The sequence below is a fragment of the Pseudomonas sp. TH15 genome, assembly GCF_016651105.1.
GTDB lineage: Bacteria > Pseudomonadota > Gammaproteobacteria > Pseudomonadales > Pseudomonadaceae > Aquipseudomonas.
In genome coordinates this window covers 4,824,290-4,879,856 of record NZ_JAEKEL010000001.1, presented here as the reverse complement: position 1 = coordinate 4,879,856, position 55,567 = coordinate 4,824,290, and the positions used below count along the sequence as shown (strand labels likewise).

Below are 55,567 nucleotides of genomic sequence, written 5' to 3'. Positions count from 1 at the left end.
GCGGCTGAGCCTGGATTACGACATGCTCAGCCTGGGCCTGGTGCGAACGCCCGCCGACAACCAGGCCTTGCACGCGCTGCTTGAAAACGACTACCAAAGGGCGGTGGAAATGTCGGGTTCGTTGATGACCGCTGAACCGTCATCCGACGTCCCGGACAGTCAGGTCACCGAGATGTGGATGCGCGGTCTGGGCGGAACCGGCGTGGTCATGCGTGCCGGCGGCGCGCGCTTCTGGGTACTGCTGGTGACATACGATGGCGGCAAATCACGCCTGCGCTATTACACCAATGAACCGAAGTGGAAAAACCGCCTGCCTCAAGCCTTGCAAGTCTGGAGCGAACGCATGAAACCCAATCTCGATCGGCCCATCGAATTCATGCACTGACCCCACCCCTTGCTACGACACAATCCCTGTGGCGAGGGGATTCATCCCCGATGGGCTGCACAGCAGCCCGCAAATCCCCTCAAGCAACTCCAACTCTCAAGTCGCAAACAAAACCCCACGAATCTCCCCAACCCGGGGCGCTACCACCACGCCCTCCAGCACCATGCGCGTAATCGTCTCCGCAGCCGTCTGATAGTCCTCATCCTGCGGCTCGGCACGCCCGGTGATGCAGCCCATCTGCCAACCCAGATTGGTATACGTGCGCGTCGCCGACCAGATAAACAACATCAAATGCTCCGGATCCACCGGCGCCAGCAGCCCGCGCTCGATCCAGCTGCGCAGGCACTCGACATTGCGCTGAGCCTCGGCATACAACAAATCCCGACACTCCTCAGGCAACTGCCGACCGCCGAGCAACAACTCACCGCTGAACACCTTGGCAATGTGCGGATGCTCCCGCGCGATTCGTATCCGCGCCGCGATGTAAGCCTGCAACCCCACCATCGGATCATCGCTCTCGCGCAATACCGCCGAGGCCTCCAGCAACGGCTCGACAAACCCGAGCAGCACCTTGGCGTAGAGGTTCTCCTTGCTCTGGAAGTAGTAATAAAGATTCGCCTTCGGCAGCCCCGCGCGCAGCGCGATGTCCAGGGTCTGGGTGGCGTCGAAGCCTTTGGCGGCAAACTCTTCGCTGGCGGCGGCCAGGATCAACTGCTCGTTGCGGACTCGTATAGCGCTCATGGAAACACGGAATGGATGGACGGCATGGAAAGGTTCTGGCGATTTCGGTTTCGCAATATACAAAACTATATAGCGGTGAGGCCAGCGTACTCGACGGACAGCGCTATGATGTTTCGATCATTTATAAGAAACGGAGCGGGAATATGAACATTCAGGCACTGCGAGCGGATGCGACACACCTGGACGCAGTCGCCCAACTGTTCGATGCCTATCGAGGTTTTTACCTGCAACCCTCAAACATCGAACAATCGCGCACTTTCATCGCCGAGCGCATGGCGGGCAACGAGTCGGCGATTTTTCTCGCGCTGGACGAGCAGGGAGAGGCGCTGGGTTTTGTGCAGTTGTACCCGACGTTTTCCTCCATCGACGCCCACCGCACCTGGCTGCTCAGCGACCTGTTCACCGCGCCGACTGCCCGTGGTCGCGGCGTTGGTCGGGTGTTGATGAATACCGCTCGCGAATTTGCCCTGGAGACCGGCGCCAAAGGCCTGATGCTGGAAACCGCCACCGACAACGTCACCGCACAGGGTCTATACGAGTCGCTGGGGTATGTGCGCGACACGGGTTATTACACCTACCTGCTCGATTTGCGTCAGGGCTGAGCAAATATTTTTGCCGATTTCACCCATTCGGTCTTTCCCAAGACGTTCGCTCTCTCTAGAATCCGCCCGGCTTCTGAGGTAGAGGCTCATTGCCATCATTTGGCTGTGTTCATATAGGGACGGACATCATGCAGTTCGGGAAAATCCTGGCGTTGGGCCTGGTACTGACGCTGGGCGGTTGCGCCAGTTTCACCAAAGACGAAGTCGCGCCGGTGACTCTGCCGTCGATGGCCAACTACGCCAACAAGCCAAATGTTTACGTCGATTTCGACTTCTACGTCGGTGAGCCTAAAAGTGCTTCTGCGGTAGAAGTGCCGCAAGGGCGCGACCAACTCAAGCCACAACTGCAGAAAATTCTCACTGACTCCGGTCTGTTCGGCCGTGTCACGCTCGACGAATTCCAGAAGCAGCCTGGCGATTACAACCTGCGCTTGAAGGTGTACAACCATCCGCCGAACGCCGGCTCGATGGCGCTGGCGTTTATCAGTGGTTTCAGCATGATGGTGATTCCGGCTTACGGCACCGATCAGTACACCATGAGCCTAGAAGCCGTGGACGGACAAGGCCAGGCCCTGACGACCGCGAGCAATCACGATGCGATTGGCACCTGGTTCGGTATCTGGTTCATCCCGCTGATGGCCAACACGCCTAAAGAGGCTATGAGTGATACGTTCACCCGTCAGGTCAACGCGCTGCTCAAGCAAGTGGTCGAGAGCAACAGCCTGAAATACTCGGCACTCGAAACCCGCACCCCACGGGCGTGAAGCAAAAAAGAGCCGCGATTGCGGCTCTTTTTTGTCGGTTACTTCAACGCCTGAATGAACTGCGGATCGCTGTACAGTTCTTTGAGCAGATCACGCAACATCGGGTTGTAAGCGTTGACCGCATTCGGGATCGCGATAAACCCGAAGAAGCTGCTGCTCCATTGACTGCTGACATCCTTGGTTGCGTCGTACACGACATCATTGCCGTTGAGCAACGTGAAACGTGCGGCAAGTTCACCGTTGCCAGTGCCCATGCCTGCGGTCATTTCGTTCTTCACCACCAGCACTTTCAACTGACGCTGAGCTTGCGGGTCAAGCAGACCGGCCTTGCGCAGTTCTTCACTGATCGCATCCTGAATGTGTGCCGGAATGCTGCCGGATGGCGAGCGAATCGGATTGGCGCGCACTGTCAGCGAACCTTCACCGGATTGAGCGGTGACCTGCGGATTGCTGATCGCATGCAGCGGCGGGGTTTGCTTGAGCTTCTGGACGTTCTCGTAATTCGGCTCGTAGCGCAGCATGGTCATGCCACACCCTTGCAGCAACAGCGCCAACATCGGGATCAACAACAGCGACTTCTTCACGGCAGTTCCTTGCGTGGATAGGTAGGGAGGCGAATTATGGGCAGAGTGCCATCATCGAGCAACCTTGTTTATCTGAGCCATCAGCAAGTTCTCGATTTGCGCCAATTCCCAGGTACTGAGCAAATTCACCGGATCAGTGCCATAACGCTGCCATGTATCCAGCGCGCCTTCCTGCCCGTCGCAGTGGCGGGCGTATTCACAGTGATGCAAACGCCCATCGGTAAAATCCAGCAGCAGGCGCCAACCCTCGATATCGACCGTGACCAGTCCGGCCTCGGTCGGCGCTTCGCACACTTTGCAGGCAAGTACGCCCAACGCAGCGTCGCGCAAGCGCTGGCAAACTTCGCGGGCAGTCAGAAATTCAGACATGTTGAACTCGGCGAATACAGAAACGCGCCAGCATAAAGCCCGCGTCGCCAGGTGTCAGCGACACTGGCCCGATCCGGGACAATTCCGTAACATCCGCAACCCTCTTTTCTTCCGAACACCGGCGGCCATGCTCGTTGGCCGCTCAATCAGGTAAGCCATGAAACCTCAACGTCTACGCGCCGATGCCCTGGCCGGGCTCACTACATCCTTCGCCTTGCTGCCCGAATGCATCGCCTTCGCGCTGGTCGCCCACCTCAATCCGCTGATGGGGCTGTACGGCGCATTCATCATTTGCACATTGACTGCTTTGTTCGGCGGTCGGCCGGGAATGGTGTCCGGTGCGGCCGGGTCGATGGCGGTGGTGATCGTTGCGCTGGTGGTGCAGCACGGCGTGCAGTATTTGCTGGCCACGGTGTTGCTGGGCGGGTTGATCATGATGGCGTTCGGGTTGCTGCGGCTGGGCAAACTGGTGCGCATGGTGCCGCACCCGGTGATGCTCGGTTTTGTGAATGGCCTGGCGATCATTATTGCGTTGGCACAACTGGAGCACTTCAAGAGTGGCGACACCTGGCTCAGCGGCACACCGCTTTACGTGATGAGCGGTTTGGTGACGCTGACGATGGCCATCGTTTACCTGCTGCCGCGCCTGACCCGCGCGGTGCCGCCGGCACTGGTGGCGATTCTCGGCGTCGGGTTGGCGGTCTACTTGCTTGGCTTGCCGACGCGCACATTGGGGGACATGGCGCACATTGCCGGCGGCTTGCCGGGCTTCGCGCTGCCGGACATTCCCTGGAACCTTGAAACCCTGCGCATCATCGCGCCTTACGCGATTTTGATGGCGCTGGTCGGCCTGCTGGAAACCCTGCTGACGCTGAATCTCACCGACGAAATCACCGAGAGTCGCGGCTACCCGGATCGCGAGTGCGTGGCGCTGGGCGCGGCGAATATGGTGTCGGGTGTGTTCGGCGGCATGGGCGGCTGCGCGATGATCGGCCAGACCGTGATCAACCTCAGTTCTGGCGGTCGTGGTCGACTTTCCGGCGTGGTCGCCGGGGTGATGATTCTGCTGTTCGTGCTGTTCCTGTCACCGCTGATCGAGCGCATTCCGCTGGCGGCATTGGTCGGCGTGATGTTCGTGGTGTCGCAGCAAACTTTCGCCTGGGCCTCGCTGCGGGTGATCAACAAAGTGCCGCTCAACGATGTGTTGGTGATCATCGCCGTGACCACCATCACTGTGTTCACCGATCTGGCCACCGCCGTGCTCTGCGGGATCATCATTGCCGCGCTCAACTTCGCCTGGCAGCAGGCCCGTGAGCTGTACGCCGACACGCATCTGGAAACCGACGGCAGCAAACTCTATCGTTTGCACGGCACGTTGTTTTTCGCCTCAACGGCGCCGTTTCTCAACCAGTTCGATCCGGCCAACGATCCCGCTCAAGTGACCCTCGATTGCCGTCACTTGAGCTTCGTCGACTACTCAGCCATCGCCGCGCTGAAGACTTTGCGTGAACGCTACGCCAAGGCCGGCAAGCATCTGCGGGTGTTTCACCTGTCGGAGCGCTGCAAGCAGATGCTCAAACGCGCGGGCGAGCGTCACGACTGAGCTGCGCTCAGTCCTTGCGCCAGGTCTTGCCGAGAATGCGCGAGACCTGATCGGCGGAGTAGGGTTTGGCAAGAAACTCGAAACCTTCATAACCGCTGCGCGCCAGTTCCTCGCTGTAACCGGAGGTCAGAATTATCGGCAGGTCGGGGCGCCGCCGCCGTAACTCTTTGGCCAGTGCGACGCCACTGATACCCGGCATGACCACGTCGGAAAACACCGCGTCGAACGCCATTGCGTCGGCGCCGGCCAGTTGCAGAGCTTGTTCAGCGTTGCTGGCCCAGGCGGTTTCAAAACCAAGGTCCTGCAGGATCTGATTGGCGAAGCGGCCGACCTCCAGATTGTCTTCAACCACCAGTATCCGATGCCTGTTGCGCTCCGCGGGTGCCGGGTCGCCTGCGTCCACGGGGGTGCGGCGGTACTGGCAGCGGCCGTGACTTGTGGCAGGTATAGGGTGAACACCGTGCCTTCGCCGATCACGCTGGCGACATCGACGGTGCCGCCGGACTGCTTGGCGAAACCGAACACCTGCGACAGCCCGAGCCCCGTGCCTTTGCCGACTTCCTTGGTGGTGAAGAACGGTTCGAAAATGTGCTCAAGGGTTCTTGTGTCGATGCCCGAGCCGTTGTCCGTTAGCGTGATCGCCACAAAAAGGCTGTGCGAACCGGCATGCCCACGAATCGCTGGCAGCGGCTTGCCGCCCTCCAGGCACAACTTCAGCGAGCCCTGGCCCTCCATCGCATCTCTGGCATTCAGAGCGATATTGATCAGTGCCGTTTCGAACTGGCTCAGGTCAACATGGATGTAGCAGGGCTGTTCAGGCTGTTCGACGCTGATATGAATCTGCGCGCCGGTGACGGATTCGAGCATTTCACCAATATTTGCCAGGCGTTCACCGGCATTGACCACTTGCGGATTCAGCGGCTGGCGCCTTGCGAAGGCGAGCAATTGGCTGGTCAGCTTGGCCGCGCGTTCGACGGTGTCGGACACCGCACGCATGTAGCGTTGGCGGCGTTCTGGTGCGAGGTCGGGCTGGCGCAGAAAATCCACCGACGAGCGAATGATCGTCAGCAGGTTGTTGAAATCGTGCGCGACACCGCCGGTCAATTGGCCGATGGCTTCGAGTTTTTGTGATTGCCGCAGCGCGGATTCAGCCGCGGCCAGACGCACGCTGCGTTCTTCGACGCGTTGTTCCAGCGTCGCATTCAACTCCGCCAGTGCCGTCAGGCCTGCACGCACGTCGGCATCGGCGCGCACGCGCTCGATGTGCGCCCAGCAACGCTCGGTGACTTCACTCAAGAGTGTCTGTTCGAAGGGCGACCAGGCGCGCGGTGCGTTGTCGTGGATAGCCATCAGCGCGGTCAGTCGCCCCTGTTTGATCAGCGGCATACAGATGGTTGCGCTGATACCAATGGCCTGGAACGTGGCGGACGCTTCAGGTGGCAGTTCGGTGCGGTTGTCGTGGATGATCAGCGGTTCACCGGCGCGCAACAGCATCACGGCTTTGTCGCCGAAATCGCGCAAGTGGTAATGGCCGACAATGCTCGGCGAGCCCGGCGCCGCCCAATCGCCGCGAATGGTAAAACCATCCTCATCGGCGTCCATGTCGGCATAGGCGCAGTTGGACAGTTGCAAGTGCTCGACCATCAGTCGCGTGCTGGCCGCCAGAATGGCTTGCGCATCGGTGGCGTTGGCCACGGTGTTGCCAATCGCCTCCAGCACCGCCAGTCGCTGGTTGAGAAATACGGTCTGGGTTGTTTCAGTGACAGTGTCGAGCAGGCCTACGACATTGCCCAGCGGGTCGCGGATCGGGCTGTAGCAGAAGGTGAAGTACGCCTGTTCCCGGCCGCTTCCACGTTCGACTTGCAACGGAAAGTTTTCGATGTAAGTGGCCTTGCCTGCGAAGGCGGCATCGGCAATCGTGCTGATTTCGGTCCAGGCTTCCTCCCAGATTTCACTGAAGGGGCGTCCCAGCGCTTGCGGTTTGTTGCCAAGAATGGGCACGAAGGCGTCGTTGAACAACGTCACCAGTTCCGCGCCCCAGACGATGGCCTGCGGAAAATGCGAGCCGAGACTCAGAGAGACTGTTGTCTTGAGCACGTCGGGCCAGTTTTCCAATGGGCCGAGGGGCGTTTTCGCCCAGTCGTGCCGCCGAATCAGATCGGCCATCTTGCCTTCGTTTTGCAACCAGTCTGTCATGCGGGAGTGTCTTTCCTGACGTCAGCTTGTAATGAAAGACCCTTGCCGCTGCTGTTTTTTCCAGCACGCCAGATGCTTCGTTGCGAAGCAGATTTTCGGGCCTTTGGGCATCATGACACGATGGCGCAGACAAAACGATTTGTGGCGAAGACCGCCAACGTTACCGGTGCCACGGTTGCTCCTCTGTTTTACCGCAATATCGGCCTCGGGTTTCACGCGTGGAAGGCTGACGCCTGAAGGTTATTTGGCGAACTTCCTCGCCCCGGCCACACAAAGGATCACCGCAACGGTGACCCCCAGCATGCCCAGGCTGACCTGCTCGTGCAGTAGCGTGGCGGCCAGCGCCAAGCCAAAAAACGGTTGCAGCAACTGAAGCTGGCCCACGGCGGCAATTCCGCCTTGGGCCAGCCCGCGATACCAGAAAACGAAACCGATCAGCATGCTGAACAGCGAGACATACGCCAGGCTCAGCCAGGCCGGTGTGCTGACCGTCGAAAACGACGCGGGCAGCAAAAACCAGGTCAGCGCCGCCATCACCGGCAACGACACCAGCAACGCCCAACAAATCACCTGCCAACCGCCGAGGGTTCTGGATAGTTTTGCCCCTTCGGCATACCCGAGCCCGCAAACCACCACCGCCAGCAGCATCAGCAGGTCGCCTTTGGGCGAGGCGGTCAGTCCTTTAGAAACCGCATAACCGACCACCAGCAAACTGCCGAGGATCGAGAACAGCCAGAAGGCCCGCTTTGGTCGCTCACCACCGCGCAGCACGCCGAAAATCGCCGTCGCCAGCGGTAGCAATCCGACAAACACAATCGAATGCGCCGACGTCACGTGCTGCAATGCCAGGGCGGTCAACAACGGAAAACCGAGCACCACGCCCATCGCCACAATGAACAGCGACAGCCATTGATGTCGCGCCGGGCGGCGCTCGCGAAACAACCCCAACAAGGCTAACGCCACCACCCCGGCAATAGCTGCACGCACCACCGTCAGAAACACCGGATCGAATTCCAGCACCGCCACTCGCGTGGCTGGCAATGAGCCGCTGAAGATCAATACGCCGATAAAACCGTTGATCCAGCCGCTGGTTTTTTCCAGGGCCGGTTGGGCCAGGTTTGAGGTTCGTTCCATACGAGTTCGCGCTCAGAGGTGGGTTGCGTTGCGGCCATCCTAGGGACGAGAATCAGGACAATCAAAGAATTGTCATGGATACATCGCCCTATGCCGCGCGCTCGCTACAAGACGCTTGTCGACACCTACGCGGCGGACATTCGCGCCGGTCGATTGCCACCGGGTATGCGGCTGCCCACCCACCGGCAACTGGCGTCAGCGCATGGGCTGGCGCTGGTCACCGCCTCGCGGGTTTACGCCGAATTGGAGGCGATGGGGCTGGTCAGCGGCGAAACCGGGCGCGGCACCTTTGTGCGCGAAACCTCGTTGTCGCCGGGGCAGGGCATTGATCAGAAAGACGTCGCGGTCGGCATGATCGACCTCAATTTCAATTATCCGTCGTTGCCCGGTCAGGCCGAGTTGCTGCGCACGGCGCTAAGGCAATTGGCGCTGTCCGGCGACCTCGAAGCGTTGCTGCGCTATCAACCGCATGCAGGCCGCGCGCACGAACGCGCCTCGGTCGCGCGGCACCTGCTGAGCCGTGGGGTGAATGTCGATGCCGAGCAAGTGCTGATCGTCAATGGCGCCCAGCAAGGGTTGGCGGTGGCGCTGATGGCAATACTCAGGCCCGGTGATGTGATTGCGGCGGACGCGCTGACCTATTCCGGGTTCAAGGTGCTGGCGGAGGCGCTGCATCTGGAGATCGTGCCGATTCCGGTCAGCGCTCAGGGGCCGGATCTGCTGGCGTTGGACAAACTGTGTCGGCATCGCTCGGTACGCGCCGTGTACAGCATGCCGACGCTGCACAATCCGCTGGGCTGGGTCATGCCGATCGAGCAGCGCGAGCAATTGGTGGCGATTGCCCGGCGGCATGAACTGACGATCATCGAAGACGCGGCCTACGCGTTTCTGGTAGAAAACCCGCCGCCTGCGCTGGTCGAACTGGCGCCGGAGCGTACTGTTTACGTCTCGGGACTTTCCAAGAATATTGCCACCGGCCTGCGCGTGGGCTTCATTGCCGCGCCGCTGCCAACGGTGCCGGCGCTGGAGCGGATCATTCGCGCCACTACCTGGAACACGCCCGGTGTGATGACCGCGATGGTGTGCGCGTGGCTCGATGACGGCACGGTCATCGAGCTTGAAGAGCAAAAGCGCAACGATGCCAAGGCGCGTCAGGCATTGGCGGTCGAGTTGCTCCAGGGGCTGACCTGCATCGGTCATCCGTCCTCGTACTTTGTGTGGCTGCCGCTGCCGGAAGACGTGCGCGCCGATCAGATTGTCGTCGAGTTGATGCACGAACAGATTTCGGTCACCACGGCTGAGCCGTTTTCGGTGTCGACGCACGTGCCCCACGCGATTCGTCTGGCGCTGGGCTCGGTGGATATGGCGCTGTTGCGCCAGGCATTGATCACCGTCAGGAAGATCATCGCTGCCTATCTGTAAAACCATCTCGGTAAAAACCCTGTGGCGAGGCAGCTCGCTCCCGCTGGACTGCGCAACTGGCCCAACATTCGGGATCGCCTCGCAATCCAGCGGGAGCGAGCTCCCTCGCCACAAAATGTTAGCCTTGCCTCAATTGCATTACACCGTCCTGGATCGTCCGATGAAAAACACCGCGTCACTGTCTTTTGCCCTGATCTTCACCGCAGCTTTTTTCAGCGCAGGCGTCCACGCAGCAGGCGACCCGGAGGCTGGCGCGAAAATCTTCCCGCGCTTGTGTGGCGGCTGCCATCAGGTCGGCGAATCAGCTCGCCCGGGGTTCGGTCCGCAACTCAACGGCATCTTCGGCCGACCCGCCGGGACCTCGGCCAACTACGTGTATTCCGATGCGATGAAAAACTCCGGCGTGACCTGGGATCGCGACACACTGACGGCGTATCTCAAAGATCCCAAAGGCGTCGTACCGGGCACGCGGATGATTTTCTGGGGGCTGAGTGACGAAGAAAAACTCGACAACCTGCTGGCGTATTTGCAGACCTTCAAGTAATCCGCAGCAGCTCCTACATGGGAGTGTTCATGGCGTGTTTTGGTGCAGGTGCCTCGGGTTTGTTGTCTGGTCGGCAAACCATGCCATGACCACGGCGCAGGCGGGGTGCGATGCTGCCGCCGGTTGCAGGCTCAGTGAATAAATCCCTCCCGTGCGCAATGGTTCGCCGAACGGCACCACCAACACCCCTCGCTCGATCGACTCCGCCGCCAGTGTCATGTCCGTTACCGCCACGCCCAATCCTCGTGCCGCCGCATCCAGAGCCAGCTCATCAAGGTTGAACGGGATGTGCCGGTAATCTTCCAGCGGTTTTCCATCGTTTGCCGCCAGCCATTCTATCCACGCCTGGCGATCGGCCGAGCGGTGCAGCAAGGCAAAACGCTGCAACTCGTCGATCGAGCGCGGTGCGTGCGCGAGGGTGGGTGAACACACCGGCACCAGCGCTTCCTCGAACAGGGTCAGGCTGGCCGGGTCGTTCGACGGCTCGGGCAGGTAGAGGATGTAGGCGTCGCTGTCGCTGGCCGGTTCGACGATTTCCGTGGCCACGGTTTCGATCGACAGGGAAACGTCCGGGTGGCGCAGGTAGAAGTCGCTCAGTTTCGGCAGCAACCAGCGAACCGCCAGCGACACGTGCATGCGTATGCGAAAGGGTCGCTTTTGCGGGGACAGTCGATCTTCGAGGGTTATCAGTTGCCCCAGGATGTTGCGCGCACTTGCCAGCACCAGTTCGCCTTCCGTGGTCAGTTGAAGGCTACGGCTGCTCCTCACAAAAAGTGGCACGCCGAAGTGAGCCTCCAACTGCTGGATTTTTCGGCTCACGGCACTTTGGGTCAGGCAGAGCTTTTGCGCCGCTTGAGTGAAGCTGCCGGAGTCAGCGACCTCCACCAATGCCTGAAGGCCTTGCAGGGAAGGGACGTGGCGGATTTTATCCATGCGTTTTCAGAATGCCCCGATGATTTTATAACGTTGGTTGTAACACTGCGGACCTTATAGATTCTAGCTCTGGCTACAGCCATCTCAAACAACTCATGCGCCTACCGCATATGAGGAGAGAGGCTGCACGCCGATCGACGGTCAAATGAGGTGACGCATGGAAAATGTATGTGGCTGGATTGCGCAGGCGGGGAGTTCTCCCGTTCGTGATCGCCTGAGCGGTGTGCAAAAAGCCGATTGGCTGATCATCGGAGCCGGGATTACCGGGTTGTGCGCCGCTCATTCACTGGCCGAAATGCACCCCAAGGCGCGCATCGTGATTGTCGACCGGCAGCGCGCGGCGCAGGGCGCGTCGGCGCGCAATTCCGGCTTCGTCGTGGCCCACGAGCATCCGACTACCGAGGAGCTTTTGGGCAATCAAGGGTTCGCCGGTTATGAAGTCGATACCGCGATTTCACGCGCCGCCAGCGAGGAAGTCCGCCAGCGTATTGCCCGTCACGGCATCGAGTGCGATTTTCGGGATGCCGGCTATTTCTTCGCCGTGAATGATCCGGCCAAGCTGACCCATGTCGAGGCCAAGCTGCAAACGCTTAACGCTGTCGGTGCTTCTGCACAGTTTCTGGAAGGTGAACAACTCAAGCAAAAGCTCGGCACCGGCCATTACCAGGCGGCGATCTGGTGCGGCAACGGTAACGCGTTGCTGCAACCGGCCAAGTACGTGAAAGGCTTGCTCGATGCGCTGCCGCCGAATGTGACCCTCTACGAAAACACCGATATCACCGGCCTAGAGCGGCTGGGTACCGCGCGGGTTCGAGCTCGGGCCGTCGAGGGCGTTATTGAGGCCAACCAGGTGCTGGTTTGCCTGAACGCCTTCATTCCGCGTTCGGGCATCGAGAACAGCGGGACGTTCCCGATGGAACTCAGCGCCAGCCTCACACGGCCGCTGACTGAGCAAGAATTTCAAGCAATGGGCAATGTCGAGCCCTGGGGCGTGTTGTCCACCCGGCCGCTGGGCGCCACAGTGCGGCTGACGCCGGATCGGCGCGTGATGATCCGCAATACCGCCGAATACCGCTCGCGGGACTTATCCAACAGTGATCTGCAGGTGCGCAGAAAACACCATGTGCTGGGTTTGCAGCGCCGATTTCCGTGGTTGGCCGAGCAAGACATTGATTACACCTGGACCGGTCATCTGAGCGCCTCGCGTTCCGGGCAAGCGTATTTCGCCCAGGTTGAAGAGGGCGTATTTGCTGTGGCCGGCTGCAATGGTTCAGGCGTGGCGCGCGGCACGCTTTGGGGAAGGCTGCTCGCTGAACTGGCGTCGGGTACCCGTTCGCCGATGTTGACGTCGGTCATGCAAAGGGCCCAGCCCGGCTGGCTGCCGCCCAAACCCTTTCTCGATATCGGTGCCATGCTTCGCATGCGCGTGGAGGCGGTCAGGGCCAGAACAGAAATCTAGAAAGCCGGCTATCACACACAATAAAAGTTCTTCAAAAGGTGATCGAACATGCGCGTCCATCCTGTTTCCCTGGCGGTACTGCTCACAACGTTTTCGGCCGTCACGTACGCCGATGAACAAGTCAATATTTCCAACTGGAGCGGCTACATCGCCGACGACACGTTGCCCACGTTCACCAAGGAAACGGGGATCAAGGCGACTTACGACATCCACGACAGCAACGAAGTCCTGGAATCGAAGTTGATGACCGGCAATACCGGTTATGACGTGGTCAGTCCGTCGAACCATTTCCTGTCCCGCTTGATCAAGGCCGGGGCGATCCAGAAGCTCGATAAAAGCCAGTTGTCCAACTGGAAAAACCTCGACCCGGCGCTGATGAAAAAGCTCGAGGTCAACGACCCGGGCAACCAGTACGGTTATCCCTACATGTGGGGCACTGCGGGTATCGGCTACAACGTCGAGAAGATCAAAGCGATCTTCGGCAACACCGACGTTACCCATTCCTGGAGCCTGTTTTTTGATGAGAACAACATCAAGAAGCTAAGCCAGTGCGGCGTGGCGATTATCGATAACCCGACGCAGATCCTGCCGATCACCCTCAACTACCTGGGGCTGCCGCACCACAGTCACGAGCCGGCGGATTACGCCAAAGCCGAGCAGGCGTTGCTGAAAATCCGGCCTTACATTCAGTATTTCCACACCTCCAAGTACGTCAGCGACCTGGCGAACGGCAACATCTGCGCAGTGATCGGCTTCAACGGCGACGTCGTGCAAGCCGCCGCCAGTGCCAAGGAAGCCAAGAACGGTATCAACATCGCCTATTCGATCCCGGACGAAGGCTCGACCCTGTGGATGGACATGGTGGTCATGCCCAAGGCTGCGCCGCACGAGAAGAATGGCTACACCTACATGAACTACCTGCTTGAGCCCAAGGTCATCGCCAACATCAGCAACAGCATTCACTACGCCAACCCCAACGCAGCGGCTGACGAGTTTCTCAACACCGACGTGAAAGAGGACTCGGCGATCTACCCACCGAAAAGCGTGATGGAAAAACTGTTCACCGTGGAAGAGTTGCCAGCAGCCATTGCGCGTCTGTCCACACGCTTGTGGACCAAGCTTAAAACCAACACCTGACCATCCCCCAAAAGCATGTAGGAGCTGCCGAGAGAAACGAGGCTGCGATCTTTTGATCTTGATTTCCGGCGCCCTTAAAGACGCCAAAGATCAAAAGATCGCGGCCTTCGGCAGCTCCTACAATGGGGTGGCCGGCGAAGTGCTCGGCACACCGTCGAAACCAGGGAGTACATCATGAAAGTTTTGCTGTTGGCCGCACCGCTGTTACTTGTCACAGGACTGGCCCACGCCGCCATTCCGATGCTCAACGCCACCTGCCCGGGAAAGATCGAAGTACATGCCGATGAAGGCGGGCCGATCTACATCAATGGCAAGGAAGGCAAACTGAAGAAATTCAACGAAAACTACTTCGAAGCCAAAGGCGCAGGCGTGACCATTTCCCTGAGCATCAATCCCGATGGTTCGCCAGCGCTGTCGTATACCGGCAAGAACAAGGCCCACGGCATCTGTGAAGTGAAAAAGGCCTGATCAGGCCACCTGATTACGGCCTGCTGCTTTCGCCTGATACAACTGCTGGTCGGCCCGTTTGATCAGCGCTGTAGGGTTGTTGTCCGCCGGGTCTGCCAGACCGATGCCGAGGCTCACCGTCACCTGACCGACGGCTGGGAAGTGGGCATCGGCAATGGCTGCGCGGATCTTCTCCGCGACCACTTCCGGGGTGTCGGGTTGGGCGATTTCCGGCAGCAGTACGGCGAACTCTTCACCGCCGTAACGCGCCACGAAGTCGGTAGTGCGCAGGCTGCTCTGAATCAGTTGGGCCAACTGCTTGAGCACTTCGTCACCCACCGCGTGGCCGTGCGTGTCATTGATGCGTTTGAAGTGATCGGCGTCGATCAACAACAGTGCAAACGGGCGCCCCGTGCGCCGCGACAGCAAGCTGTATTCGGTGAGTTTTTCGTCGAAACGACGGCGATTGAACACGCCGGTCAGCGCATCGTGCGTGGCCAGGTTCAGCAGCTCTGCGTTGGCCTGCATGAGGTCGGCGGTGCGTTGCGCCACAGTGGCCTCCAGTGAGGCATTGGCTTCTTGCAGTTCGCGCTCTTTGGCGAGCAACGATTGCGTCATCGCATCAATCGATTGGCCGAGCTGAGCAATTTCGCGCACCGGATGTTGCAGCGGGAAGTGAGCGCCGGGCTGGTTGTTCTGGACTTGCTTGGCCGAATTCGCAAGCTGCTCGATCGGACGGCTCAGGTACAGCGCCAGGTAATACGCCACCAAGCCGAACACCATTGCCGCGAACACGCCCAGCATCAACAGCTTGTAAAGCAACAAGCGCGCCGGTTGCAGCGCCGTCTCCAGTGGCTGGCGGACGGCAATCGACCACGACAGCGCCGTGCTGGGTGGCGTCGGCACGGTGACCATGCTGGTCAGGTAACCGTTACCCACCGACCAGCCCGGCGCTTTTGCTTCGTCCATCGCCAGTTGCTGGCCCATCAGGGCCTCGGGGTACAACACTTTGCCGTCGTGATCGACGATCAGCGCTTCGACATCCGGCGCAGCATTTTTATGGGAAAACGTCGCCGATTCGACAATGCGCGTCACCCAGTTCCAGTGAGCATGGGCGCCGAGCACGCCAATCACCTGACCTTCGGCATTGTGGATCGGTGCGGCGAAATCGATGAAGCGCAGCGGTTCGCCGTTTGGTGTGCCCGGCAGCAATTTGGCCAGCAGCACGGCCTCATGCGGGTCGCCGGTGTACTGCCCACGCAGCCCGGCTTGAAACCACGGCCGCTGTTGCACCGATTGACCGACCAACAATCTGTTCACCGCCTGGTGCACGTTGCCTTGCGCATCGGTCACGCCCATCCACGCGTACTCGGCTCGGGCTTCAGTGCGCAGTTGCATCGACTTCAGAATTGCCGGGTTGTCCAGATCGCCGCGCTCCAGATGCGGTGCGCGGCTGAGCAGATACACCTCCAATTGGCGCTCGCGCAACTGCTCACCCAGCAAGGTTGCCGCCGAGCGCGCAGTGTTCAAAAGGGCATTGCCGCTGGCCTGCTTCATCTGTTCGGTGGCGATATGGCCGACATAGAAACCCACGCTGAGCAGCGTCAGCAATGACAAACCGGTAAACCACAGAGTGAGATGGCTACGCAGACTGGCTTTGAGCATGGGCGATGGCTGTCCTTATTGGCTTGGCGCCATGGTAGGCGACATCGTCGATGGGTTGCCAGCAAAGCGCTAGATGAAACTTGTCGGGATTGATACCAACCCGCCACGTGTTTCGGTAAGGTGTGCGCCGCCCGAGAGCTGGATCCCGGGCGTTTTCTAATGGAGTTACACCGTGAATTACCTCAGCAAAGTGGTTGCCGTCGCCCTGTTCGGTCTGGTTCTGGCGGGTTGCACCGGCGCCCCGATGAAAACCCAGCACTACGACAGCAGCCAGTACACCGTTCTGGGCCACAGTGAAGCAAGCGCCACCGGCCTGCTGCTGTTTGGCGTCATCCCGATCAAGCAGAACAGCCGTTTTGTTCGCGCTCAAGACGCGGCGATCCAGGCCAAGGGCGGCGACGCGATGATCAACACCCAGGTGCAGGAAAACTGGTTCTGGGCCTGGGTCCTGACCGGTTACACCACCAAGGTTTCCGGTGATGTGGTCAAGTTGAAAAACGTTCAGTAAGCGACGGTCGAATACAAAAAAGCCCGGCTGACAAGGCCGGGTTTTTTATGGAACTGCGTTTGGCTCACTGACGCCCGTCACGCCGCCAATCATTGCCCTCTGTAAGGGCTGCCGAAGGCTGCGATCCTCTAAACCTGATCCTGAACCGCCTTCCCCGACCGAACACACAACTCCCCGGTAGCTCGAGTCAACGCCAACTCATGCAGCGCATCAAGGGCTAAGCCACTGCGCGCTTTGGCTAGCCACACCGAGCAATCGGGAGCATGCCGGTACGGTGCGAACTCAGCGTATTGCTGCAACAGACGGCTTTGCAATTCGTCCAGTCGCGGCCGGATCTGCTTGCCCAGATCCGGCCGTGGCGTGTCCGGCGCTGCACCGGCCGCTTGCCACTGCGCAAGCAAACCGTATTGCACCAACTTGTTAGCCTCCATCTGCGCGGCGATCAATTGCGCCACATCCTCCGCGTCGAGCTTGCGCTCGACAGCCAACGTGCGGGCATTGGCAATGACTTGCGCTTCCCGAGGGCTGTCCTGAATCGGCTTGCCGCTGTCCCATTTGGTCAGGGCGACGAGATCGCCGATGTTCAGGCGTTCGTTCAGGGTTTCCAGCAGGGGCTTCAAGGCCTCGGGCGGCGCAGCGGGTGTGCCAGCGTTCGCGAGGGTGGCAGCCAGAGTGAGGAGGGTGCAGGTCAGCAGGTTTGGAAGGTGGGGCATGAACCGAGCCTCGTTCGATGAAAATGGGCAGGGCTGTTGTTTACCACAGCGGCGAACTTGTACCTACCCATCCATTGCGATTGCCTGAGCCGAAATTGAATGCACGCCCCCTGCGTATTCGAGGTTGGGCGTTCAGGGTTGCGGATCAAAAGATCGCAGCCTACGGCGGCTCCTACAATAGGTGCTTCCGAGCTGATCCCAAAATGTTAATTGCACCCCGCTCGCAACTCATCGAAGCTATCCTCTATCAGCCCTCCCGCCGTCGAGATGGACCTCCAGTCAATGCAAACCCCCAGCCCCACCAAACCCCTCTGGCAAACCTACCTGCTGTTCCTGGCGCCCATGGTGCTGTCCAACTTTTTGCAGTCAATGTCGGGCACCATCAACAGCATCTACATCGGCCAAATGCTCGGCACCCAAGCCCTGGCGGCCGTCTCAGGCATGTTCCCAATCGTCTTCTTCTTCATCGCCCTGGTCATCGGCCTCGGCGCGGGCGCGGGGGTGCTCATTGGCCAAGCCTGGGGCGCTCGCGAGCCGCACATGGTGAAAGCCATTGCCGCCACAACCTTGCTGTTAGGCGCAATGATCGGTCTGGTCGCAGCGGTGGTGGGCAGTGTGTTCGCAAGGCCTGCCTTACAAGGCCTGGGCACTCCGGCCGACGTACTGGACGACGCGGTGTCCTACGCCCACGTGATGATGTGGATCATGCCGTCGCTGCTGGTCTACGTGCTGTTCACCCAGCTCCTGCGCGGGGTGAGCGATACCGTTTCGCCATTGATCGCGTTGGTGGTGTCGACGTGTATCGGTCTGGCGCTGACGCCCGCGTTAATAAAGGGCTGGTTGGGCTTTCCTCCAATGGGAATCCAGAGCGCTGCGTTCGCGGGGTTGGCGGGCAACTTGTCGGCGATGGGCTGGTTGGCGTGGCGGTTGATTCGTAAGGGGCATCCGTTGGCGCCGGATCGGGAGATGTTTGCGGCGATGCGGTTGGACTCGGAGATTCTGGGCAAGGTGTTGCGTATCGGGTTGCCGACGGGGTTGCAGATGGTGGTGTTGTCGGCGTCGGAGTTGGTGATTCTGGCGTTGGTGAATCAGCACGGTTCGCAGGCGACGGCGGCGTATGGGGCGGTGACGCAGATTGTGAATTATGTGCAGTTTCCGGCGTTGTCGATTGCGATTACTGCATCGATTCTTGGGGCGCAGGCGATTGGGGCGGGGCGGTTGGAGCGGATTACGCCGATTTTGCGCACGGGGATTTTGATTAACGTGTGTTTGACCGGTGGGTTGGTGTTGCTCGGGTATTTGTTGTCGCACTGGTTGTTGGGGTTGTTCCTGACGGAGGACTCCACTCGGGCGATGGCTGAGCATTTGTTGCACATCATGTTGTGGAGTCTGTTGGTGTTTGGCTTCCAGGCGATTATCGGCGGGATCATGCGCGCCAGCGGCACGGTGTTGGTGCCGATGCTGATTTCGATTGTGTGCGTGGTGGGTGTGCAGTTGCCGGTGGCGTATCTGCTGGATGCGCGGTTTGGGTTGCAGGGTGTGTGGATGGCGTTTCCGGTGGCGTATTTGGGGATGCTGGCGTTGCAGACGATTTACTACAAACTGGTCTGGCAACACCAGAAAATCGAACGCCTCGTCTGATCCCTGTAGGAGCTGCCGCAGGCTGCGATCTGTTGATCTTGCTTCTGAAAAACAGAAGCAAAAGATCGCAGCCTGCGGCAGCGCCTACAAGGGGGATGGATGTCGGTGCTGGCGTAACCGGTGGATGTTTGCTTAAGTCAATCGAGACCCTCGACGGCTAGCCTCGCCCGGAGAATCCCATGTCGATCCGATTGCTGCTGGCTACCGCGTGTTCGCTGTGCGTCATTCCTGGCGCGCACGCTGTCGAGTACAGCCGAGTCAACACCACCGCCAGTCAGATCAGCTTCACCTACAACCAGATGGGCTCGCGGATGTACGGCACCTTCGGCAAGTTCGAGGCGACGCTGGACTTCGATACCGACAACCTCGCCAGCGCCCACACGACTTTGCACATCGACCTCAACAGCATCGATGCCGGCAGCGAAGACGCCAACACCGAACTGGTCAAACCGGCCTGGTTCGATACCGAAAAATTCCCCGTGGCGGTGTTCGAATCGAGTCGGTTCACTCAGGTCGCCGAGCATCGCTATCTGATCGCTGGCCAACTGACCCTCAAAGGCATCACCCGCGAGGTGCAAGTGCCAGTGGAACTGAAACCCGACAGTGACATCGGCATTTTCGACGGTGAACTGGTGCTCAAACGCGATGAGTTCGGCCTCGGCGCGGGGGAGTGGGCGGACAGCGTGGTTTCCAAAGACATCGCCATCAAATTCAAAGTGGTGGCGCCACAGCAGTGACGCCAACCCGGTGCCTCAGTGACTGCCGAACAACTGGCGGATCAGGTTCGGTGTGCTGCCGGTCCAGCGTTTGAACGAGCGCCGGAAGTTTGCCGCATCGGTGAAACTCAAATACTCGGCCACGGCCTCATTGCTCATGCCCTTGACCTGATACAGGTACAGCGCCACGTGTTTACGCACCAGATCCACCTGTTGCTGAAACCCGCTGTCGTGCTTCTGCAGCTTGCGCTTGAGGGTCGCCGGGCTCATGGCGAATGCCTGCGCCGCCTGTTCCAGGCTCGGTGGCTGGCGCACATGATCCTGCAAGTAACGGTAAAGGCAATCGGTGAAACTGGCGGTAAACCCCAGTTGTTCAATTTGTAGCAAGGCTTCCTGACGCGCGACCTGACCCGCCGTGGCCGATGCACCAGGCCACGGCCGGGCGAGGCACTCGCGCGGGATGCGCATCAGGTCCAGCGGTCGCTTGAACTGCGTGTGCTCGCCGAGATGCACCCAGTACTGTTCGACATAACGCGGTTCCGCATGGCTGAAACTGCATTCCCACGGCAGGCGCTGGCCGCTGAGCCACTGACTCATGGCCACCAGCGAGGTCATCCCGGCTTCCAGCAGAAACCGCCATTGCTCGCCGGCGCCACAGCTGTCCAGCCAGTAAACGTAGGCAAAGCTGTCATCGAGCAACAGACGCGGGGTCATCAGCGGGCTGAGCAAGGCTTGTTGTTGCACCAACGTATCGAGTGCCTGATGCAGATTTTGTGCATGCCGCAACGCATGACTCGCGGCGCCATAGTGCCCAGGCAGCAAGCGTTGGCCGAAGAGGAAACTGCTGTCGTCAGCGTCGAGCAAGCGGCGGCTGTTGCCGATCAGCCCGAGAAACTGCTGCGGACTGAGCCGCGTCTGGCCCGCCAGAATATCTTCATGAAACAGCCCGGTGCCGCGCAGCAGGCGATGGCTGTCAATGTCACGCGACAGCGCCAGGTCGATCAGCGTCGCTGGTTGGTAATGCCCGGGAATGAAACGGCTGTCGTTTTCGTACCAAGTGGTTTTGACGGTCATGGTCGGCCTCAGGCGCTTTTGGCCAACGGCGACTTGGCGCGCGCCAGTGCCAGGTTCAGGCGTTTGAGCAGCGCTTCGGGCGTCTCATCGAGGGCCATGACGGCCGCCGTGCTGGCCGCCAGTTGCAAGCGTTCGCCATGCTGGCGGGTCTTGTGTGCGAGCGCTTGCACGGCGATCCGCAGTTCTTGCGCCAGCAGTTGCGCCTGCCGTTCGCCGGTGTTGGGCAGCAGCACCACAAAGCGGTCGCCGGCCAGTCGACAGAGCAGATCCTGACGGCGCAGGTTGAGCAGCAGCACATGGCTGAGGGCCTGCAACACCGCGTCGCCCTCGGCATGCCCGTAGGCCTGATTGATGGCGGCGAAGTTGTCCAGATCGAGCACCAGCAACGACAGCGGCTGTTGCTGCGCAAGGCTTTCGGCGAGGCTGTCGGCCAGTTGCCGTTTCAGATAATCGGCGCCGCCCAGCGGGGTGAGTTTGTCGAACAGCCGATGCTCGCGGAACAGCCGTTCGCGTTTCTCCATCTGCGCACTGATTGCCAGTTGCTCACGATGCCAGTGATAGATGCCAATGGTCAGCAGCACCATGCCCACCGGCATCGGCCCGGATTCCAGCCAGTGATCCCAGGTGATGCTGTCGGGCAGGCGAATAAACTCGTCGAGGCTGTCGATCCACCAGGAAAAGAAAATGCAACTGAGCCCCAGCGCCAGATAATTGGTAACCCGCCCGGCAGGACGGCTTTTCAGCACCAGCCCCAGCCAGACCAACGCCAGCAACGCCGAGCCACCTTCGCCGATGATGTCCAGCCAGACCCATTCGCTGACCGATTTCAGATCCCCGCACGCCAGGCACAGCAACAAGCCAAGGTTCGCCGCCAGCAACAATGCGGCGAGTTTCCAACGGTGGGGTTTGAGCACTGAGAACATGGCCGCGATCCTTTGGCGAAGAAGCAATGCGCGCCAGCACAGCAGATGTTTGTGACAGGCAGGTGACGGAGGGGGAGGTCGAATCAGCTCATCGCCCAGCGCTCTATTTCCTCAAGAAAACCCCGTCCCTTGCAGGCGCGAGCCTGCTCGCAATAGGCCTGGATCAGCCAATATTAAGGGTGACAGGCAAACCGTTAGCGCGAGCAGGCTCACTCCTACAGGGGGCCGTAGTGGGTGCAAGGGGTCATTTCAGCTCATTTATCGCTGCGCCTCTCGGCAAATGCCCGGTCTACAGGGCTCGACCGCCAACCTTGTCACAGAAGCGTCATGCGTCACCCCTAACTTGCCCCTCCAGTTGCCGGGCCACTTGCCTGGCCTGACCGGACTCTTTGGGGGAGGACACACATGTACCAGCGCAGCAGTTATCCGCGCAGCGGCACCGTCGGGCTCTTCAGTTTCACCCTGACCGCTTTGGCCATGGCGATGGCCAGCGAGCGGCTGCAAGCGGCCGATGGCGCCGCCCATGTCGAGCACGTTGAGGTGGTCGGCCAAGCGGCAAGCATCGATTCGGCGCTCAAGCAGCAGCGTCGTTCCGACAATATCGAAAGCGTGGTGCACGCCGATGGCATGGCGCAGTTGCCGGACGAAAACGTCGCCGAAGCGGCCCAGCGTTTGCCGGGCGTCAGCGTCGAACGTGATCAGGGCGAAGGGCGCTTTGTCAGCGTGCGCGGTCTGGGACCGGATCTGAACAGCGTGACCATCAATGGCACGCTGGTGCCGTCGCCGGAAAGCGAACGCCGCGCCGTCGCCCTCGACGTATTGCCGTCGGAACTGGTGCAATCGTTGTCGGTGATCAAGACCCTGACCCCGGACATGGACGCCAACTCGCTGGGTGGCACCGTCGATGTGAAAAGCCTGTCGGCGTTCGATCACAAAGGTTTGTTCTACACCGGCGGCACTGAAGCCAGCTACGACAAGAACAGCCATCAGACCAGCCCGAAATTTTCCGGCGCGGTCAGCGACCGTTTCAGCCTCGGCGATGGCATCGACAATTTTGGTGTTGCCGCTGCCTTGAGCTGGCAGAAACGTGATTTCGGTTCGGACAATGTCGAAACCGGCGGCGCCTGGGATTTCGCCCGCGGTGCACAACTGGAAGAGTTCGAACAGCGTGACTACGACATCAGCCGCGAACGCACCGGCGGCGGTCTGAACTTCGATTACAAGCCCGACGACCTCAGCAGCTATTACCTGCGCACGCTGTACAGCCGCTACAAGGACAGCGAAACGCGCAACTCCACCAGCTTCGAGTTCGCCGACCCGCAAGCCGCCAGCGTGCTGGGCGACGCTGAAGGCAAACGCAAACTCAAACAGCGCGAAGAGACCCAGGAAATCCAGTCCTACGTGTTCGGTGGCGAGCGCATGTTCGGCCTGTGGACACTCAGCGGTCAGGCCGGCTACAGCCGCTCCAGCGAAGACAGCCCAGGCCACATTGCCAACGCCGCGTTCGATGGTAATGACGATTTCGCCGACAGTGGTTTTTACAGCAACGACAAGCCGCGCCCGATCATCGGCCAGGGCTTCTACAACGCCAACAATTTCACCCTCGACAAGGTCGACTGGGAAAAGCAGAACACCACCGACACCGAGAAAAACCTGCGTCTGGATCTGGCCCGTGACTATGACTTGAGTGGCTACGCGTCGCAGGTCAAATTCGGCGGCAAGGTCAGCCGCCGCAACAAGGACAACAACCTCGACGCCTGGGTCTACGAGGACTTCGATGACCTCGGCTTCAGCGACGAGCAACTCAACCTCAACCGCTTCGCCAAGGGTTCGGTGGATTATCGTCTCGGCCAGTTCGGACCAGGGATCAGCGGCAGTGCGATCAAGAACCTGATCGGCGGGCTGAACCGCGATGACTTCTATGACCCGACCGAGTCAGCCGCCAACGATTTCACGATGCGCGAGGACATCAACGCCGGTTACCTGATGAACACCGTCGATATTGATGATTGGCGCTTCATCGCCGGCCTGCGTTACGAGGGCACCGAGTTCGAAGCCAAAGGCACCGGCGCCACCGACGGCGACTTCGAGGCCACTGAGACCCAACGCAAATATCACCACTGGCTGCCGGGTCTGCATGCACGCTACCAACTGGACAAAAACACTCAGGTTCGTGCGGCGTGGACCAAGTCCGTGGTGCGCCCGACCTTCGGCCAACTGGCGCCGGGTTTTGTCATCGACGGCGATGAGGCAACGTTCGGCAACCCTGAGCTGAAACCGCTGGAATCGAGCAACCTCGACCTCGGTATCGAGCACTACATGGGCCGGGCGGGCACGGTGTCGGCATTCGTGTTCTACAAGGACATCAAAAACTTCGTCTACAACACCGACCTCGCTGGCACGGGTGCCTGGACGAATTTCTCCGAAGCCCACACCTTTGCCAACGGCGACAGCGCCAAACTCTATGGCCTGGAGTTGGCGTACTCGCAGAAATTCGACTGGTTGCCGGCGCCGTGGAACGGTTTGTTGCTGGGCGCCAACACCACGTTCAGCCGCTCCGACGCCGACATCGAAGGTTTCGATGCCGCCAGCGGGCGCAATCGCAAACGCAGCATCGATCTACCGAGCCAGTCCGACACGGTCGGCAACCTGATGCTCGGTTGGGAGAACGACAAGCTCAGCCTGCGCGTCTCGGCCAACTACAAATCCGACTATCTCTACGAGTTGGCCTCAATCAACGACAAGGCCCACGACCTGCACGTCGATGCGCAAACCTTCGTCGACTTCAGCGCGCGTTATTCGCTGACGAAAAGCCTGCAACTGAGCTTCGAGGCGCAAAACCTCACCGACGAGCCGTACTTCGTCTACACCGGCCATCGCTCTTACAACGGCCAATACGAAGAATACGGCCCGACCTACAAGCTCGGCCTGACCTTCACCCATTTCTAAGCCTCGGAGGGCGGCCGGGTGCCGCCGTCGATCCACACACGACAAGGATTCTGCCGGTTCATGAGTATTTCTTTGCGACACAAACGCTGGCTGCTGGGCGCCCTGATCGCCCTTGGCGCCAGCCAGACGCTGGCCGCCACGCCGAGCCTGGTATTGACGCCGTGGGCGCCGAAGCTGAAATTCGAAGCGCTGGGTTTCTTGCCCGGGGATGGACGTCTTGGCGTCAGTGCTGCCAACGGTTTGCTGTTGCTTGACGGCCAGGGCACGGAACTGGCGCGCCTGCCCGGTTCTTTCAGCGGCCTCGACAACCGCGCTGACGAACGGCACGCATGGGTCGCCAGCGTCGACAATGCCAGTCAGCGCGCGCTGGTGGTCGGGCTGGATCTGGCCCAGCGCCAATGGGGTGCGCCGCTGTATCTGCCGACGCGGGATTTCGCGGTAAACGGCGTGTGCCTGTACCGCGACAGTGCCGACAACCTGTTCGTGTTTCTGGTCGGCGAGGAGGGCAAGGGCGAACAATGGCTGGTAGGCAACGGCGCCACGCTCAATGCTCAAGCGCAACGGGTGCGTGGTCTGCCATTGCCGCCGTCGGCGCAGTTTTGCCAGGTCGATGATGCCGCCGAGCAATTGCTGGTCAACGAAGAGAACGTCGGCTGGTGGACTTATCCCGCGCACGCCGAAGCCGATGTGCAGCGCTCGCCGGTGGCCCTGCGCGAGCCGTTCGGCCAGATCAAAGGCGAGGCCGGTGCCATCGCATTGGTGCCGGGCGGCCTGATCGGGCTCGACCCGAAAGCGGCGCAGTTGCACCTCTACCAACAACGGGACGAGGGCTGGACGGCGCAAGCGACGTTGCCGCTGGCCGGCTTGAAAGAGCCGGAAAACCTCGCCGTGCGCAAAACCGCGCAAGGCCTGCAAGTGCTGATCCGCGACGATGACGATGGCCGCGCCTATCAGGGCCGTCTCGACTGGCAAGCGACGCCGCTGGCGTTGCCGCCGAAGCTGCCGAATGTCGCCGCCCACGTGCAGAGCGATCCGGTCGCGCGCCAAGGCGATGCAGCCGACGACCCGGCGATCTGGGTGCATCCGCAGCAGCCCTCCCTAAGCCGCGTGCTGGGTACCAATAAAAAGCAGGGTCTGCTGGTGTATGACCTGCAAGGCAAGCAAGTGCAGGAATTGCCGGTCGGACGCCTGAACAACGTCGATGTGCGGCCCAACTTCCAATTTGGCGCACAGACGGTGGATCTGGCGGTGGCCAGTCATCGCGATCACAACAGCCTCAGCCTGTTCGCCATCGACCGTAGCAGCGGCGAGTTGCGCGACATCGGCGAAGTGCCGACACCGCTGAAAGACATCTACGGCCTGTGCCTGTTTCAACCGGCCAGCGGTGAGATCTACGCGATTGCCAACGACAAGGACGGCACCTTTCTGCAATACCGCCTCGGCGCTGCGAGCGGCAAGGTGACCGGCGAGTTGGTCCGCCGCTTCAAGGTCGACAGCCAGCCGGAAGGCTGCGTCGCCGACGACCAGCGGCAGCGGCTGTTTATTGGCGAGGAGGACGTTGGCGTCTGGGCGGTGGATGCCCGCGCCGATCAGCCAGCGACCCTCACCCATGTGATCAAGGTCGGTGGGCCGCTGCACGCGGATGTCGAAGGGCTGGCGCTGTATCAGAGCCCGGCGCGCGACTATCTGGTGGTGTCCAGCCAGGGTAATGACAGTTATCTGGTGCTGGACGCCGAACCGCCGTTTGCCGTTCACGGCGCTTTTCGGGTCGGGCTCAACGCCGCTGCCGGTATTGACGGTGCCTCGGAAACCGACGGCCTGGAAGTGACCTCGGTCAACCTCGGCGGGCCTTGGAGCCAAGGCCTGTTGGTGGTGCAGGACGGCCGCAAACGCATGCCCGAGCAAAGCCAGAACTTCAAGTTCGTACCATGGGCCGAGGTGACCCAAGCACTGAAATTGCCCTGAGTCGTCATCAATCGGTCATGACTTTTTCATCGAATAGCGGCGCGGTGCTTGCTTCGGCAGTACCGGCCATTGCCCACAAGGAGTTTCACCATGCAGGCCACGCTCGAACACATGACTATCTGGGGGCTGATCAGCGACGCCAGTCTGTTGGTCAAAGCGGTGATGCTGACACTGTTGCTGGCATCGATCGTCAGTTGGTACCTGATCCTCCAGCGCAGTCGCGTGCTGCAACGCCGCGACCGGCAGTTGCACGGTTTCATCCAGCGTTTTCGCCAGGCGCCCGAGTTACTGCCGCTGTACCGCGAAACCGCGCAAGTACAAGACGCCGAGGCTGGTGTCGAGCCGATCTTCAACGCCGGTTTCGCCGAATTTCGTCATCTCAATCAGCACGCGGGCAGCAACGCCGATGCGGTGCAGGAAGGTGTCGAGCGAGCGTTGCATGTCGCTATCAGCGAACAGGAACTGCAACTGGAAAAGGGTTTGCAGTTTCTCGCCACGGTCGGTTCGGTCAGTCCTTACATCGGTTTGTTTGGCACCGTGTGGGGGATCATGAATTCGTTCCTCGGTTTGTCTCAGGTGCAGCAGGCGACGCTGTCGACCGTCGCCCCAGGTATCGCCGAAGCGCTGATTGCCACCGCCATCGGCCTGTTCGCGGCGATCCCGGCGGTCATCGCCTACAACCGTTTTGCCGCGCGTAGCCAGACCTTGTTGACGCGTTATTACGCCTTCGGCAACGAACTGCAAGTGCGTCTGCACCGCCAGTTGCACGGCACGCCGATGAACCTAGCCGCTGCGGCCTGAGAAGGAGAACGACCATGCTAGTCAGGCCGCAACGCAAGCACGGACCCAAGGCTGAAATGAACGTGGTGCCTTACATCGACGTGATGTTGGTGCTGTTGGTGATTTTCATGGTGACCGCGCCAATGCTCACGCAGGGGGTGAAAGTCGAACTGCCGAAGATCGCCAGCGAAGCCCTGGCCACTGACACGCGCCAACAGATTCTGACGCTGTCGGTGAAGGCTGAGGGCGGTTACTTCTGGAATCTGGGCGGCGAACTCGATACCCAACACCAGACCGACAGTGCCGTGGCACTTGACGAGATGCGTGCCAAGGTCGAGCAGATTGTTGCGCAGCACCCGGATACGCAGGTGTATATCCGCGCCGACAAGGACGCCGGTTATGGCAGCGTGGTCGCCGCGATGTCGGCGTTGCAGCAGGGCGGGGTGAGCAATCTGGGGTTGGTGACCGAGGCCCCGCAATGACGGCGATGATCATGCACAGTCCAGCAACGCTTTCAGCGCCGCTGCCGCGCAACGACTTCTGGCAGCACAGTTTTGCGGCGACACTGGCAGTGGCGTTGCACGCCGGGGTGCTGCTGTTGTTGATCAATGCTTGGGCGCCGTCGGCTCCGCCGCTCAAGCCGCCACGGGTGTTGACCACGCAACTGGTGATGGTCGCCCCGGCGGCTCAGCCTCCACAGTCTGAACCGGCTTTGGCTCCGGCTCCGGCTCCGGTAGCGATCGCCGAGCCGGTGATTGCAGCACCGGTCGAGCCGGTAAAACCGCAGGCCGAGCCGAAACCGCAGGCGCAAAAAGTCGAGCAGGCAGCTCTGGCCCGCAAGCGGGTCGAGGAACGCAAACGCGAGCAACTGGCTGAGCAACAGCGTCAGCAAACCGAGCAGCGCAAGCATGCAGAGGACGCTGCGCAGCAACGTGTGGCACAACAGCAGGCTGCGCAACAACAACAAGCCAGTCAGGCGCAAGCACAGGCACAAAGCGCCGAGCGCGCGCGTCAGCAAGCACTGGCCGACAGCCGCCAATACCTGCCGTTGAGCAAAGAGGCACCGGAATATCCGGAGCGGGCGCTGGATAAGAACATCGAGGGCGATTGCTCCGTGGAGTACACGGTCAACCCGCAAGGCCGGGTGGAAAACCCGACAGTGCTGGACGGCTGTCATCCGTTGTTCATCCGTCCGTCATTGGCCGCGGCGCAAACCTTTCGTTATCAGCCGCGAGTGATTGAAGGTGTCGCGGTGTCGGTACCGGCCGTGCGCAACACCTTTCATTACCGGATCAAGTGAGTGGGGGCGGGCGTTGTCCTGGTGTTAGCTAGATGACATCCGCCCGCCATTCTCAATAGGCGCGCCAGTGGCCCGGCACCCAGCGCCATTCATTGCCGCCCCAGCGGTAGTGACCGGCGACCCAGTGATAACCCGGCGCCGGCATCACCGGCACGACTTCCACGGGCGGCGGTGGCCGGTGCGGGCGGGCGGGGGCGACGACGCAGCCGGACAGGGTGATGGCCACTAGCGTAGCGGCGAGCAACGTTTTAACGGTTTTCGACATGGTGATGTTCTCGATAGATGACGATGGCAGGCCGGGCAATCAACGCACCCAATGCCCCTCAACCCAGAACCAGTTCGGCCCGCGCGCCTGCCAATGCCCCGGCTTCCAGTGCGCGTTGTATCGCACCGGCTGCCAGTGGCCGGGCATCCACACATAACCTCGGCCTTGCCAGCGCCAATGGCCCTGATCCCAGACATAACCGGGGCGCGGGCCGGGCATCACTTCCATGCGCATCGGCGGAGGTGCTTGCTGGACAATCACCACCTGCTGCGCAAACACCGGCGTGCTGGCCAGCGCCGCCAGGGTCAAAGGCACCAGCAGCAATGTTTTTCGCCATTTGGACAGGGAACGCAAAACGCTCATGACAACTCCTCAAGGCCTGCGTTGAAAAGTTAACGCAGCTGAAGAATTGGACGCTTCAAAAGGCAAACATCCCATTGGCCGCAGATGAAATTTTCTTCAAGGTAGGCGCTGTCGCAGGCTGCGGTTTTTGGCGCCTGGTTTGCTCGATCAAGCTCAAAAGATCGTCGCCTGAGGCAGGTCCTACAGGGGGTTGGTGTCGGGAGAGGGTATGATGTTGCGGTTTTCTGTCGGAGTTCGTTTGTCATGCCACGCATCACCCACTACAAAACCCCATGCCCCGAAGGCGTCAACAGCCAGATTCTGCAAATGGTGGTCGACTACCTGACCGACATCAGCGCGATCGGCCTCGGCCCGAGCAACCTGCTGTACAACGTCTATCAGTACGCGGTCGGCTACGAGGTGCATCTGTATCTGGAAGCGTTGAATGGCGATAAGGGCACCGAGGTGGAATTGCTGGTCGCGAGCGATGACGAGGATCCGGAGCAAGTGATCGGTTTCCTCTTGTACCTGCCGGTGCAGGGCGATTGGGAGGCGTGCAGCGTGGCTTACATGGCCGTGCGTGAAGGGCATCGACGTCAGGGTGTGGCGCGGGCGTTGATTGGCGAAATGGTCGGGCGTTATCCGCACGCCGAACTGGCCTGCACCGTCGGCAAAGTCCCTTATTTCGAAGCGCTGGGCTTTGAGGTGATCGCTGCGCGCGAGACGCAAGTACTCATGAGTACCCGGCATTACCGCAGCAATGGCCTGCGCGGCTTTATCGACACCACGCCGATTTACCGATCGCTGGAAGTGCAGCAGATTCACACGTATCTGTTACAGAAGAACGGCAAACGGGCGATGCTCGACGCCGAGAAGCAGCGCGACCGCCATCTCGATCAGACCACCCGTCACACCGAGGAATTTGTCCGCCAGCGCCTGACCCTGCATTGAAGGGAGCAAGCAAAAAACGCCGACAAAAAAATCTGCCTCAAGTCTCTTTGACGTCAGTTTGACGCTGCTGCCGGAATCGCAAGTACGAGGTCCGCAGTTGCCACTGAAAGCGGCGCGTCAACTCGGCGCTCAGATGTTCAAATAACCCCTGCAGGAGCTGCCGCAGGCTGCGATCTTTTGAGTTTTTTGAGGATCAGAAGATCGCGGCCTCGTTTCACTCGTCAGCTCCTGCGGGGGATTTTGGGGTTAGCGGGCGCCGGGCCACCCGGCCTTTTCGAGGGCGGCGAGCAGGGTTTTTTCGTCCAGTCCCGGTACAGCATGGCCATTGCCTTGAGTGCTTTCGCTGGCGAGCAGGGCGTTGATGATCGCCTCTTCAACCGCTTCGGTGGCGGCGAGGAACAGTTCGCTGATATGGTCGTTGTTGACCATGCGCAAGCCATCGCAGGTCGACGCCCCTTTGCCTTCATACGCCGCGGGCGGAACGTGATCGTTGCCGGTGGCGAACGCGATGAAAATGTCGCCGCTGTGATCCTCGTTACCACCGCCGGTACGCGCGAGGCCGAGGCTGGCGCGCTGCGCCAGACGCGTGCATTGATGGGGCAGCAGCGGTGCATCGGTGGCCAGACAGACCACGATGGAACCCATGCCGGGATGCGGCAACGATGCGCGCAAGAAGGGCGAATCCACCTGTTCCATGTAGCGGCCGACCGGGTAACCGTCGACCCGCAATTCACTGCGAATGCCGTGGTTGGCTTGCACAATCGCACCCACCGTCCAACCGCCCTGAACATCGCTCAAACGGCGTGATGCCGTGCCAATGCCACCCTTGAATTCATGGCAGATCATGCCGCTGCCTCCGCCCACGGCGCCTTCCTGTACCGGACCGGAGGCCGCGTTTTGCATGGCTTCGGCGACGTGCTCGGGCTTGACGTGAAAGCCGTTGATGTCATTGATCAGCCCGTCGTAAGTCTCCAGCACCACCGGCATGTTCCAGTAGAGGCGACCATCATCCGGTTGCTGTTCGCGATCCAGCACAATCAGCGCGTCACGCACCACGCCGAGGCTATGGGTGTTGGTAAACGCGATGGGGCTGGTCAGCAATCCGGCTTCGCGAATCCACTCAAGCCCCGTGGCATCACCGTTGCCATTGAGCACATGCACCCCGGCGAAGCACGGTTGCTGGCTGGTCGAGCCCTGCCGCGGCTCGATCAGGGTGACGCCGGTGCAGATGTCGCGACCCGCGCTGCTGCGGCCGCGCACATTGCTGTGGCCGACGCGGATGCCGGGTACATCGGTGATGGCGTTGAGCGGACCGGGCTGCATCTGGCCGATGAGAATATTGAGGTCACGTGCACGAGGTTTCATCGATATCTGTCTCTTGGATTAATGTCAGTGTTGTCACCAAATCTGTAGGAGCAAGGCTTGCCCGCGAAGACGTCCGCCCAATCGATGCATCTGCCGGCTGAATACCGCCATCGCGGGCAAGCCTTGCTCCTACAGGGGATGTACCGGGTTGTTTTGGTGTGCCATCCCCCTGTTGATATCCCCACAACGCTTGCGCATGATGCGGCTCTGCTGGCGTGTGGCCGGTGATGAACAACTGTGGTCAGCCTACCGGGCCGACCACGCCTGACCCATTCCCATCATGGGTTACACAAAAGGGGTAGAGCGTGGAGGCGTTGCTGAAGGAGTTGCCGGTGCACCAAGGGCTGGCCCGGGTGTTTGGCGCGCTGGGCCACGACGGTTTCTGGCGGGCGCTGGTGGATACCTTGCGGTTGCTGGTGCCCCTGGATAACGCCTTGGTCGCGGTGATGCGGGCGGGTCGGGTGCCGCAGTTGCTGATCGATTTCGACTCCCGCGCCAGCGCGCACGAGGAGGAAGAGTTGGCCGATTACAGCGCCGGCATGTACCTGCTCGATCCCTTCTATCAGGCAGCTTGTGCCGGAATAACTGACGGTTTGCACAGCCTCGATTCCGTGGCCCCGGACCAGTTTCAACAGAGCGAGTATTACCTGAGCTACTTCTGCTCAGTGGTGGGGGGTGATGAGCTGCAGTTCATGATCAATGTGGACGGTGCTGTACTCGGTTTATCGCTGGGCCGCTCGACGCGTTTCACCCTCGAGGAACAGGGGCGCCTGCTGTGTGTCCGCGACTGGGTGCTGGCGGCGATGAGCCGACACCTGCAACTCGTGCCGCCGGAGGGGCCGACGGCGGTGGCCGGGGATCTGGCGACCTTGCTGGATCGCTTCGGCGCGCGTTTGACCGCGCGGGAAGTCGAGACCGCCCGGCTGATTCTTCAAGGCTTCTCCAGCAAAGCCATCGCCCAGCAACTGAACATCTCCCCGGAAACGGTGAAAGTGCATCGGCGCAACCTTTACCACAAGCTCAACGTCAGCGGTCATGGCGAGTTATTTGCGCTGGTGTTGCGCCAAAACCGCGATGGATGATCACTGGTAGGCGCTGTCGAGTGAAACGCGGCTGCGATCTTTTGAATTTTTCAACGACATCAAAAGATCGCAGCCTGCGGCAGCTCCTGCACGGGGTTAGCTGATGCGTTGGAAGACCAGGGCTTTCAGGCCGCTTTGCGGGTCGATGTCGGGAAACTCCGGCGGGTTTTCCAGTCGTTGTTCGAAACGCAGGCTCGGCGCCTCGCGGGTGACGCCGTCGATCAGGAAGTCCGGGCCGAACGCTGGATCGTTCATGCAGGCCAGCACCGTGCCCTCGGACGTGAGCAGTTCCGGCAAGCGGCGCAATACTCGCTGATAGTCCTTGGTCAGCAGAAAACTGCCTTTCTGAAACGACGGCGGGTCGATGATCACCAGATCGTACGGCCCTTTGCCGATCACTTTGCCCCAGGACTTGAACAGGTCGTGGCCAAGGAACGTCACCTTGCTCAAGTCGTGGCCGTTGAGCCGGTGATTGTCGCGGCCACGGCTCAGGGCCGAGCTGGACATGTCCAGATTGACCACGTGCGCCGCGCCACCTTCGATGGCCGTGACCGAAAACCCGCAGGTGTAGGCGAACAGGTTCAGTACCCGCTTGCCCTCGGCATTGGCCCGCACCCAATCACGGCCGTAGCGCATGTCGAGGAACAGCCCGGCATTCTGCTTGCGGCCCAGGTCCACCCGATAATGCAGGCCGCCCTCGGTGATGGTCATTTCCTCGAGCGCGTCGCCGAGCAGCCATTCGGTGGTGCTTTGCAGCAGGTAGCGGTGTTGCAGCAACAGCGTGTGCGCACCGGATTGCTGCCACTCGGCTGACTGGGTGATCTCCAGCAGCAACCGCTTCAAGTCTTCCAGTTGCAGCGGTTCCGGCTCTTTGAACAGCGACACCAGTACCACGCCTTGCAACCAATCGACGGTCAATTGCTCCAGACCCGGCCAGCAACGTCCGCGCCCGTGAAACAAACGGCGGGTTTCGCTCGGCGCCGCCGCGAGTGCAGGCAGCAGATGGGCGTGGAGGGTGGCGAGGGCTTCAGGGTTCATCGGTCAGGGCCGGCAAGCAAAAGGGCCAGCATTTTAACCACAATTGCACCGTCGCGAACGCTTGTCGCGGGCCGGCCAGTTTCACCTTTCAGAAAAGAGCTGTATCAAAAATGAATTTCTGCAGAACGCGCCGCTCATACCAGATAAGCAGCGGATTCAAACCGCTAAATCGTTAATGCAGTTCCGGGAGTGCCAGTTCATGTGCCCAACACCAACGGCGAGCACGCACCTTCCCGGCAGCTTGATTCTGGTGGTGGAGGATGACCCGCTGATTCTGGAGTTTCTGTGCGAAATTCTTCAGGAAGAAGGCTTCGTCGTGCAGCCGCACACCAGCGCGGATGCGGCAGCGCAGTTCCTGGAACAGCACGCGGGCGAGGTCAAATTGTTGCTGACGGACATCACCATGCCCGGCAAGCGCAACGGCGCGGACCTGGCCAATGAGTTCGGTGATCGCTGGCCGGACAAGCCGATCATGATTATGTCCGGCTTCGAAACCCCGCAAAGCGCCGGAGTACGGCATGAGGTGGCGTTCATCAAGAAGCCCTGGGCGCTGGGGCAGTTGCTCGATTGTGTGGAAGGGGCCTTAAAGTCACACCGTCACCTGTAGGCGCTCGTGGGCGACCAGTGGTGTTACATTGCCCGCCCGGCCCTTGCGATAGGAAGCTGTCTTTTGCCTGCTAAAACATCCGTTTTCGATACGCCATACCGCGCCTTTCTGTTCGACATGGACGGCACCGTTCTCAACTCCATCGCCGCCGCCGAGCGGATCTGGACAACCTGGGCCGTGCGCCATGGTCTTGATGTCCAGACCTTCCTGCCGACCATCCACGGCGCTCGCGCTATCGATACCGTTAATCGTCAGGCCCTGCCGGGGCTGGATGCCGAGGCTGAAGCCGCCTGGATTACCGAGGCGGAAATCGAGGATGTGGAAGGGATTGTCGAGGTAGCGGGTGCGGCGGATTTTCTGAAGTCGCTGCCGGCTGACCGCTGGGCGATTGTCACCTCGGCGCCGAGGGCGTTGGCGTTGCGGAGGATGGCGGCGGCGGGGATTCCTGAGCCGGGTGTGATGGTCACGGCTGAAGACGTGAAGGCCGGAAAGCCTGATCCGGCTGGCTATCGACTGGCGGCTCAGCGATTGGGTGTTGAGGTGACTGAATGCCTGATTTTTGAAGATGCCACGGTCGGGATACAAGCGGCCGAAGCTGCCGGTTCTGACCTGGTCATCATCACGTCGACCCACGACCACCCGATCGAGACCCCGCATGCAACATTGGCTGACTACACCTCAGTCGAGGTCCGTACGAACGCCGATGGCCGGATCCAACTGCATTCTTCCTGATCCACCCCAATCCCCTGTGGGAGCGGGCTTGCTCGCGAAGGCGTAATGTCAGTCGATATCAATATTGGCTGACCCACCGCTTTCGCGAGCAAGCCCGCTCCCACAGTGATTAATGCTGGTCAGTAAACTCCGGGAATCAGCCTCCAACTCCTGCCGCAATAAACCTCATATTCCCAACCAAACTGCGCCCGCAGCAGCGCCTCTTCGGCGTTAATCCGTGCGATCAGCGGGATCAGCGTCAACGCCGCCAGCAACAGGCCAACCCCCGAGCGAAACGCCAGTGCCCAACCAATGGCAATGACCATCAGCCCCAGATAACTGGGGTTGCGCAAATTTCGGTAGATGCCGTCGGTCACCAGGGTGTGTCCCGGCTGAATCGCCACCAATCCGCTGAAACGCTTGCCCAGCACAAACACCGGCCACAGCCGCAGCGCGCCGCCAAGGATGAACAGCAGCGCACCGAGCCAGCGCACGCCCTCGCCACCAAAGGTCCAGAAGTCGATGCGGTCGGTGTAGGCCGGCACAAACCCGCTCACCAGCCCAATCACGCCAAACGCCGGAAGCACCCAGCGATTGGCCCGGTCCTCGCGTTCGCCGGCACTCAGGTTGACCTCGGTGAACAGCGATGCGATCACCATTGCCACCGTCGCCAGCGCCACTACCACCAGCGAACCGTGGGAGAAAAATATCCCCACACCACCGATCCCCCACATCGCCAGACCCAGGTAGGCGAGGCTGGCGAGTACCGCGGCAACGGTCATTTGCGCTGACATTCTCATGGCAATCTCGCAACGAAATGCTGATGCGATGAGTGTAGATCCGCCACAAACCTGTAGGGGCCGAGCTTGCTCGCGAAAGCGGTGCATCAGTCGATATCTGCGTTAATCGACTCGCCGCCCTCGCGAGCAAGCTCGGCTCCTACAAGGGGGCGGCGGTGAGGACTTTGCGGAAGGTTTCTACCAACGGCCGCAAGTTGATCCGGTGCCACGCCGCCCACAACGGTGTGGTGAGCGTCAGCCAAGGCACTTCGCGCAATACCACACCCGGCGGCGCGTTATGGCTCAAGCCTTTCTGAATCATCGCAATCCCAAGCCCCGACGCCACCAGCCCCAGCGCCGTAAACGGCTCGGTTGCCTGCATGCGCACATCCGGGGTGAAACCGGCGCGGATGCACGCGCTGACAAACTCATCACTCGCATCCTGACGTGGTTGCACGCCGATCCATTCCTGCCCGGCCAGATCCTGCGGGCTCAACGTTGCCTGGTGCGCCAGCGGATGGTGCTCCGGCAGGGCCAGCAGCATCGGGTCATCGAGCACCTGAAAACCCAGCAAGTCCGGGTCGTCATCGGTCGGCGGCTCGCTCACCAGGGCGATATCGAGACTACGCTGACGCAGGCCCTCCAGTTGCTCGGCCGAACTCAGGTTGTACAGCGCGACATGCACATTCGGTCGATCGATGCGCAGTACCCGCAAGGCATTGGGCAGCACGCCGGCGTGCATGGCGTTTTCGATATAGCCGATGCACAAACCGCCTTCCTCACCCCGGCCCAAGCGTTTGCCGAGGGATTCGAGGCGATTGGCGTGGGTCAGCAGGGCACGGGTTTCGGCGAGAAATGTCTGACCATCACGGGTCAGCCGAATGCGCTGTTGGCTGCGCTCGAACAGCGTCAGGCCCAAGCGCTCCTCTAGCTGGGCGATCTGCCGGCTGAGTGGGCTTTGGGAAATATGCAGCCGTTCGGCGGCGCGGCCGACGTGCTCTTCCTCGGCGACTACAACGAAGTAGCGCAATTGGCGAATGTCGATCATGTCAGACCTGTAGGGACTCAAGTGCTGCACATTATGTCTTGGACGGTCTCGGTGTCGCAATCTAGGATCTGCTCAACGGTCACGCAGACCCTGAACCTATGAGGAACATCCAATGAGCTTGAAAGACAAACTGCCCGGCCAACTCGGTTTCGGTACTGCCCCACTGGGCAACATGTTCCGCGCCATTCCCGAGGAAGAAGCGCAAGCCACCGTGCATGCCGCGTGGGCTGCCGGCGTGCGTTACTTCGACACCGCGCCGTTTTATGGCTCGGGCTTGTCGGAAATCCGCCTCGGCGAAGCTTTGAAGCAATACAACCGCGATGACTATGTACTCAGTAGCAAAGTCGGCCGAGTGATTCTCGATGAAGTCGAAGACGCCGCTGCCCGCGATCTCGGCGAAAAAGTGGCGTGTTCGAGCACGGTCGCCCGAACAAGATCGTTAACGACTACAGCGCCGACGCGACCCTGCGCTCCATCGAAGACAGCCTCAAGCGCCTGCAGACCGATCGCCTCGACATCGTTTGGGTGCACGACATCGCCCAGGACTTTTACGGCGATCAATGGCTGGAGTACTTCAATCAGGCGCGCACCGGTGCGTTCAAGGTGCTGACGCGTTTGCGCGAAGAAGGCGTGATCAAGGGCTGGGGCCTGGGTGTGAACAAAGTCGAGCCGTGTGAACTGACGCTGGATCTGACGGAAGCGCAGCCTGACGGTTTCCTCTTGGCCGGGCGCTACACGCTGCTCGATCACGAACGGCCGTTGCAGCGCCTGATGGATGCGGCATTGGCGCAGAACGTTGAAATTGTTGTCGGTGGACCCTACAGCTCGGGGATTCTTGCCGGTGGCGCGCACTTTGAATACCAGCAGGCCAGCCCTGAAGTCGTTGCCAGGGTTGAACAGATCAAACGCATCGCTGCTGCTTTTGGCGTTGATGTGAAAGCCGCTGCGCTGCAATTTTCGCTGGCCCATCCGGCGGTCGCGGCAGTGATTCCTGGCGCGAGCAAGCCGGGGCGGATTGCTGAGGATGTGGCGGCTTTGTCGGCAGTGATTCCAGCCGGGTTCTGGCAGGCATTGCGTGAAGCGAAACTGGTTTCCGAACGGGCGCCGTTGCCGGATCAAAAGATCGCAGCCTACGGCAGCTCCTACATGGGAGGTGTGTGATGAAGATTGATTTGGGTGGCAAGCTGGCGATAGTCAGTGGCAGCACGGCGGGTATTGGTTTGGGCATCAGCCAGTCGCTGGCCGAGGCCGGGGCCACGGTGGTGGTCATCGGCCGCGACACCGGTAAGGTCGAACAAGCACTGGCGAGCATTCGGCAGAAGGTGCCGGGAGCGCAGTTGCGTGGTTTGACTGCGGATCTGGGCACCGCCGAAGGTGCGGCCAAGTTGTTCGCCGCCGAGCCGCGTGCCGACATTCTGGTGAACAACCTGGGCATCTTCAATGACGTCGATTTCTTTGAGGCGCCGGACAGTGAGTGGACGCGCTTCTATGAGGTCAATGTGATTTCCGGCGTGCGCCTTGCGCGGCACTATGTGCCGGCGATGGTCGAGCAGGGCTGGGGACGGGTGATCTTCCTGTCTTCGGAATCCGGGGTGGCCACACCGGCAGACATGATCAATTATGGCGTAACCAAAAGCGCCAATCTGGCGGTGTCTCACGGTCTGGCCAAGCGTCTGGCTGGCACCGGTGTGACAGTCAATGCGATCCTGCCGGGGCCGACGTTTACCGATGGCCTGGAAGAGATGCTCAAGGATGCCGCCGCCGAATCGGGCCGCACGCTGCGCGATGAGGCCGACGCCTTTGTGCGCAAGGCCCGTCCTACTTCCATCATCCAGCGCGTGGCCGACGTTGAAGAGGTTGCGCACCTGGTGACTTACATTGCGTCACCGCTGTCTTCGGCGACCACTGGCGCGGCGTTGCGCGTCGATGGTGGTGTGGTCGACAGCCTGACGATCTGAATTCGAATTCTTCAAGAGAGACGTATATTTATGCCAACAGCATCTGCAACCATCGACATCCCGGCTTCGGCCGATCAGGTCTGGCAATTGATCGGCGGTTTCAACACGCTGCCGGACTGGCTGCCGTTCATTCCCAAGAGTGAGTTGAGCGAAGGCGGGCGCGTGCGCACCCTGCAAACCGCCGATGGCGGCGTGGTGATCGAGCGCCTGCAAGCGTTCGACAACACGGCGAAGACCTACAGCTATTCGATCGAACAGGCGCCGTTCCCGGCCACCGATTATCTGGCGACGATCAAGGTTGAAGCCCAAGGGCAGGGCGCACGGGTGACGTGGTCAGGCCGTTTCAACGCCAAAGGCGTCAGCGATGAAGAAGTCGAAGCGCTGTTCAACGGCATCTACCAGGGCGGCCTCGAAGCGCTGCGCGCCAACTACCCAACCTGACCGCCACCACAGCTTTTGTAGGAGCCGAGCTTGCTCGCGAAAGCGGTGTACCAGTCAGCAAAGATGCAGGCTGACCCAATGCCTTCGCGAGCAAGCTCAGCTCCTACGTTGAAAGCGGTGTATCAGACAAACCGCCACCACTGCTTTTTGTAGGAGCCGAGCTTGCTCGCGAAAGCGGCGTGTCAGTCAGCAAAGATGCAGGCTGACCCAATGCCTTCGCGAGCAAGCTCAGCTCCTACAGTGAAGGCGTTGGGGCAGTCAGTAACGATGCAGGCTGACACGGCGTGTTCGCGAGCAAGCTCGGCGCCTACAGGGGTTGTGCTTTCTGTAATCAGGAGTTTTCGATCAGGCTCTGTCGGCAATCGAGCACCAGTTTCGCCCCACCCAAATCGCTGGTGCCGACGTCGAGGGTGAAACCGTGCAGGCTGACAATCGCCGCAACGATCGATAGCCCCAAGCCAAATCCACTCTGCTGATTGCCGCCCTCAGCCCGATAGAACCGCTGGAACACCGCCTCACGTTCAGACGGAGGAATGCCCGGCCCGGAATCGAGCACTTCGATTCGTGTATGCCCACCCTGATTAACCCCACGCAAAATCACTTCGCCACCCGGCGGTGTGAATTTGATCGAGTTGCTCAACAGGTTCGCAATGGCCTCGAACAACAGCGCTCGATCGCCATTGAGTGAAGGCAGGGACGCTGGCAATTGCAGCTGAAAAACCAGTTCACCTTCTTCCGCCAGCGGCAGATAAAAGTCATGCAGCTCTTGTAGTAGAGGCACTGGATCAAGCTGCACAAAGCCTGAACGTCGCTGACGATCCTCCAGTTCGGAAATTCGCAGCAAGCCGCGAAACCGTGCCATCAAGGTGTCGGCCTCGGCCATTACCGAATCCAGTTGCTGCGCCAGGGGCGAGCTCTGGTCGGCCTGTTGCTGAATCCGGTACAACTGCGCTCGCAGGCGGGTCAGCGGGGTACGCAGGTCATGGGCGATGTTGTCACATACGCCTTTGACCTCGTTCATCAGGCGCTCGATGCGCTCGAGCATGGCATTGACGATGGCGGCGAGCATGTCCAGTTCGTCGCGCCGGTTGGACAGTGGCAAACGGCGGGTCAAGTCGCCGGCGACGATGGCTTCGGCACTGGCCTGGATCGCGCGGATGCGCCGCAGCGGCCGACGGCGTAACAAATGCCAGCCGGCGATGCCGGGCAGGATCGTGAGGGACACCCCCCAGAACAGCGCGCGGAGGATGATCCGGGTCACGGCAAACAACGAACCGTTGTCGCGCACCAGCACTAGCCAGCGACCGTCCAGCGTCGGGGTCGCCACGGCGTCGCAGCTGTCTTCGGGCAAGGTCGGGTCGTCGGACTCGGCGCAGTCCGCGAGCATGTGGATCCGGGCGTCCAGCGGCAGATCCGACGGTATCTCGCGCAAGGCGCCGCTGAGGTAGCGATGCTCGGCATCGAACAGGCCATAGGCATCGATGCCGCGGATGTCGAAGGTCATGCTGGCGGCGAGGGCGTCCACCAGTTGTTCGCCCTGGAAGCGCGAAAACAGGTGTTGGCGCTGCATCAGCGAATGCTTGGCGAGGTTGTCCAGATAGCCGGAGACTTCGTAGTACATAACCCCCATGAGGATCCCGCTCCAGGCCACGAACAGCGAACTGTACAGCGCCAGCAAACGGCTGCTGGAAGAGCGCCAGCCTTTAGAGGGGTTCAGCAATGACATACCCCGAGCCTCGCACAGTCCGGATCAGTGGGACGTTGCCGGGCGGGTCGATCTTCTTGCGCAAACGGCCGATGTGCACGTCGATCAGGTTGGTGCCGGGGTCGAAGTGGTAACCCCAGACTTCTTCGAAAATCATCATTCGCGACAGAATCTGCCCGGTGTTGCGCATCAGGAACTCCAACAGCTTGTATTCGGTAGGCAGCAGCGTCAGCAATTCGCCATTGCGGCTGGCTTCGTGGCTGATCAGGTTCAGTTCCAGATCCGACACCCGCAGCGTAGTCGCGTGGGAGCTGACCGTGTTTTGCCGGCGCAGCAACACTTCCACTCGCGCCGCCATTTCATCGGTGGCGAAGGGTTTGGTCAGGTAATCGTCGCCGCCGGCACGCAGGCCTCGCACGCGTTCGTCGACGTCGGAGAGGGCGCTGATCATCAGAATCGGCGTAGCCACGCCCATGGTCCGCAGCGTGGTGACAATTGCCAGGCCATCGAGCTCCGGCAGCATGCGGTCGAGGGTGATCAGGTCGTAGTCACCGCTGACCGCTCGTGCCAGGCCTTCACGACCATTGTCGACCCAGTCCACCTCCAGACCGTGGTTGCTCAATTCCGCCACAATTTCCCGGGCGGTCACGGCGTCGTCTTCGATGGTCAAGATTCGAGTCATAGGGCAGGCCTTGATCGGTTCAAACGGAATGGCAGCATTTTGCCAAGAAATTTCCGTGACGCTTTAAATTAACTTTCATGTTGTAGCTGTCAAAAACGCAAATCGGCGGATTTATTTTCCAGTGCAGAAAACCCGCTGAAATCGACCCTTTGTTGCAATTTGCATGGTCTTAGGAAGTTCATCTTTTCTAAGTTATTGATAAACATAGGTTTATTAAATTCTGGCGACTGGCACGGTGCCTGCAATTCATTTTTTGACGAGTTGTAACACCGACTTTCATGCCTGGAGCAGAACAATAATGAATAGATCTTCTGAGGGTTTTTATCCTGCCGCAGATGAATCAAGCACGCTCTCGGGCGTGTCCTGGGGCGCGATCTTCGCCGGGGCTGCTGCGGCAGCGGCGTTGTCGTTGATTCTGGTGTTGCTCGGCTTCGGCCTGGGCTTTTCGGCTGTCTCACCATGGGCCAACGAGGGCGTCAGCGCCAAGGGCCTGGGCATTTCAACGATCGTTTGGCTGGCCTTCACACAAATCGTTGCCTCCGGGCTCGGCGGTTACATTGCCGGTCGCCTACGGGTGAAGTGGGCCAATATGCATGGCGATGAAGTCTATTTCCGCGACACCGCCCATGGCTTCCTGGCCTGGTGCGTGGCGACGCTGGTGACGGCGACCCTGGTGGTCGGCTCGGTCAGCAGTATCGTCAGCGGTGGTATGCAGGCCGGGGCGAGTTTCGCCGGCGGCGCCGCCAGTGCGATGACGCAAGCAGCGGGCACCGCTGCCAGCAACACCAACAGTGACCCGTACGGTTACTTTGTCGACAGCCTGTTCCGCGATGATCGCCCGGCCGCCGTCGGTGATGACGCTGCCCGTGGCACCGTTACCCGGATCTTCGTGCGCACCTTGGGCAACGACGGCCAACTGGCTGCCGAAGACCGGACCTACCTCGCGCAACTGGTCGCCCAGCGCACCAACCTGACCCAGGCCGACGCCGAACGCCGTGTAGACGAAGTCTTCGCCAAGGCTCACAAAGCCGTGGATGACGAAAAACTCGCCGCTAAACAGGCTGCCGACACCGCCGCCAAAGTCGCTGCCTGGACCGCGTTGTGGATGTTCGTCGCGCTGCTGGCCGGTGCGTTTTTCGCCAGCCTTGCCGCTACCTTCGGCGGTCGTCGTCGGGATGCCGTGGTGTATCTGGAGTCCGATGCCTACGTCACCACCACCTCGCTGCCACCTGTTCGCTAACCCAGGAGAATCATCATGCGCTCACTACTTCTGTTCTTTCTCGGCGTGCCAATCCCGATCATCATCCTGATTGCCCTGTTCATGCACTGATCCCTCTGAGGCACGTGCCTCTGCCGCTTCTGCCTCTGGTAGAAGCGGCGTTTTGCTTTCTGCGGGGACAGCGGCGAGAATTGCCGTCGGAAGTGGATTGGCCGCTTTACCTCTCTTTAAGGATGAACGCGTTGGACAAGAAGGAAATCAAACGACAATTGGTGGAAATGCTCGAGGCCGGGCGTTCGAAAACCGAGACGTTCAAAGCGCTGTCGGGCGGCAAGGTCAAGGATCGCGTGTTGGCGGCGTGGATAGCAGGTCGCCCCGATCCGGCGCTCAGACAAAAGCATTCACTCAAGGTCACGCTGTTGATCGTGCTGATCTGTATTCAGGCATTTATCGGCGCAGTGTCCGGGTTCTTTCTGTTTTTCGAGGTCAGCGCCGGCCTGGCACTGACCATGATGCTGATCGCTGGCGGTGTACCGCTGTTGTTTGCCTGGTATTTCTACAAGAACGTCGCGGCGGCTTATACCGTCTTCATTCTCCTGAACATCAGTCAGGTTTCGCGCATGTTCAAGGGCTATGAAGAGGATCCGCTGTCCACCGTGATCGCCGTTGGCATCACCTTCGCTGTGGTGTTTTACGCTGCCTGGGTCAAATCGTTGTTGTTCCCCGATCTGGGATTCATCGGTGCGAAGAAGCTCAAAGGGCAGTTCGTCTTCTCCAACTGATCGTTGAACAATCCGACTGTTTTCACTGGCCTGGATCAATGTTTCGATTGGCGATATCGCCTAACGTAAATGAACCAGGCCTTTGCTGAGGTATGAGCTACAGTGCTTCCCGCGCACCTTGTTTGCGCTGACGGAGTACCCGCGTCGACGTCCCAAACACAGTAATAAAAGCGTCGACTACGGTGTAGTGCAGCAAGGAGCTGACACAACCTCAACCGAACCTTCACGGATGAAATTGCAATGCACTGCTTAGACAGAACCTTCGATATCCAGCCGCTGGTAAGGGCGGATATGACTTTGCACATCAACGGCCAAGCGGTTAGCGCCGCCATCGGCGAAACCGTCCTCACGGTCATTCAATCCCTTGGTCTGCGCCAGGTGGCTCGCAACGATCACGATCAAATCAGCGGCGCCTATTGCGGCATGGGCGTGTGCCAATGCTGCCTGGTGAAAATCAATGGCCGGCACAAGCGCCGCGCCTGCCAGACCGTCGCGCGTGACGGCATGACCGTCGAAACCCAGGTCAATCGCATCGCCGAGCAGGAGGCGTTATGAGCCTGCATCCGGTGATCGTCGGCGGCGGCCCGGCGGGCATGGCCGCGGCCATTGAACTGGCCCGGCATGGCGTGCGCAGCATCTTGCTGGAAGAAGCCTCGCGACTCGGCGGTGTGGTCTATCGCGGGCCGCTGCGCGATGGCGTTCAGCTCGACTATCTGGGGCCGCGTTATTCCGAAATCCTCAGCCGATTGCACGGCGAGTTTGAGGAACAGTCGGGGTTGATCGACGTGCGCTTGAACCATCGCGTGGTCGGTGCCGAGGGCACTCGCGCATTGGTGGTACTGGACGCCGATGAGCACCTGCACGAAATCGCCTACCCGCAATTGCTGCTGGCTGCCGGTTGCCACGAGCGCAGCGTGCCGTTTCCTGGCTGGACCTTGCCCGGTGTGATCCTGCTCGGCGGGTTGCAGCTGCAAATCAAGAGCGGCGTGGTCAAGCCTCAAGGGCCGGTGGTCATCACCGGCACCGGGCCGTTGCTGCCATTGGTGGCGTGTCAGTTGCACGCGTCCGGGGTGACGGTCGCCGGGGTGTATGAAGCGTGCGCGTTCGGCAAAATCGCCCGGGAAAGCCTGGCGCTGCTGAACAAGCCACAGCTGTTTCTCGATGGCCTGAGCATGTTGGCGTTCATGAAAATGCACGGCATCCCCATGCATTACGGCTGGGGCGTGGTCGAGGCCCAGGGCGATGGCGAGTTGCAATCTGTCACCGTAGCGCCGTATTCGCGTACTTGGGTGCCGGACCTGTCTCGCGTCGAGCGCTTCGAAGCGAAGACCCTGGCGGTCGGTTACGGCTTCATTCCTCGTACTCAGCTCAGTCAGCAAATGGGCCTGAACCACGGCTTCAGCGACGACGGCTACCTGCGTGCCAACGCCAATATCTGGCAGCAAAGCAATGAACCGCACGTGCACCTGGCCGGCGACATGGGCGGGATTCGCGGCGGTGAAGCGGCGATGCTGGCAGGGCGGATCGCGGCGCTATCGATGTTGCTGCAACGGGATGTTCTGGACACGGAGCTGGCGCTGGTCAGGCGTGACCGCTTCCTGTCGAAGCTCAAGGCGATTGTGCGTTTCCGTGCGGCGGTTGACCGCTACACCGGGCGCGGCGCCGGGCAGACCGCATTGCCGGCCGCGGACACCGTGATCTGCCGCTGCGAGCACGCCACCCGCGCCGACATTGACCGGGCACTGGACCAGGGCGTGCAAGACATGGCCAGCCTGAAAATGCGCACCCGCGTCAGCATGGGCGACTGTCAGGGGCGGATGTGCGTCGGCTATTGCAGCGACAGGCTGCGCGAAGCCACCGGGCGCCAGGACGTGGGCTGGCTGCGACCGCGCTTTCCGATCGACCCGATTCCGTTTTCAGCCTTTCACAACGCCGCCACGGAGGCCGCCAGCCATGAGTAAGTTCTATGACGTGGTCATTGCCGGCGGCGGCGTGATCGGGGCGTCCTGCGCCTATCAACTGTCCAAGCGCAAAGACCTTAAGGTCGCGTTGATCGACTTCAAGCGACCGGGCAACGCGACCCGGGCATCGGCCGGCGGTTTGTGGGCCATCGGTGAATCAGTCGGGCTGGGCTGCGGGGTGATCTTCTTTCGGATGATGTCAGCCAACCGCAAGCGTGAAGCCCACGGTTCAGCCGTGGTGGTCGACTCCAGCACGCCGCACATCCTGCCGCAGTCGTTCTTCGATTTCGCCTTGCAGTCCAACGCCATGTACCCGGCGCTGCACAAAGAATTGCAGGACAACCACGGCATGGACTTCAAGTTCGAGAAGACCGGGCTGAAGTTCGTGATCTACGACGATGAAGACCGGCTCTACGCCGAGCACATCGTCGCCTGCATTCCGCACCTGGCGGATCAGGTGCGCTGGCTCGATCAAGCCGCACTGCGCGAAGCCGAACCCGCCGTCAGCCATGAGGCGAGGGGGGCGCTGGAGTTTCTCTGCGACCATCAGGTCAGCCCGTTCCGCCTGGCCGACGCCTATACCGAAGGCGCGCGGCAGAACGGCGTGGACATGTACTTCAACACCAACGTCACCGGCGTGTTGCACCACGGCTCGCGAGTCACCGGCGTGCAAACCGCCGAGGCCGGGGTGTTTCATTGCAACACCCTGATCAACGCGGCGGGCGCCTGGGCTGCAGACTTGAGTGAACAGGCTACCGGCATTCGCATTCCGGTGAGCCCGGTGAAGGGCCAGATCCTGCTGACCGAGCGCATGCCGAAGATCCTGCGTGGCTGCCTGACCACCAGCGATTGCTACGTGGCGCAGAAGGACAACGGCGAGATCCTGATCGGCAGCACCACCGAGGACAAAGGCTTCGACGTCACCACCACCTACCCGGAGATTGCTGGATTGGTGCAAGGCGCCGTGCGCTGCATTCCGGAGTTGGCGGACGTGAATCTCAAGCGTACCTGGGCCGGGTTGCGACCGGGGTCACCGGATGAACTGCCGATTCTTGGGCCGATGAAAGGGGTGCAAGGGTATCTCAATGCTTGTGGGCATTTCCGCACCGGCATCCTGACGTCGGCGATTACCGGGGTGCTGCTGGATAAACTGGTGAACGACGAGCCGTTGCCGCTGGACATCACTCCGTTCCTGGCGGACCGCTTCGAAGTGGCCCCGGTCAAACCAGAGCGCACGCTAGAGCCTGCTTGACTCAGATCCCCTGTGGGAGCGAGCCTGCTCGCGATGGCAATTTGTCAGTCCTGAATGTGTTGACTGACACACCGCTTTCGCGAGCAGGCTCGCTCCCACATGGAGTTTTGTGTGTGGCTCAGGTTCTGCGGGATTCTTCTTCGAGCTGATCGGACTCGAACAACCGCGCCAGCTCCGCCCGGGCTTCCTGCGCCGTCTGCAAGACCTTCGCCGCATCGTCATAAACCGCATGCTGCGCCTCGAGCACCTGTTCATCGTGATGCTTGAAGCGTTTGATCCGCGCATCGGCCTGTGCCTGGGTCAGCCCGAGGCCAACCAGCGTCCGCCGGCTCATTTCCAGGCTGGAATAGTAGGTTTCCCGAATCGCCTCGGCACCCAGGTCGACCAAGCGGTGAACGTGCTGACGGTTACGCGCCCGGGCGATGATTTTGATGTGCGGATACAAACGGTGCACCACCTCCGCAGTCTTGATGTTGGTGTCCGGATCATCGGTGGCGATGATGAAATATTCCGCCTGCTCAACCTTGGCCGCGCTGAGAATTTCCGGGCGCATCGGGTCGCCGTAGAACACCGGCACGCCGCCGAAACTGCGGGACAGTTCGATGGTTTCCACCGATGTATCCAGCGCCACGAACTTGATGTTCTGCGCGCGCAAAATCCGTGCAACGATCTGGCCCATCCGGCCCATGCCGGCGATCACCACACGTGGCGCATCGGTGTCGATTTCGCGGAATTTCTCTGGCACCACCACCGGTTGCACCTTGGGCGAATACAGCCGCGCGCAGAGCAGCAACAGCAGCGGCGTCACTGCCATGGACAGGGTGATTGTCAGCACCAGCAAGTCGTACAGGCGCGGCTCGAACAAGCCTTGGTCGCGACCGATCTTGAACACCACAAACGCAAATTCACCACCGGCCGCGAGCACGATGCCGAGACGAATCGCACTGACCCTGCCCAATCCACCGGCGAGGCGACCAACGACAAACAGCAGCGGCAGCTTGATCGCGATCAGCAACAAAGTCAGCCCCAGCACCGTGATCGGCGCGCTCAACAGCAGACTCAGGTTGGCGCCCATACCGACGCTAATGAAGAACAACCCCAGCAACAGGCCCTTGAACGGTTCGATCTGCGCTTCCAGCTCATGACGGTATTCGGAGTCCGCCAGCAGCAAACCGGCAAGGAACGCGCCCAGCGCCATCGAGACGCCGACCAAGTCCATCAACCACGCTGTGCCGATCACTACCAGCAACGCGGTGGCGGTGGACACTTCCGGCAGACCTGTCTTGGCCACCACCCGGAACACCGGCCGCAGCAGGTAACGCCCGCCGATCACCACCACCGCGATACTGCCCAGCACCCGCAAACCGTGATTCAGATCTTCAGCGGCACTGGTGGTGTGATCACCGCCGGCCAGCAACGGCACCATGGCGATCAACGGGATCGCGGCGATGTCCTGGAACAGCAGAATTGCAAACGCCAGCCGCCCGTGGGGGCTGGTCAGTTCCTTGCGCTCGGCCAGGCTTTGCAGGCCGAACGCGGTGGACGACAACGCCAGACCCAGGCCCAACACCATCGCGCTGTTCAGCGACTGGCCGAACACGAACAACGCCAGCACACCAATCACCGAACCGGTCAGCAGCACCTGCGCCAGACCGACGCCAAACACCGATTTACGCATCACCCACAAACGTCGCGGCGACAGCTCCAGGCCAATGATAAACAGCAGCAACACCACCCCAAGTTCGGAGATATGGCTGACGCTTTGCGGGTTGCCGATCAAGCCCAGCACCGACGGCCCGATGATCACCCCGGCAAACAGATAACCCAGCACAGCGCCTAATTGCAGACGTTTGGCCAACGGCACGGTGAGCACCGCCGCGAACAAAAACACGACAGCGGCTTGCAACAGGTTGCCTTCATGGGGCATGGCGAAACTCCATAGACTCGGTACGGCGGGGGAAGCAAGGATAAAGGCTGCATCGTTTCCAGATCCACCGAAGATCCCAGTAGGAGCTGACGAGTGCAACGAGGCTGCGATCTTTTGATCGTGTGTTCGATTTCACAGAATCAAGATCAGAAGATCGCAGCCTGCGGCAGCTCCTACAGGGGATTTTCATCGTTTCTGTAAAATATCGCATCAATTGGTTACATTGATAGCGACAGCGAATCAATCATTTCGAGACCGACCATGGCCATCAACTTCGACCTGAACGATCTGCAAGCCTTCCGCGCCGTGGTTGAGCAGGGCAGTTTTCGCAAGGCTGCCGATACGGTGCGCATCTCCCAACCGGCCTTGAGCCGACGTATTGAAAAGCTTGAAGACGCCCTCGGCGTGAAGCTGTTCGAGCGCACCACCCGCAAGGTCAGCCTGACCCAGGCCGGGCGTGGTTTCATCCCCAGCGTCGAGCGATTGCTGGACGATCTGGACGTGGCGCTGCTGGGCATCAGCGAAGTCGCCTCAACCCGGCTCGGGCATGTCACCGTCGCCTGCGTGCCGTCGGCGGCGTACTACTTTATGCCGCGGGTGATCGCTCATTACCACCGGCAATTTCCCCGGATCAAGGTCAAGGTCCTCGATTCCAGCGCCCATGACGTGCTCAGCGCGGTGGTCAACGGCGAGGCGGATTTCGGTTTGAGTTTCCTCGGTACGCAGGATGCCAAAGTCGACTTCGAACCGCTGGTGCAAGAGGGCTACGTGGTGGCCTGTCGGCGCGATCACCCGTTGGCCGGGCGCAGCAGCGTGACATGGGATGAGTTTTACCAGCAGGACTACATCTCGCTCGACAAGACTTCGGGCAACCGTTTTTTGCTCGATCAAGCGCTCGCCGGCGTAGTGCCGCAGCGGCCGAGCATCTGCGAAACCCGTCACGTCACGACGATGATCGGGCTGGTGGAAGCTGGGCTGGGCGTGGCGGCAGTGCCGATGATGGCGATGCCAGCGGAAGATCACCCGATTCTGACCCGGGTACCGCTGACCGATCCATTGGTGATGCGCAGTGTCGGGCTACTGAAGCGCCGGGGTCGCACGTTGACTCCGGCAGCCTTGGAACTGGAAAGGCTGGTGGTGGCAATGAAAGTCCAGCCGCCAGCGGTCAGCGGCTGACCGAGTCCAGCCCGGTGGCTTGCACCTGCGGTTGAACGGCCGGGGAGGCCAGGTAGTCCAGCAAGGCTTTCGCCTCGGCCGGGTGTTGCGCGCCCACCGGAATGCCGGCGGCGAAACGGGTCACCGATTGCACCGACTCCGGAATCTTCGCCACAAAACTCACCCCCGGCACCGGCAACAATTCGCTGACCTGCTGGAAGCCCAGTTGATAGTCGCCGGTCGCAACCACCGAGCCCACGGGGATTTTCGGGATCATCTTCGACTTCGGCTTGAGCTGCTCTTCGATGCCCAAATTCTTGAACAACTGCTCCTCGATGTACACACCGCTGGCGCTATCGGAATAGGCCACCGACTTGGCGTCGAGCAGGGTCTTTTTCAAAGCCTCGACCGAACTGATGTCCGGTTTCGCTGCGCCTTCGCGCACCACCAGGCCAATCCGCGAATCCGCCAGTTCCACCCGTGAAGCCGGGTCGACTTTGCCTTGTTTGATCAGGTCGTCCAGCGCGTAGCCGACCATGATCACCACATCGGCTTTTTCACCGCGAGCCAGGCGATTGGGGATCGCTTCGGGCGCCTTACCCATCGATGGGCCGAGGTCGGTGTGCAGGGTGTTGCCGGTGGATGCGGCGAATTCCGGGCCGAGGATTTTGTAGGCAGCGGTGAAGCCGCCGGACGTCATCACACGGATTTCTTCGGCTTGGGCGACGGTGCTCAAACTGGCGATCAGGACCAGCGCTGCATAGCTGAAAAGCTTTTTCATCGATTATTTCTCGCAGTCAAAGGTCAATCACGACACGGCGGGTTGCAGGCGACCGGTGGAGCGGCGATAGAGAAACAGCGTCGCGCACAACGCGCAGAGCGCGGCAAAACTCATCCAGTAACCCGGTGCAGCCTTGTCGCCGGTGTACTGGATCAGCAACGTCGACATCGCCGGAGTGAAACCACCGAACACCGCCGTGGCCAGGCTATACGCCAACGAGAACCCGGCGACCCGCACTTCCACCGGCATGATTTCGGTGAGGGCGGCGACCATCGCGCCGTTGTACAAGCCATAGATGAACGACAGCCACAGCAACACCAGCAGCATGTTGGTGAAACTCGGTGCGTTCACCAGATAAGTCAGCGCCGGATAGGCCGTGGACAGGGTCAGCAGCGACATGGCAATCAGCACCGGGCGCCGGCCGATACGGTCGGACAAGGCGCCGCCAATCGGCAGCCAGAAGAAGTTCGAAACACCCACCAGTAACGTCACCAGCAACGCATCGGAGGTGCTCAAGTGCAGCACGGTTTTGCCGAAGGTCGGCGCGTACACGGTGATCAGGTAAAACGCGGTGGTGGTCAGGGCGACCATCATCATCCCGCCGAGCACGATGCCCCAGTTCTGCGCCAGGGTGCGGAACACTTCGCCCATGCTCGGGCGGTGTTTGCGCGCAGCGAACTCGGCGGTTTCTTCCAAGTTGCGGCGCAGGAAAAAGATGAACGGCACGATCATGCAGCCAACGAAAAACGGAATCCGCCAGCCCCAATCGGCAATCATCGTCGGCGCCATCCATTGGTTCAGCCCATAGCCCAGCGCTGCCGCGACAATGATCGCCACTTGCTGGCTGGCCGACTGCCAACTGGTGAAAAAGCCCTTGTTGCCCGGCGTGGCAATCTCCGAGAGGTACACCGAGACGCCACCCATTTCCGCACCGGCCGAGAAACCTTGCAGTAAGCGGCCAATCAACACGAGGGCCGGTGCAAACAGTCCGATGGTTTCGTATCCGGGCACCAGCACAATCAGAATCGTGCCGCTGGCCATGATCGACAGCGTGACGATCAAGCCTTTGCGCCGGCCCACATCATCGATGTAAGCGCCCAGCACCACAGCGCCGAGCGGGCGCATCAGGAACCCGGCGCCGAACACCGCGAAAGTCATCATCAGCGAGGCAAATTCACTGCTGGCCGGGAAGAACACGGCGGCGATCTGGGTGGCGTAGAAGCCGAAAAGGAAGAAGTCGAACTGTTCGAGGAAGTTGCCGGAGGTCACCCGGAAAATCGAACCGGCGTGAGAACGCCCGGAAGGGATTGATGCTGTCATTGACGTGTACTCCACCGCTTTTATGACGTGCGCCGCGTGGGGGCAGCGCACGGTTCTTATTGGCGCGGATAGTGGAACAGGGGGATCGATATGTTAATTGCATAGTTGGCATGCATTGATGCGTGAAGCGGATCAATGCGCCCGACGCTTGCTTTTTGCAGGCGCCGAGCTTGCTCGCGAAAGCGTTGTCTCAGACGATCAATATGTTGGATGTGTCGACGCCTTCGCGAGCAAGCTCGGCTCCTACAGGTTTTGTGGTGTGGGTGAAATTTGCGCTCACATGAAAATCTTGTGGGCGCTGGCTTGCCAGCGATGGCGGCCCGGCAGACGACTACAATCCCCCAGCCAACCGGCACAAAAAACAAGGAATGATTCCCGAGCCGCGCAGTCGGAGTTCAGGTATCACACATCAATGGAGGTTCACCGATGAACAGCAAAACCCTAATCGCCAGCCTGGCCCTCGTTGCCGGCATTGCCGGGATCAGCCCACTTGTTCAAGCGGCGCAAACCTCAAGCGATCCTACCGTACAATCCCCGGTCAGCGACCGCGAATTGAAGGTCAACGACCGCGCCCCGGATATTTATCAACGCAGCGAAAAAGCCCTCGACTGGAAAGCCAAAGGCCTGAAAAAACCGGTCGATCAGGCGCAGTGGGTGCAGATCAATGACCAATACGTCATGGTGATGATCACCAACGGCACCATTGTCGAGATGAAACCAGTCCCGCGTTAAACCCCGGCAATAATTAGCCATGGACGGTTGATTGCGATCGAGCGCCATTCGGGTAAAACCCGTGGGCGTCTCGAGTGACCGGATGTCAGGAGCAATGGGTTGGACAAGAAGCCGCTTTACCGCAAAGTCAACACGCGCACCTGGGGTGTGCGACGTAATGAGTCGGTCGCGCATTACCGCGATCAACGAAATACCAAGAGCGAGAGCCGCCGCGAAGCATCGCGAGGTTCGATGCATTCCGGCAAACGATACGGACTGGATTACACGCCATTGTTCCGTTTCTTATTGTCCAGGGTGGGTGGTCATTGGAATCAGATATTCAGTGAAGCGTTGTCGCGCCTCGATTGTCCCGATCCGCTGTTCTGGATGGTTGCCATTCAGGAAGATGAGCGCAGTGACATCGTCCGGTTGGGTGAGTCGAGCTACTTCAATGGCCTGTACGTCGATGAGCAAAACCTTCTGCAAATCGTCAATCCCGAATTGAAAGCCGCTGACATGACGCCGAGTTGTCAGTGCTGCACTCACACCTTCAACGGCGTTGTGTTTGGCAAGACAGCTGGCTGACCTCACTCCATTCGGCTGTGACTCAGAACCTGCCCACCGCCCAACCGATACTGATTATTCCCACTGCGTTTCGCCTCATACATCGCCAGATCCGCAATATGAATCAGCCGATCCATGCTCGGCGCATGATCCGGGAACACCGCGACCCCAAGGCTGGTGCCGATGTGTCGTTGATCATTGCCAATCGTCACTGGCGGTGAGAGTTCGACGAAGATTTTCTGGCAGATGCTGCGGGCTTCATCTTGCAGGTTGATGCCTTGCGGCAGGCCTTGGAGGATCACCACGAATTCGTCGCCGCCAATCCGCGCGACGGTGTCGGTTGAGCGCAGGATTCTCTTGAGTCGCGTGGCGGTGGTGACCAGCACCCGGTCGCCAGCCGCGTGGCCGTAATGGTCGTTGATTGCCTTGAAACCATTGAGGTCGACAAACACCAGCGCCACCCGTGTGGCGCTGATGCGTGCCTGTTCCAGTGCCTCGGACAGGCGCTCTTCGAGCACCAGGCGATTGGGCAGGCCGGTCAGCGGGTCGTAATGGGCCAGGTGTTGCAGGTAACTGGCGGACGCCTTTTCTTCGGTGATGTCGCGGACCACGCCCAGCATCTTGATCGTGGCGTCGTGATCGTTCTTCACCACATTGCCGGTCTCGCGCAACCAGCGGATGGTGCCGTCGGGCCAGACCACGCGGTATTCCTCGTCATGGTTCTCGCCGGTTTCCAGGCAACGCAGCTCTCCGGCGCGGACCTTGGCCCGGTCGTCCGGGTGCACGCAGGAACAGAACAGGGCGTAGGAGGGCGTGACTTCACCGATCTTGAACCCGAACATGCCGTAGATCGCCTCCGACCAATAGAGCTTGTCGGTGTCCACTTCCCAGTCCCAAGTGCCGATGCGGGCGAAGTACTGGCTGCGTTTAAAGCGCTCGGCGTCACCGTCCAGATGGATGTTTTGTCCCGTGGAAAGACTGGCGATCAGCGCACGGCATTCGACCAGTTGCTGTTGCAGGGAATACTGGCGACAGACCAGCGCAACAAGCACGGCAAGCATCACTGAGCCAATGGCAGCGCTGATCCAGAGGACACTCATTCAGGGATGGCCGTCATGGCGAGTTTAACCGTGGGGGGATGGCGCATATATTAGTTCACGCTTACTGCCGGAAATAGATCTAAACCGCTCCGAACGGTTGCCAATTGCCTGCAATTCTGGGAAAACGCTGCCCATGAAGCCCTTTCGAGGGTGTGAACAGACGAGTGCATGTAATGAATGATGAGCTTCAGGTAATCGACCTTGAGTTGGGCGACGGCAAAGCAGCGGTCAAAGGCGCGCTGATCACCACTCAATATCGCGGATGGCTGGAAGACGGCACCGAATTCGATTCCTCCTACAGCCGTGGCAAACCTTTTCAGTGCGTGATCGGGACTGGGCGGGTGATCAAGGGTTGGGACCAGGGGATCATGGGTATGCAGGTCGGCGGCAAACGCAAGCTGCTGGTGCCGGCGCATCTGGCGTATGGCGAACGGACGATGGGCGCGATAACGCCGAATTCGAATTTGATTTTCGAGATTGAATTGCTGGAAGTGCTGACGCGGGATGATTGAGTGCAGGCGCTGTCGAGTCCTCCAGCGAGCCTTTGGTGGCGCTGGAGGATGTCGAAGGTTAACCCAGAGCCGGTAAACCTTTTATCCTTTCGGAGTTTCGTCAACGCACGCGTTGAAGTAATCCTTGGCGGGCTGAGTGGTCCTCAGGCCCACTGCAACGGTGGCCCGGACGGAAAGCAGATGTCTACTTCCAACTTTGCTGCTGCCGAAATATTGACCAAGGCATCGAGCGAGAACTTGTCGATTTTCCCGTTGAGTACATCATTGAGGCGTGGCTGAGTAATGCCCAGACGCTTGGCTGCCTCCTTTTGTGGAAGCTCCCAAGCGCGAATGGTCTCGCAAAGCGTACGCATCAGTTTGGCCCGCAGACGCATATTGGCTGCGTCCTGCGGCGTGTCTTCCAGTGCATCCCAGACGCTTGTAAAACGCAGGGATGGGTCTTGATGATCCTTCATGGCCTAACCTATTTCCTGGTATCTGGCGCGAGCCAGTTCGATATCTCGCGTTTCAGTTTTTCGTGTGGTCTTGTGCATGGCGTGCAGCACATAAATGGCTTCAGGCCGATTGACCACATAAAACACCCAAAACGCTCCTGAATCCTCAGTGATCCTGATTTCGTTGACGCCACGGCCTCTGGTTTTCATGGGATGCCAATCAAAAGGTTCTTCACCCTGTTGCAAAAGATCCAACTGAAAACCCGCAGCCCTTCGGGCATCAAGCGGGAATGCACGCAGATCTTTGAGCGCACTCCCTCA

The 55,567-nt window shown here is 60.3% G+C and carries 56 protein-coding genes and 2 pseudogenes (1 of these 58 only partly in view); 34 read left to right on the top strand and 24 right to left on the bottom strand.

Features of this window, described 5'->3' with window-relative positions; all coding sequences use genetic code 11:
• Nucleotides 1-385, top strand: partial view of a lysozyme inhibitor LprI family protein gene (locus JFT87_RS22055; RefSeq protein WP_201204543.1) — the 3' portion only. 626 nt of this gene lie to the left of the window's left edge; 385 of the gene's 1,011 nt are visible here — the last part of the coding sequence; the start codon falls outside the window, past its left edge; its stop codon occupies nt 383-385.
• A gap of 96 nt (nt 386-481) precedes the next feature.
• Here JFT87_RS22055 and JFT87_RS22050 read toward each other — a convergent pair whose 3' ends face one another.
• Nucleotides 482-1,126: a TetR/AcrR family transcriptional regulator gene (locus tag JFT87_RS22050; RefSeq protein WP_201204541.1), complete on the bottom strand. Its 645-nt coding sequence runs from the start codon at nt 1,124-1,126 to the stop codon at nt 482-484.
• Nucleotides 1,127-1,269: 143 nt separating this feature from the next.
• Here JFT87_RS22050 and JFT87_RS22045 point away from each other — a divergent pair, with 143 nt between their 5' ends.
• A complete protein-coding gene (locus JFT87_RS22045) occupies nt 1,270-1,728 on the top strand; it encodes a GNAT family N-acetyltransferase (RefSeq protein WP_201204540.1) in 459 nt (152 codons plus the stop codon).
• 128 nt (nt 1,729-1,856) lie between these two features.
• A complete protein-coding gene (locus JFT87_RS22040) occupies nt 1,857-2,492 on the top strand; it encodes a hypothetical protein (RefSeq protein WP_201204539.1) in 636 nt (211 codons plus the stop codon).
• 38 nt (nt 2,493-2,530) lie between these two features.
• On the opposite strand, the gene JFT87_RS22035 is transcribed toward JFT87_RS22040, so the two are convergent.
• Nucleotides 2,531-3,076 (bottom strand): hypothetical protein, encoded by a 546-nt coding sequence (locus JFT87_RS22035; RefSeq protein ID WP_201204538.1) that lies wholly within the window; start codon nt 3,074-3,076, stop codon nt 2,531-2,533.
• A gap of 51 nt (nt 3,077-3,127) precedes the next feature.
• On the bottom strand, nt 3,128-3,445 hold the full coding sequence (locus JFT87_RS22030; RefSeq protein ID WP_201204537.1) for a DUF7693 family protein: 318 nt from the start codon (nt 3,443-3,445) through the stop codon (nt 3,128-3,130).
• A 157-nt stretch (nt 3,446-3,602) separates the two neighbouring features.
• Between JFT87_RS22030 and JFT87_RS22025 the strand changes: the two genes are divergently transcribed.
• Nucleotides 3,603-5,048, top strand: coding sequence for a SulP family inorganic anion transporter (locus JFT87_RS22025; RefSeq protein WP_201204536.1), 1,446 nt, complete (start codon nt 3,603-3,605; stop codon nt 5,046-5,048).
• A 7-nt stretch (nt 5,049-5,055) separates the two neighbouring features.
• On the opposite strand, the pseudogene JFT87_RS22020 reads toward JFT87_RS22025, so the two are convergent.
• A pseudogene (locus JFT87_RS22020) lies at nt 5,056-7,244 on the bottom strand (response regulator).
• Nucleotides 7,245-7,286: 42 nt separating this feature from the next.
• On the opposite strand from JFT87_RS22020, the gene JFT87_RS22015 reads away from it, so the two are divergent.
• Complete coding sequence (locus JFT87_RS22015; protein WP_201204535.1) at nt 7,287-7,481, top strand: hypothetical protein; 195 nt, start codon at nt 7,287-7,289, stop codon at nt 7,479-7,481.
• 3 nt (nt 7,482-7,484) lie between these two features.
• Here JFT87_RS22015 and JFT87_RS22010 read toward each other — a convergent pair whose 3' ends face one another.
• Nucleotides 7,485-8,378, bottom strand: a complete 894-nt coding sequence (locus JFT87_RS22010; protein ID WP_201204533.1) for a DMT family transporter — start codon at nt 8,376-8,378, stop codon at nt 7,485-7,487.
• A gap of 90 nt (nt 8,379-8,468) precedes the next feature.
• Here JFT87_RS22010 and JFT87_RS22005 point away from each other — a divergent pair, with 90 nt between their 5' ends.
• Together JFT87_RS22005 and JFT87_RS22000 are read left to right on the top strand one after the other, a co-directional pair.
• Nucleotides 8,469-9,800: an aminotransferase-like domain-containing protein gene (locus JFT87_RS22005; protein ID WP_201204531.1), complete on the top strand. Its 1,332-nt coding sequence runs from the start codon at nt 8,469-8,471 to the stop codon at nt 9,798-9,800.
• 160 nt (nt 9,801-9,960) lie between these two features.
• A complete protein-coding gene (locus JFT87_RS22000; protein WP_201204530.1) occupies nt 9,961-10,344 on the top strand; it encodes a c-type cytochrome in 384 nt (127 codons plus the stop codon).
• 27 nt (nt 10,345-10,371) lie between these two features.
• Here JFT87_RS22000 and JFT87_RS21995 read toward each other — a convergent pair whose 3' ends face one another.
• Nucleotides 10,372-11,277: a LysR substrate-binding domain-containing protein gene (locus JFT87_RS21995; protein WP_201204528.1), complete on the bottom strand. Its 906-nt coding sequence runs from the start codon at nt 11,275-11,277 to the stop codon at nt 10,372-10,374.
• 157 nt (nt 11,278-11,434) lie between these two features.
• Here JFT87_RS21995 and JFT87_RS21990 point away from each other — a divergent pair, with 157 nt between their 5' ends.
• The 3 genes from JFT87_RS21990 (at nt 11,435) to JFT87_RS21980 (ending at nt 14,341) form a co-directional block, all read left to right on the top strand.
• Nucleotides 11,435-12,736, top strand: a complete 1,302-nt coding sequence (locus JFT87_RS21990) for an NAD(P)/FAD-dependent oxidoreductase (RefSeq protein ID WP_201204525.1) — start codon at nt 11,435-11,437, stop codon at nt 12,734-12,736.
• A gap of 48 nt (nt 12,737-12,784) precedes the next feature.
• Entirely contained in the window at nt 12,785-13,873 is a 1,089-nt protein-coding gene (locus JFT87_RS21985; RefSeq protein WP_201204524.1) for a polyamine ABC transporter substrate-binding protein, read from the top strand.
• Nucleotides 13,874-14,047: 174 nt separating this feature from the next.
• On the top strand, nt 14,048-14,341 hold the full coding sequence (locus tag JFT87_RS21980; RefSeq protein ID WP_201204523.1) for a hypothetical protein: 294 nt from the start codon (nt 14,048-14,050) through the stop codon (nt 14,339-14,341).
• On the opposite strand, the gene JFT87_RS21975 is transcribed toward JFT87_RS21980, so the two are convergent.
• Entirely contained in the window at nt 14,342-15,985 is a 1,644-nt protein-coding gene (locus JFT87_RS21975; protein ID WP_201204522.1) for a sensor domain-containing diguanylate cyclase, read from the bottom strand.
• Nucleotides 15,986-16,157: 172 nt separating this feature from the next.
• Here JFT87_RS21975 and JFT87_RS21970 point away from each other — a divergent pair, with 172 nt between their 5' ends.
• Nucleotides 16,158-16,493 carry a hypothetical protein gene (locus JFT87_RS21970; RefSeq protein ID WP_201204521.1) on the top strand — a complete coding sequence of 112 codons (336 nt, stop codon included), beginning with the start codon at nt 16,158-16,160 and terminating at the stop codon, nt 16,491-16,493.
• Nucleotides 16,494-16,621: 128 nt separating this feature from the next.
• On the opposite strand, the gene JFT87_RS21965 is transcribed toward JFT87_RS21970, so the two are convergent.
• Nucleotides 16,622-17,206 carry a chorismate mutase gene (locus tag JFT87_RS21965; protein ID WP_201204520.1) on the bottom strand — a complete coding sequence of 195 codons (585 nt, stop codon included), beginning with the start codon at nt 17,204-17,206 and terminating at the stop codon, nt 16,622-16,624.
• 282 nt (nt 17,207-17,488) lie between these two features.
• Between JFT87_RS21965 and JFT87_RS21960 the strand changes: the two genes are divergently transcribed.
• Entirely contained in the window at nt 17,489-18,847 is a 1,359-nt protein-coding gene (locus JFT87_RS21960) for an MATE family efflux transporter (RefSeq protein WP_201204519.1), read from the top strand.
• 179 nt (nt 18,848-19,026) lie between these two features.
• Nucleotides 19,027-19,584, top strand: coding sequence for a YceI family protein (locus JFT87_RS21955; protein WP_201204518.1), 558 nt, complete (start codon nt 19,027-19,029; stop codon nt 19,582-19,584).
• Between the two features lie 15 nt (nt 19,585-19,599).
• Here JFT87_RS21955 and JFT87_RS21950 read toward each other — a convergent pair whose 3' ends face one another.
• On the bottom strand, nt 19,600-20,637 hold the full coding sequence (locus JFT87_RS21950; RefSeq protein ID WP_201204516.1) for an AraC family transcriptional regulator: 1,038 nt from the start codon (nt 20,635-20,637) through the stop codon (nt 19,600-19,602).
• 8 nt (nt 20,638-20,645) lie between these two features.
• The gene (locus tag JFT87_RS21945; protein WP_201146840.1) at nt 20,646-21,560 is read right to left on the bottom strand and encodes a GGDEF domain-containing protein; all 915 of its coding nucleotides are present in this window, start codon (nt 21,558-21,560) and stop codon (nt 20,646-20,648) included.
• A 405-nt stretch (nt 21,561-21,965) separates the two neighbouring features.
• Between JFT87_RS21945 and JFT87_RS21940 the strand changes: the two genes are divergently transcribed.
• From JFT87_RS21940 to JFT87_RS21920, 5 genes are all read left to right on the top strand, one after another.
• On the top strand, nt 21,966-24,509 hold the full coding sequence (locus tag JFT87_RS21940) for a TonB-dependent receptor (RefSeq protein WP_201204514.1): 2,544 nt from the start codon (nt 21,966-21,968) through the stop codon (nt 24,507-24,509).
• A gap of 60 nt (nt 24,510-24,569) precedes the next feature.
• Nucleotides 24,570-26,474 carry a phytase gene (locus tag JFT87_RS21935; protein ID WP_201204512.1) on the top strand — a complete coding sequence of 635 codons (1,905 nt, stop codon included), beginning with the start codon at nt 24,570-24,572 and terminating at the stop codon, nt 26,472-26,474.
• Nucleotides 26,475-26,564: 90 nt separating this feature from the next.
• The gene (gene tolQ / locus JFT87_RS21930) at nt 26,565-27,275 is read left to right on the top strand and encodes a protein TolQ (protein ID WP_201204510.1); all 711 of its coding nucleotides are present in this window, start codon (nt 26,565-26,567) and stop codon (nt 27,273-27,275) included.
• 14 nt (nt 27,276-27,289) lie between these two features.
• The gene (gene tolR, locus JFT87_RS21925) at nt 27,290-27,736 is read left to right on the top strand and encodes a protein TolR (RefSeq protein WP_201204508.1); all 447 of its coding nucleotides are present in this window, start codon (nt 27,290-27,292) and stop codon (nt 27,734-27,736) included.
• Complete coding sequence (locus JFT87_RS21920; protein WP_201204506.1) at nt 27,733-28,554, top strand: energy transducer TonB; 822 nt, start codon at nt 27,733-27,735, stop codon at nt 28,552-28,554. Before tolR ends, JFT87_RS21920 begins: the two co-directional genes overlap by 4 nt.
• A 52-nt stretch (nt 28,555-28,606) precedes the next feature.
• Here JFT87_RS21920 and JFT87_RS21915 read toward each other — a convergent pair whose 3' ends face one another.
• Nucleotides 28,607-28,819 carry a YXWGXW repeat-containing protein gene (locus JFT87_RS21915; protein WP_201204504.1) on the bottom strand — a complete coding sequence of 71 codons (213 nt, stop codon included), beginning with the start codon at nt 28,817-28,819 and terminating at the stop codon, nt 28,607-28,609.
• A gap of 39 nt (nt 28,820-28,858) precedes the next feature.
• On the bottom strand, nt 28,859-29,182 hold the full coding sequence (locus tag JFT87_RS21910; protein WP_201204502.1) for a YXWGXW repeat-containing protein: 324 nt from the start codon (nt 29,180-29,182) through the stop codon (nt 28,859-28,861).
• Nucleotides 29,183-29,425: 243 nt separating this feature from the next.
• Here JFT87_RS21910 and JFT87_RS21905 point away from each other — a divergent pair, with 243 nt between their 5' ends.
• Nucleotides 29,426-30,112, top strand: coding sequence for a GNAT family N-acetyltransferase (locus tag JFT87_RS21905; protein WP_201204500.1), 687 nt, complete (start codon nt 29,426-29,428; stop codon nt 30,110-30,112).
• A 246-nt stretch (nt 30,113-30,358) separates the two neighbouring features.
• On the opposite strand, the gene JFT87_RS21900 is transcribed toward JFT87_RS21905, so the two are convergent.
• Nucleotides 30,359-31,477 carry a DmpA family aminopeptidase gene (locus tag JFT87_RS21900; protein WP_201204498.1) on the bottom strand — a complete coding sequence of 373 codons (1,119 nt, stop codon included), beginning with the start codon at nt 31,475-31,477 and terminating at the stop codon, nt 30,359-30,361.
• A gap of 305 nt (nt 31,478-31,782) precedes the next feature.
• On the opposite strand from JFT87_RS21900, the gene JFT87_RS21895 reads away from it, so the two are divergent.
• A complete protein-coding gene (locus tag JFT87_RS21895) occupies nt 31,783-32,559 on the top strand; it encodes a LuxR C-terminal-related transcriptional regulator (protein WP_201204496.1) in 777 nt (258 codons plus the stop codon).
• Between the two features lie 96 nt (nt 32,560-32,655).
• Here the strand turns inward: JFT87_RS21895 and JFT87_RS21890 are convergent, their stop codons facing one another.
• Nucleotides 32,656-33,597, bottom strand: a complete 942-nt coding sequence (locus JFT87_RS21890; RefSeq protein ID WP_201204494.1) for a class I SAM-dependent methyltransferase — start codon at nt 33,595-33,597, stop codon at nt 32,656-32,658.
• 199 nt (nt 33,598-33,796) lie between these two features.
• Between JFT87_RS21890 and JFT87_RS21885 the strand changes: the two genes are divergently transcribed.
• Entirely contained in the window at nt 33,797-34,204 is a 408-nt protein-coding gene (locus JFT87_RS21885; RefSeq protein WP_201205312.1) for a response regulator, read from the top strand.
• 63 nt (nt 34,205-34,267) lie between these two features.
• A complete protein-coding gene (locus JFT87_RS21880; RefSeq protein WP_201204492.1) occupies nt 34,268-34,936 on the top strand; it encodes an HAD-IA family hydrolase in 669 nt (222 codons plus the stop codon).
• A 119-nt stretch (nt 34,937-35,055) separates the two neighbouring features.
• Here the strand turns inward: JFT87_RS21880 and JFT87_RS21875 are convergent, their stop codons facing one another.
• Nucleotides 35,056-35,715, bottom strand: coding sequence for a methyltransferase family protein (locus tag JFT87_RS21875; RefSeq protein WP_201204490.1), 660 nt, complete (start codon nt 35,713-35,715; stop codon nt 35,056-35,058).
• Nucleotides 35,716-35,854: 139 nt separating this feature from the next.
• Nucleotides 35,855-36,742, bottom strand: a complete 888-nt coding sequence (locus tag JFT87_RS21870) for a LysR substrate-binding domain-containing protein (RefSeq protein ID WP_201204489.1) — start codon at nt 36,740-36,742, stop codon at nt 35,855-35,857.
• Between the two features lie 112 nt (nt 36,743-36,854).
• On the opposite strand from JFT87_RS21870, the pseudogene JFT87_RS21865 reads away from it, so the two are divergent.
• The 3 genes and pseudogenes from JFT87_RS21865 (at nt 36,855) to JFT87_RS21855 (ending at nt 39,141) form a co-directional block, all read left to right on the top strand.
• Nucleotides 36,855-37,903: pseudogene (locus tag JFT87_RS21865) on the top strand (aldo/keto reductase).
• Complete coding sequence (locus JFT87_RS21860; protein ID WP_201204488.1) at nt 37,903-38,700, top strand: SDR family NAD(P)-dependent oxidoreductase; 798 nt, start codon at nt 37,903-37,905, stop codon at nt 38,698-38,700. Before JFT87_RS21865 ends, JFT87_RS21860 begins: the two are co-directional and overlap by 1 nt.
• A 30-nt stretch (nt 38,701-38,730) precedes the next feature.
• Entirely contained in the window at nt 38,731-39,141 is a 411-nt protein-coding gene (locus tag JFT87_RS21855; RefSeq protein WP_201204487.1) for an SRPBCC family protein, read from the top strand.
• 331 nt (nt 39,142-39,472) lie between these two features.
• On the opposite strand, the gene JFT87_RS21850 is transcribed toward JFT87_RS21855, so the two are convergent.
• Together JFT87_RS21850 and JFT87_RS21845 are read right to left on the bottom strand one after the other, a co-directional pair.
• Entirely contained in the window at nt 39,473-40,867 is a 1,395-nt protein-coding gene (locus tag JFT87_RS21850) for a sensor histidine kinase (protein ID WP_201204486.1), read from the bottom strand.
• Nucleotides 40,845-41,528 (bottom strand): response regulator transcription factor, encoded by a 684-nt coding sequence (locus tag JFT87_RS21845; protein ID WP_201204485.1) that lies wholly within the window; start codon nt 41,526-41,528, stop codon nt 40,845-40,847. The genes JFT87_RS21850 and JFT87_RS21845 overlap by 23 nt, the downstream gene beginning before the upstream one ends.
• A gap of 298 nt (nt 41,529-41,826) precedes the next feature.
• On the opposite strand from JFT87_RS21845, the gene JFT87_RS21840 reads away from it, so the two are divergent.
• From JFT87_RS21840 to hcnC, 5 genes are all read left to right on the top strand, one after another.
• Nucleotides 41,827-42,768, top strand: a complete 942-nt coding sequence (locus tag JFT87_RS21840; protein WP_201204483.1) for a hypothetical protein — start codon at nt 41,827-41,829, stop codon at nt 42,766-42,768.
• Nucleotides 42,769-42,989: 221 nt separating this feature from the next.
• Nucleotides 42,990-43,529, top strand: a complete 540-nt coding sequence (locus JFT87_RS21835) for a hypothetical protein (protein WP_201204481.1) — start codon at nt 42,990-42,992, stop codon at nt 43,527-43,529.
• 240 nt (nt 43,530-43,769) lie between these two features.
• Entirely contained in the window at nt 43,770-44,084 is a 315-nt protein-coding gene (locus tag JFT87_RS21830; protein WP_201204479.1) for a (2Fe-2S)-binding protein, read from the top strand.
• Entirely contained in the window at nt 44,081-45,490 is a 1,410-nt protein-coding gene (gene hcnB / locus JFT87_RS21825) for a cyanide-forming glycine dehydrogenase subunit HcnB (RefSeq protein WP_201204478.1), read from the top strand. Before JFT87_RS21830 ends, hcnB begins: the two co-directional genes overlap by 4 nt.
• Nucleotides 45,483-46,742, top strand: a complete 1,260-nt coding sequence (gene hcnC / locus JFT87_RS21820) for a cyanide-forming glycine dehydrogenase subunit HcnC (protein WP_201204477.1) — start codon at nt 45,483-45,485, stop codon at nt 46,740-46,742. Before hcnB ends, hcnC begins: the two co-directional genes overlap by 8 nt.
• A gap of 118 nt (nt 46,743-46,860) precedes the next feature.
• On the opposite strand, the gene JFT87_RS21815 is transcribed toward hcnC, so the two are convergent.
• On the bottom strand, nt 46,861-48,669 hold the full coding sequence (locus JFT87_RS21815) for a monovalent cation:proton antiporter-2 (CPA2) family protein (RefSeq protein WP_201204476.1): 1,809 nt from the start codon (nt 48,667-48,669) through the stop codon (nt 46,861-46,863).
• 261 nt (nt 48,670-48,930) lie between these two features.
• Between JFT87_RS21815 and JFT87_RS21810 the strand changes: the two genes are divergently transcribed.
• Nucleotides 48,931-49,845 (top strand): LysR family transcriptional regulator, encoded by a 915-nt coding sequence (locus JFT87_RS21810; RefSeq protein WP_201204475.1) that lies wholly within the window; start codon nt 48,931-48,933, stop codon nt 49,843-49,845.
• Here the strand turns inward: JFT87_RS21810 and JFT87_RS21805 are convergent.
• Both JFT87_RS21805 and tcuC read right to left on the bottom strand, forming a co-directional pair.
• Nucleotides 49,835-50,605 (bottom strand): substrate-binding domain-containing protein, encoded by a 771-nt coding sequence (locus JFT87_RS21805; protein WP_201204474.1) that lies wholly within the window; start codon nt 50,603-50,605, stop codon nt 49,835-49,837. The genes JFT87_RS21810 and JFT87_RS21805 overlap by 11 nt on opposite strands.
• Nucleotides 50,606-50,632: 27 nt before the next feature.
• Nucleotides 50,633-51,925 (bottom strand): MFS transporter, encoded by a 1,293-nt coding sequence (gene tcuC / locus JFT87_RS21800; protein WP_201204472.1) that lies wholly within the window; start codon nt 51,923-51,925, stop codon nt 50,633-50,635.
• Between the two features lie 426 nt (nt 51,926-52,351).
• Between tcuC and JFT87_RS21795 the strand changes: the two genes are divergently transcribed.
• Both JFT87_RS21795 and JFT87_RS21790 read left to right on the top strand, forming a co-directional pair.
• Complete coding sequence (locus JFT87_RS21795; protein ID WP_201204470.1) at nt 52,352-52,657, top strand: RcnB family protein; 306 nt, start codon at nt 52,352-52,354, stop codon at nt 52,655-52,657.
• Nucleotides 52,658-52,756: 99 nt separating this feature from the next.
• Nucleotides 52,757-53,221: a hypothetical protein gene (locus JFT87_RS21790; RefSeq protein WP_201204468.1), complete on the top strand. Its 465-nt coding sequence runs from the start codon at nt 52,757-52,759 to the stop codon at nt 53,219-53,221.
• A gap of 2 nt (nt 53,222-53,223) precedes the next feature.
• Here JFT87_RS21790 and JFT87_RS21785 read toward each other — a convergent pair whose 3' ends face one another.
• On the bottom strand, nt 53,224-54,300 hold the full coding sequence (locus tag JFT87_RS21785; RefSeq protein ID WP_201204466.1) for a sensor domain-containing diguanylate cyclase: 1,077 nt from the start codon (nt 54,298-54,300) through the stop codon (nt 53,224-53,226).
• 173 nt (nt 54,301-54,473) lie between these two features.
• On the opposite strand from JFT87_RS21785, the gene JFT87_RS21780 reads away from it, so the two are divergent.
• A complete protein-coding gene (locus JFT87_RS21780) occupies nt 54,474-54,812 on the top strand; it encodes an FKBP-type peptidyl-prolyl cis-trans isomerase (RefSeq protein ID WP_169368969.1) in 339 nt (112 codons plus the stop codon).
• A 143-nt stretch (nt 54,813-54,955) separates the two neighbouring features.
• Here the strand turns inward: JFT87_RS21780 and JFT87_RS21775 are convergent, their stop codons facing one another.
• Entirely contained in the window at nt 54,956-55,267 is a 312-nt protein-coding gene (locus JFT87_RS21775; RefSeq protein ID WP_201204464.1) for a helix-turn-helix domain-containing protein, read from the bottom strand.
• A 3-nt stretch (nt 55,268-55,270) separates the two neighbouring features.
• Nucleotides 55,271-55,546, bottom strand: a complete 276-nt coding sequence (locus tag JFT87_RS21770; RefSeq protein ID WP_242487338.1) for a type II toxin-antitoxin system RelE/ParE family toxin — start codon at nt 55,544-55,546, stop codon at nt 55,271-55,273.
• Nucleotides 55,547-55,567 lie beyond the last annotated feature (21 nt).

What these genes read in the sequence shown, in the direction of transcription:
- JFT87_RS21845 (WP_201204485.1), bottom strand. Translation starts at nt 41,528, where the DNA reads ATGACTCGAATCTTGACCATCGAAGACGACGCCGTGACCGCCCGGGAA.
- JFT87_RS21960 (WP_201204519.1), top strand. Translation starts at nt 17,489, where the DNA reads ATGCAAACCCCCAGCCCCACCAAACCCCTCTGGCAAACCTACCTGCTG.
- JFT87_RS21945 (WP_201146840.1), bottom strand. Translation starts at nt 21,560, where the DNA reads ATGTTCTCAGTGCTCAAACCCCACCGTTGGAAACTCGCCGCATTGTTG.
- JFT87_RS21850 (WP_201204486.1), bottom strand. Translation starts at nt 40,867, where the DNA reads ATGTCATTGCTGAACCCCTCTAAAGGCTGGCGCTCTTCCAGCAGCCGT.
- tolQ (WP_201204510.1), top strand. Translation starts at nt 26,565, where the DNA reads ATGCAGGCCACGCTCGAACACATGACTATCTGGGGGCTGATCAGCGAC.
- JFT87_RS21785 (WP_201204466.1), bottom strand. Translation starts at nt 54,300, where the DNA reads ATGAGTGTCCTCTGGATCAGCGCTGCCATTGGCTCAGTGATGCTTGCC.
- JFT87_RS21890 (WP_201204494.1), bottom strand. Translation starts at nt 33,597, where the DNA reads ATGAACCCTGAAGCCCTCGCCACCCTCCACGCCCATCTGCTGCCTGCA.
- tolR (WP_201204508.1), top strand. Translation starts at nt 27,290, where the DNA reads ATGCTAGTCAGGCCGCAACGCAAGCACGGACCCAAGGCTGAAATGAAC.
- JFT87_RS21980 (WP_201204523.1), top strand. Translation starts at nt 14,048, where the DNA reads ATGAAAGTTTTGCTGTTGGCCGCACCGCTGTTACTTGTCACAGGACTG.
- JFT87_RS21995 (WP_201204528.1), bottom strand. Translation starts at nt 11,277, where the DNA reads ATGGATAAAATCCGCCACGTCCCTTCCCTGCAAGGCCTTCAGGCATTG.
- JFT87_RS21955 (WP_201204518.1), top strand. Translation starts at nt 19,027, where the DNA reads ATGTCGATCCGATTGCTGCTGGCTACCGCGTGTTCGCTGTGCGTCATT.
- JFT87_RS21830 (WP_201204479.1), top strand. Translation starts at nt 43,770, where the DNA reads ATGCACTGCTTAGACAGAACCTTCGATATCCAGCCGCTGGTAAGGGCG.
- JFT87_RS21910 (WP_201204502.1), bottom strand. Translation starts at nt 29,182, where the DNA reads ATGAGCGTTTTGCGTTCCCTGTCCAAATGGCGAAAAACATTGCTGCTG.
- JFT87_RS21810 (WP_201204475.1), top strand. Translation starts at nt 48,931, where the DNA reads ATGGCCATCAACTTCGACCTGAACGATCTGCAAGCCTTCCGCGCCGTG.
- JFT87_RS21875 (WP_201204490.1), bottom strand. Translation starts at nt 35,715, where the DNA reads ATGAGAATGTCAGCGCAAATGACCGTTGCCGCGGTACTCGCCAGCCTC.
- JFT87_RS21975 (WP_201204522.1), bottom strand. Translation starts at nt 15,985, where the DNA reads ATGCTCAAAGCCAGTCTGCGTAGCCATCTCACTCTGTGGTTTACCGGT.
- JFT87_RS22030 (WP_201204537.1), bottom strand. Translation starts at nt 3,445, where the DNA reads ATGTCTGAATTTCTGACTGCCCGCGAAGTTTGCCAGCGCTTGCGCGAC.
- JFT87_RS21990 (WP_201204525.1), top strand. Translation starts at nt 11,435, where the DNA reads ATGGAAAATGTATGTGGCTGGATTGCGCAGGCGGGGAGTTCTCCCGTT.
- JFT87_RS21775 (WP_201204464.1), bottom strand. Translation starts at nt 55,267, where the DNA reads ATGAAGGATCATCAAGACCCATCCCTGCGTTTTACAAGCGTCTGGGAT.
- hcnC (WP_201204477.1), top strand. Translation starts at nt 45,483, where the DNA reads ATGAGTAAGTTCTATGACGTGGTCATTGCCGGCGGCGGCGTGATCGGG.
- JFT87_RS21780 (WP_169368969.1), top strand. Translation starts at nt 54,474, where the DNA reads ATGAATGATGAGCTTCAGGTAATCGACCTTGAGTTGGGCGACGGCAAA.
- JFT87_RS21905 (WP_201204500.1), top strand. Translation starts at nt 29,426, where the DNA reads ATGCCACGCATCACCCACTACAAAACCCCATGCCCCGAAGGCGTCAAC.
- JFT87_RS22045 (WP_201204540.1), top strand. Translation starts at nt 1,270, where the DNA reads ATGAACATTCAGGCACTGCGAGCGGATGCGACACACCTGGACGCAGTC.
- JFT87_RS21870 (WP_201204489.1), bottom strand. Translation starts at nt 36,742, where the DNA reads ATGATCGACATTCGCCAATTGCGCTACTTCGTTGTAGTCGCCGAGGAA.
- JFT87_RS21860 (WP_201204488.1), top strand. Translation starts at nt 37,903, where the DNA reads ATGAAGATTGATTTGGGTGGCAAGCTGGCGATAGTCAGTGGCAGCACG.
- JFT87_RS22010 (WP_201204533.1), bottom strand. Translation starts at nt 8,378, where the DNA reads ATGGAACGAACCTCAAACCTGGCCCAACCGGCCCTGGAAAAAACCAGC.
- JFT87_RS22005 (WP_201204531.1), top strand. Translation starts at nt 8,469, where the DNA reads ATGCCGCGCGCTCGCTACAAGACGCTTGTCGACACCTACGCGGCGGAC.
- JFT87_RS21795 (WP_201204470.1), top strand. Translation starts at nt 52,352, where the DNA reads ATGAACAGCAAAACCCTAATCGCCAGCCTGGCCCTCGTTGCCGGCATT.
- JFT87_RS21840 (WP_201204483.1), top strand. Translation starts at nt 41,827, where the DNA reads ATGAATAGATCTTCTGAGGGTTTTTATCCTGCCGCAGATGAATCAAGC.
- JFT87_RS21940 (WP_201204514.1), top strand. Translation starts at nt 21,966, where the DNA reads ATGTACCAGCGCAGCAGTTATCCGCGCAGCGGCACCGTCGGGCTCTTC.
- JFT87_RS22050 (WP_201204541.1), bottom strand. Translation starts at nt 1,126, where the DNA reads ATGAGCGCTATACGAGTCCGCAACGAGCAGTTGATCCTGGCCGCCGCC.
- JFT87_RS22040 (WP_201204539.1), top strand. Translation starts at nt 1,857, where the DNA reads ATGCAGTTCGGGAAAATCCTGGCGTTGGGCCTGGTACTGACGCTGGGC.
- JFT87_RS22025 (WP_201204536.1), top strand. Translation starts at nt 3,603, where the DNA reads ATGAAACCTCAACGTCTACGCGCCGATGCCCTGGCCGGGCTCACTACA.
- hcnB (WP_201204478.1), top strand. Translation starts at nt 44,081, where the DNA reads ATGAGCCTGCATCCGGTGATCGTCGGCGGCGGCCCGGCGGGCATGGCC.
- JFT87_RS21950 (WP_201204516.1), bottom strand. Translation starts at nt 20,637, where the DNA reads ATGACCGTCAAAACCACTTGGTACGAAAACGACAGCCGTTTCATTCCC.
- JFT87_RS22000 (WP_201204530.1), top strand. Translation starts at nt 9,961, where the DNA reads ATGAAAAACACCGCGTCACTGTCTTTTGCCCTGATCTTCACCGCAGCT.
- JFT87_RS21985 (WP_201204524.1), top strand. Translation starts at nt 12,785, where the DNA reads ATGCGCGTCCATCCTGTTTCCCTGGCGGTACTGCTCACAACGTTTTCG.
- JFT87_RS21815 (WP_201204476.1), bottom strand. Translation starts at nt 48,669, where the DNA reads ATGCCCCATGAAGGCAACCTGTTGCAAGCCGCTGTCGTGTTTTTGTTC.
- JFT87_RS21885 (WP_201205312.1), top strand. Translation starts at nt 33,797, where the DNA reads ATGTGCCCAACACCAACGGCGAGCACGCACCTTCCCGGCAGCTTGATT.
- JFT87_RS21805 (WP_201204474.1), bottom strand. Translation starts at nt 50,605, where the DNA reads ATGAAAAAGCTTTTCAGCTATGCAGCGCTGGTCCTGATCGCCAGTTTG.
- JFT87_RS21855 (WP_201204487.1), top strand. Translation starts at nt 38,731, where the DNA reads ATGCCAACAGCATCTGCAACCATCGACATCCCGGCTTCGGCCGATCAG.
- tcuC (WP_201204472.1), bottom strand. Translation starts at nt 51,925, where the DNA reads ATGACAGCATCAATCCCTTCCGGGCGTTCTCACGCCGGTTCGATTTTC.
- JFT87_RS21900 (WP_201204498.1), bottom strand. Translation starts at nt 31,477, where the DNA reads ATGAAACCTCGTGCACGTGACCTCAATATTCTCATCGGCCAGATGCAG.
- JFT87_RS21935 (WP_201204512.1), top strand. Translation starts at nt 24,570, where the DNA reads ATGAGTATTTCTTTGCGACACAAACGCTGGCTGCTGGGCGCCCTGATC.
- JFT87_RS21920 (WP_201204506.1), top strand. Translation starts at nt 27,733, where the DNA reads ATGACGGCGATGATCATGCACAGTCCAGCAACGCTTTCAGCGCCGCTG.
- JFT87_RS21965 (WP_201204520.1), bottom strand. Translation starts at nt 17,206, where the DNA reads ATGCCCCACCTTCCAAACCTGCTGACCTGCACCCTCCTCACTCTGGCT.
- JFT87_RS21915 (WP_201204504.1), bottom strand. Translation starts at nt 28,819, where the DNA reads ATGTCGAAAACCGTTAAAACGTTGCTCGCCGCTACGCTAGTGGCCATC.